The organism is Halolactibacillus halophilus (genome assembly GCF_900115605.1).
Classification (GTDB): Bacteria; Bacillota; Bacilli; order Bacillales; family Amphibacillaceae; genus Halolactibacillus; species Halolactibacillus halophilus.
On sequence record NZ_FOXC01000022.1, the window covers coordinates 1 to 47277 of the forward strand.

At 39.9% G+C, this 47277-nt stretch carries 40 protein-coding genes, 1 pseudogene and 2 riboswitches; of the genes and pseudogenes, 9 read left to right on the forward strand and 32 right to left on the reverse strand.

Annotated elements, in window-relative coordinates; all coding sequences use genetic code 11:
* The 3 genes and pseudogenes from BM098_RS08440 to BM098_RS08450 form a co-directional block, all read right to left on the reverse strand.
* Positions 1–635, reverse strand: a pseudogene (locus BM098_RS08440) (IS200/IS605 family accessory protein TnpB-related protein); the annotation flags it as partial.
* Positions 636–933: 298 nt separating this feature from the next.
* Positions 934–2214, reverse strand: a complete 1281-nt coding sequence (locus BM098_RS08445; protein WP_234987460.1) for a DUF438 domain-containing protein — start codon at positions 2212–2214, stop codon at positions 934–936.
* Complete coding sequence (locus BM098_RS08450) at positions 2211–2459, reverse strand: DUF1858 domain-containing protein (protein WP_234987461.1); 249 nt, start codon at positions 2457–2459, stop codon at positions 2211–2213. The genes BM098_RS08445 and BM098_RS08450 overlap by 4 nt, the downstream gene beginning before the upstream one ends.
* 731 nt (positions 2460–3190) lie before the next feature.
* On the opposite strand from BM098_RS08450, the gene BM098_RS08455 reads away from it, so the two are divergent.
* Both BM098_RS08455 and BM098_RS08460 read left to right on the forward strand, forming a co-directional pair.
* Positions 3191–4939, forward strand: a complete 1749-nt coding sequence (locus tag BM098_RS08455) for an ABC transporter ATP-binding protein (RefSeq protein WP_089832355.1) — start codon at positions 3191–3193, stop codon at positions 4937–4939.
* Complete coding sequence (locus BM098_RS08460; protein WP_089832357.1) at positions 4936–6957, forward strand: ABC transporter ATP-binding protein; 2022 nt, start codon at positions 4936–4938, stop codon at positions 6955–6957. The genes BM098_RS08455 and BM098_RS08460 overlap by 4 nt, the downstream gene beginning before the upstream one ends.
* 107 nt (positions 6958–7064) lie before the next feature.
* Here BM098_RS08460 and ribH read toward each other — a convergent pair whose 3' ends face one another.
* From ribH to murB, 5 genes are all read right to left on the reverse strand, one after another.
* Positions 7065–7529: a 6,7-dimethyl-8-ribityllumazine synthase gene (gene ribH / locus BM098_RS08465; protein WP_089832358.1), complete on the reverse strand. Its 465-nt coding sequence runs from the start codon at positions 7527–7529 to the stop codon at positions 7065–7067.
* Between the two features lie 63 nt (positions 7530–7592).
* The gene (locus BM098_RS08470; protein ID WP_089832360.1) at positions 7593–8786 is read right to left on the reverse strand and encodes a bifunctional 3,4-dihydroxy-2-butanone-4-phosphate synthase/GTP cyclohydrolase II; all 1194 of its coding nucleotides are present in this window, start codon (positions 8784–8786) and stop codon (positions 7593–7595) included.
* A 12-nt stretch (positions 8787–8798) separates the two neighbouring features.
* Positions 8799–9449 carry a riboflavin synthase gene (ribE, locus tag BM098_RS08475; protein WP_089832362.1) on the reverse strand — a complete coding sequence of 217 codons (651 nt, stop codon included), beginning with the start codon at positions 9447–9449 and terminating at the stop codon, positions 8799–8801.
* Positions 9450–9451: 2 nt separating this feature from the next.
* Positions 9452–10537 carry a bifunctional diaminohydroxyphosphoribosylaminopyrimidine deaminase/5-amino-6-(5-phosphoribosylamino)uracil reductase RibD gene (gene ribD / locus BM098_RS08480; RefSeq protein WP_089832364.1) on the reverse strand — a complete coding sequence of 362 codons (1086 nt, stop codon included), beginning with the start codon at positions 10535–10537 and terminating at the stop codon, positions 9452–9454.
* Positions 10538–10719: 182 nt separating this feature from the next.
* Positions 10720–10871, reverse strand: a riboswitch (FMN riboswitch).
* Between the two features lie 79 nt (positions 10872–10950).
* Positions 10951–11868: a UDP-N-acetylmuramate dehydrogenase gene (gene murB, locus BM098_RS08485; protein WP_089832365.1), complete on the reverse strand. Its 918-nt coding sequence runs from the start codon at positions 11866–11868 to the stop codon at positions 10951–10953.
* 229 nt (positions 11869–12097) lie between these two features.
* On the opposite strand from murB, the gene BM098_RS08490 reads away from it, so the two are divergent.
* The 3 genes from BM098_RS08490 (at position 12098) to BM098_RS08500 (ending at position 15668) form a co-directional block, all read left to right on the forward strand.
* A complete protein-coding gene (locus BM098_RS08490; protein WP_089832367.1) occupies positions 12098–13093 on the forward strand; it encodes an LLM class flavin-dependent oxidoreductase in 996 nt (331 codons plus the stop codon).
* 123 nt (positions 13094–13216) lie between these two features.
* Positions 13217–13843: a class I SAM-dependent methyltransferase gene (locus BM098_RS08495; protein ID WP_089832369.1), complete on the forward strand. Its 627-nt coding sequence runs from the start codon at positions 13217–13219 to the stop codon at positions 13841–13843.
* Positions 13844–14000: 157 nt separating this feature from the next.
* Entirely contained in the window at positions 14001–15668 is a 1668-nt protein-coding gene (locus BM098_RS08500; protein WP_089832371.1) for a methyl-accepting chemotaxis protein, read from the forward strand.
* A gap of 38 nt (positions 15669–15706) precedes the next feature.
* On the opposite strand, the gene argF is transcribed toward BM098_RS08500, so the two are convergent.
* The 5 genes from argF to BM098_RS08525 all read right to left on the reverse strand — a co-directional run bounded on the left by argF (position 15707) and on the right by BM098_RS08525 (position 23741).
* Positions 15707–16651, reverse strand: coding sequence for an ornithine carbamoyltransferase (gene argF / locus BM098_RS08505; RefSeq protein WP_089832373.1), 945 nt, complete (start codon positions 16649–16651; stop codon positions 15707–15709).
* Positions 16648–19848, reverse strand: a complete 3201-nt coding sequence (gene carB, locus BM098_RS08510) for a carbamoyl-phosphate synthase (glutamine-hydrolyzing) large subunit (protein WP_089832375.1) — start codon at positions 19846–19848, stop codon at positions 16648–16650. Before carB ends, argF begins: the two co-directional genes overlap by 4 nt.
* Positions 19841–20917: a carbamoyl phosphate synthase small subunit gene (locus BM098_RS08515; protein ID WP_089832377.1), complete on the reverse strand. Its 1077-nt coding sequence runs from the start codon at positions 20915–20917 to the stop codon at positions 19841–19843. Before BM098_RS08515 ends, carB begins: the two co-directional genes overlap by 8 nt.
* Before the next feature lie 155 nt (positions 20918–21072).
* Complete coding sequence (argH, locus tag BM098_RS08520) at positions 21073–22485, reverse strand: argininosuccinate lyase (RefSeq protein WP_089832379.1); 1413 nt, start codon at positions 22483–22485, stop codon at positions 21073–21075.
* On the reverse strand, positions 22482–23741 hold the full coding sequence (locus BM098_RS08525) for an argininosuccinate synthase (protein ID WP_089832381.1): 1260 nt from the start codon (positions 23739–23741) through the stop codon (positions 22482–22484). The genes argH and BM098_RS08525 overlap by 4 nt, the downstream gene beginning before the upstream one ends.
* A gap of 305 nt (positions 23742–24046) precedes the next feature.
* Between BM098_RS08525 and BM098_RS08530 the strand changes: the two genes are divergently transcribed.
* Positions 24047–24991 (forward strand): DUF4349 domain-containing protein, encoded by a 945-nt coding sequence (locus tag BM098_RS08530; protein ID WP_089832383.1) that lies wholly within the window; start codon positions 24047–24049, stop codon positions 24989–24991.
* 148 nt (positions 24992–25139) lie between these two features.
* Here BM098_RS08530 and BM098_RS08535 read toward each other — a convergent pair whose 3' ends face one another.
* The 4 genes from BM098_RS08535 to BM098_RS08550 form a co-directional block, all read right to left on the reverse strand.
* A complete protein-coding gene (locus BM098_RS08535) occupies positions 25140–25685 on the reverse strand; it encodes a winged helix-turn-helix domain-containing protein (RefSeq protein WP_089832385.1) in 546 nt (181 codons plus the stop codon).
* A 292-nt stretch (positions 25686–25977) separates the two neighbouring features.
* A complete protein-coding gene (locus BM098_RS08540) occupies positions 25978–27174 on the reverse strand; it encodes an MFS transporter (protein ID WP_089832387.1) in 1197 nt (398 codons plus the stop codon).
* 164 nt (positions 27175–27338) lie between these two features.
* Positions 27339–28436 (reverse strand): D-alanine--D-alanine ligase, encoded by a 1098-nt coding sequence (ddlA, locus tag BM098_RS08545; protein WP_089832388.1) that lies wholly within the window; start codon positions 28434–28436, stop codon positions 27339–27341.
* A 24-nt stretch (positions 28437–28460) separates the two neighbouring features.
* Positions 28461–28898, reverse strand: coding sequence for a DUF4064 domain-containing protein (locus tag BM098_RS08550; protein ID WP_089832390.1), 438 nt, complete (start codon positions 28896–28898; stop codon positions 28461–28463).
* A 319-nt stretch (positions 28899–29217) separates the two neighbouring features.
* Here BM098_RS08550 and BM098_RS08555 point away from each other — a divergent pair, with 319 nt between their 5' ends.
* Both BM098_RS08555 and BM098_RS08560 read left to right on the forward strand, forming a co-directional pair.
* Positions 29218–29559, forward strand: a complete 342-nt coding sequence (locus BM098_RS08555; protein WP_089832392.1) for a P-II family nitrogen regulator — start codon at positions 29218–29220, stop codon at positions 29557–29559.
* A 23-nt stretch (positions 29560–29582) separates the two neighbouring features.
* On the forward strand, positions 29583–30935 hold the full coding sequence (locus tag BM098_RS08560; RefSeq protein WP_373863177.1) for an ammonium transporter: 1353 nt from the start codon (positions 29583–29585) through the stop codon (positions 30933–30935).
* Positions 30936–31063: 128 nt separating this feature from the next.
* On the opposite strand, the gene BM098_RS08565 is transcribed toward BM098_RS08560, so the two are convergent.
* The 13 genes from BM098_RS08565 to pflB form a co-directional block, all read right to left on the reverse strand.
* Positions 31064–31591, reverse strand: coding sequence for a type 1 glutamine amidotransferase domain-containing protein (locus tag BM098_RS08565; protein ID WP_089832394.1), 528 nt, complete (start codon positions 31589–31591; stop codon positions 31064–31066).
* A gap of 83 nt (positions 31592–31674) precedes the next feature.
* Positions 31675–32310 (reverse strand): thiamine phosphate synthase, encoded by a 636-nt coding sequence (gene thiE, locus BM098_RS08570; protein ID WP_089832396.1) that lies wholly within the window; start codon positions 32308–32310, stop codon positions 31675–31677.
* Positions 32310–33098 (reverse strand): hydroxyethylthiazole kinase, encoded by a 789-nt coding sequence (gene thiM / locus BM098_RS08575; RefSeq protein ID WP_089832398.1) that lies wholly within the window; start codon positions 33096–33098, stop codon positions 32310–32312. The genes thiE and thiM overlap by 1 nt, the downstream gene beginning before the upstream one ends.
* On the reverse strand, positions 33095–33946 hold the full coding sequence (thiD, locus tag BM098_RS08580) for a bifunctional hydroxymethylpyrimidine kinase/phosphomethylpyrimidine kinase (RefSeq protein WP_089832400.1): 852 nt from the start codon (positions 33944–33946) through the stop codon (positions 33095–33097). The genes thiM and thiD overlap by 4 nt, the downstream gene beginning before the upstream one ends.
* 98 nt (positions 33947–34044) lie before the next feature.
* Positions 34045–34151, reverse strand: a riboswitch (TPP riboswitch).
* A 53-nt stretch (positions 34152–34204) separates the two neighbouring features.
* A complete protein-coding gene (gene lepB / locus BM098_RS08585; RefSeq protein ID WP_089832402.1) occupies positions 34205–34741 on the reverse strand; it encodes a signal peptidase I in 537 nt (178 codons plus the stop codon).
* A 127-nt stretch (positions 34742–34868) separates the two neighbouring features.
* Positions 34869–35312 (reverse strand): flavodoxin domain-containing protein, encoded by a 444-nt coding sequence (locus BM098_RS08590; protein ID WP_089832404.1) that lies wholly within the window; start codon positions 35310–35312, stop codon positions 34869–34871.
* A gap of 49 nt (positions 35313–35361) precedes the next feature.
* Positions 35362–36162: a pyrroline-5-carboxylate reductase gene (gene proC / locus BM098_RS08595; protein ID WP_089832406.1), complete on the reverse strand. Its 801-nt coding sequence runs from the start codon at positions 36160–36162 to the stop codon at positions 35362–35364.
* Positions 36163–36419: 257 nt separating this feature from the next.
* Complete coding sequence (locus BM098_RS08600; protein ID WP_089832408.1) at positions 36420–36839, reverse strand: organic hydroperoxide resistance protein; 420 nt, start codon at positions 36837–36839, stop codon at positions 36420–36422.
* 102 nt (positions 36840–36941) lie between these two features.
* Positions 36942–37151: a hypothetical protein gene (locus BM098_RS08605; protein WP_089832410.1), complete on the reverse strand. Its 210-nt coding sequence runs from the start codon at positions 37149–37151 to the stop codon at positions 36942–36944.
* 55 nt (positions 37152–37206) lie between these two features.
* A complete protein-coding gene (locus tag BM098_RS08610) occupies positions 37207–38022 on the reverse strand; it encodes a ZIP family metal transporter (protein ID WP_089832411.1) in 816 nt (271 codons plus the stop codon).
* Between the two features lie 344 nt (positions 38023–38366).
* Complete coding sequence (locus BM098_RS08615) at positions 38367–38966, reverse strand: nitroreductase family protein (RefSeq protein ID WP_089832414.1); 600 nt, start codon at positions 38964–38966, stop codon at positions 38367–38369.
* A 225-nt stretch (positions 38967–39191) separates the two neighbouring features.
* Positions 39192–39944, reverse strand: a complete 753-nt coding sequence (gene pflA / locus BM098_RS08620; protein ID WP_089832417.1) for a pyruvate formate-lyase-activating protein — start codon at positions 39942–39944, stop codon at positions 39192–39194.
* Positions 39945–40022: 78 nt separating this feature from the next.
* On the reverse strand, positions 40023–42281 hold the full coding sequence (gene pflB / locus BM098_RS08625; RefSeq protein ID WP_089832419.1) for a formate C-acetyltransferase: 2259 nt from the start codon (positions 42279–42281) through the stop codon (positions 40023–40025).
* Between the two features lie 447 nt (positions 42282–42728).
* Here pflB and BM098_RS08630 point away from each other — a divergent pair, with 447 nt between their 5' ends.
* The gene (locus BM098_RS08630; protein WP_089832421.1) at positions 42729–43892 is read left to right on the forward strand and encodes an iron-containing alcohol dehydrogenase; all 1164 of its coding nucleotides are present in this window, start codon (positions 42729–42731) and stop codon (positions 43890–43892) included.
* A 104-nt stretch (positions 43893–43996) separates the two neighbouring features.
* On the opposite strand, the gene adhE is transcribed toward BM098_RS08630, so the two are convergent.
* Positions 43997–46606, reverse strand: a complete 2610-nt coding sequence (gene adhE / locus BM098_RS08635) for a bifunctional acetaldehyde-CoA/alcohol dehydrogenase (RefSeq protein WP_089832423.1) — start codon at positions 46604–46606, stop codon at positions 43997–43999.
* A gap of 55 nt (positions 46607–46661) precedes the next feature.
* Entirely contained in the window at positions 46662–46898 is a 237-nt protein-coding gene (locus BM098_RS08640; protein WP_089832425.1) for a hypothetical protein, read from the reverse strand.
* Positions 46899–47277: the final 379 nt, after the last annotated feature.

Sequence of the window (47277 nt, forward strand, 5' to 3'; positions counted from 1 at the left end):
CCGCGCGCGAGTTTTTTACTCCCAAAACACACACCTGCCACTTTGCTTGCCAGTTGTGTCTGTTGTTTTTCATATCGATCTTTCTTAAAGTTCAATTGGCCTAAGCGAGACTTTAGGTGTTTGATTTCAACATCAAGGTGTTGATGTTCAAAATCATAGGCGCAGTAAAATAAGCGTGTGGAATACTTATATGTCACAACAAAAAAGGCCCCTTTTTGTTGTTCACGTGATGTTTTATTGAACATCGGTGTTCCTTTAACAAAAGAGCCTTTTATTTTTTGAAGTGTCGTCAAGCGCGCCTTCGTCGCTTTTATTTTTCTTTTAACAGCGCTGATTTGTTCTTTTTTATTACGCATGTACACGTTCTTTAATTCTTTTTGTGCGGATAGAAGCGCGCGTCCTTCTTGAACAGCGCTGTTCGCATAATAATCATTTAATCCGTAACGTTGCTTTAAACGTTGATGGATGGAGACGGAACTTTTCGCTTTCGAGCCCCTAAGCTCGCGGACCTCCGCTTGATAGCGAAAATGTTTGGCTTGATTAAACACCCGGAGGGTGTGATCCGTGGACAGCACAAAATCAGGGTCGATTTTATGCTTATATAAGCGATTTGAAAAAATGGCCTTCATGCCCATGATATACACCCTCTCTTTTTTTGTGACGGTCATTGTTAGTGCTTTAATTATACCATGTGGAATATATGTTTGTCACTTCAAAAATATTCAAAACAAACGATTCATCACCCACCTAGTGCTGACGCACTTGAGGAAGGTGTCTTCTCGCCTTAATGCGATTAAAAAATGATACGATTGCTTCACAAACTACACGATGACGGAAAGCACCATTTCCTAATACTATTAACTTAAGCAATTGATGCGTTAGACTACTAATCTTAATAAGTTTGATGAATAACCTGCTTTTCTTCGGTTCTATTTAACTTAGGCCTCGTTTCATTCCCGTGAGTGCTTTAAGTGGGGCGATATCTTGGACGTATTCTAATATACCCATATACGCACCGTCATCATCTCTAATGGCCACGTATGTGACATGAATAAATTGCCCGTTTTTTCGTTCAAACCACATCTGTTCTTTATCTTTTACACCACTGCGTAAATCTTCAACTAGTTTGAGCACCATCGCTAAACTTTTTGGCGGGTGACAGTTTTTTACTTCACGGCCAATTGCACTCGGTGCACGTAAGAAAACTTTGTCTTCATCTGGGATACTGTTGTTAAAGTATTTAAAGACATCATCTTTGTTGATGAACGTTAATTCCATCGGAATAAGATCAAGAATTTTTCTCACTTCTTTTAACGTTAAAAAGCCTTGTCCAAATGGGATCTCTTGTGTATCTGGTAGATTGTTTAAGTCCAGTGGTTTTTCTACTTGAGATTCAGAGTGATTGGCTTCTTTTTCTTCCACAAAGTCGACCCGTTCTGGTACCCATTTTTCTTCTGGTTCAACAATCGCATAGCCAAATCGTTCACTGTCTTCGGCAATATGAAGCCAGTCATCTTCATTAAAAATATCTAGCACTAGTGGAATCATAATTGCTTCCTCTTTAAAAATCATTTCCGTAAACTCATGGCTAAAGGTGTCGAAACATTCTTTTAATGCTGTGACACCTGTATCATAAATCGAATCCAGATGAGTTAACACCTCGAAAAATAGCGTCCGAATCTGGTCATCCACTCCCCACATCACTTTAGGAGGAGCTGTGTGATTGTATTTTTCCATCACCGGAAACATAACTTCTTCTTTTCGCTGATAATGCTGTTCGAATTGACCGAGTAAAGCCAACTGATTTTTCAACCCTCGCAATAGCCCCGGCTCTAACGCATCATCTGATATGTTCTTAATTAACCGATTGATTCGCATTAGCGCCGCTCGCATTGCTTGGTTTTCTGTCTTTAATACGTGAATCGGGTGACCTGGTTTTTCAAATTCACTGACATCACCCACACCATCGACCTTATTTTTAAAGAGGTTGGCATGCACGTTACACAGTTCCATCACATCTTCAAAAGTAATATCATTCTTCTCACTCTCAATTAGCTGATGCTCCATCAAAGAAATCTCAATCGCACTCACTCCTTGAAAATGTTCATCAAATTCCGCTTGGACCTCTTCTGGGGTACTGCCGTGATGCAGCCGCGTTAGAATATCCGTTAAAATGTTCATCCGTTGTTGTTCTTTATCATTCGTATAAGTCACTTTTCATCTACTCCCTTTACCTCATAGCCATTCCACTCAAGTTCTTTTCTAAGTGACGTTACATCTGCTTTAATCTTCCCCGCCCCTTGATTTAAACTAACTAAACGCCCTGCCGTGTTTAACATCGCTTTGTCTGTCAACGGCTTAAAGCCAAACTCAACTAAGAGTTGTTTGACCTCAGGGTGTTGTTTAATCACATCATACACTGGTATTTGGAAATCTATTGTATTGTCGATAATCTTCACGTCCTCTTCGTTTATATCTTATAACAATTCATCTATTGAATAACATTATGTTTGTACTTACTAACATGAAGTGCGTTATGCCATTCATTGTAACACTTTAACGCCCTTTATAACGGATCGAAATATGACGAATTGTTGATATTTTACCGATAAGTATATAAACAAATTTTAGGTTGTTTCGGAGTTAGCTACTTTTCATGAATAATCATCGGCACATTTTCATGATGAGATTGGGACAATATGCATTTTTTTGTCTTCTTTTCTTTTTTTCTGTTGACGGATAGATTTGATAAGACTATACTTTGATTATTGATTAAATAAGCGAAAAGGAGGTCACGATTATGAACACACCTATTACTCACCCCACACGTATGACACAAGTAAATGATTTCACCGTGATCTCCGCTGATATGATGTTTCTCTAAATAATTCGACTTATCTATATTTATCGTTACATTTTGTGGCGTTAAGTAGGCTTGTCCTATGTATTTAGCACATCGTTAAACCATGTGGTCACGAGCAAATTCGTGACCTTTTTTGCGTACGCGTACCCCCTTGGAGTACGTGTTTAGCACAGACGTCTCGGATGTCTGTGCTTTTTTTCGTTTAATCAAACATTAACGAAAAGGAGGAAAAAAGCAATGTTAGTAAGAACACACATGAAAAATGACAAACCTGGGGAAGGCTTTGGTTAGTCAAATAAGGATTTGTTTAAAAAAGGAGTGTGACACATGTTTCAAGTATTTAATAAATTAGCTTGGTTTTTTAAAGACCAATGGCTACGGTACCTCATCGCAATTATTGCGCTCGTGTTTGCAAGTTTTCTTGATCTCATTCCCCCGCGACTTGTCGGGAATGCGATTGACGCCATTCAGTTCAACGAACTGACAAAAGATGCACTCACAGAGACACTACTCATATACGGCGGATTGATCGTTTTAACTTATGCGGTTATGTTTTTATGGGATTATACGCTATTTAGCGGTGCCTTGTTGCTTGAACGACAAATCCGTTCAAAGTTAATGCGCCACTTTCTCATGATGAGCCCTCGATTCTTTAGTAAGAACCGGACCGGTGACTTAATGGCCCGGGCGACCAATGATTTAAAGGCCATCATGATGACATCAGGCTTTGGTATTTTAACACTTGTTGATTCAACCGTGTTTATGTCTTTAATTGTTTTAATGATGGGCCTTACGGTGAACTGGACATTAACGTTTATGGCACTGATTCCGATGCCCGTTATGGCGATTATTGTGTATAAGTACGGGGAAATTATTCATCTGCGGTTTACTGATGCCCAGGAAGCATTTAGTGATTTGAATAACTACACGCTTGAATCAATTCGTGGTGTCAGTGTGACCCGTGCGTTCGTACAAGAACAACACGATCTTAACCGTTTTAAAGAAAAAACCGCCGACGTGTTTAATAAAAATAAAGCCGTCGCTCAAATGGAAGCTTACTTTGAACCAACGATGAAGATTCTTGTTGGAATTTCTTACACGATTGGTTTAGGTTACGGAGCCATCATGGTAATGGACAACCGGATTTCAATTGGTGATCTGGTCTCATTTAACGTCTATTTAGGGATGATGATTTGGCCGATGTTTGCGATTGGCGAACTGATTAATGTGATGCAGCGCGGGAATGCGTCCCTCGACCGGGTCAATCATGTCTTAAAACAACAATCGGACGTGAAAGAACCAACCCAACCGGTTGATGTAAATCAACCAGAAGTCATTCAATTTAACGACGTAACGTTTCTTTATCCAGGTTCAAAAGAACCGGCCTTAACAAACATTGATTTAACGATCAAACAAGGAGAAACGATTGGGATTGTCGGTAAAACAGGCGCTGGTAAAACAACATTATTTAAACAACTATTAAGACAATATCCTGCACCAGACGGGCACTTGCTGATTAATGATGTCCCAATCGATCGATTAACGCTTGATACAACACGAGAATGGATTGGCTACGTGCCGCAACAACACATTTTATTCTCTAAAACGGTACGCGAGAATCTCTTATTTGGGGTTGGTCATGTCTCTGATGACGTGATTAATAAGATGCTGACATCAACTTCGTTAAAGTCTGATATCGATGCCCTTTCAAACGGACTTGATACGCTTGTGGGTGAAAGTGGCGTTACATTATCGGGTGGTCAAAAACAACGGTTATCATTAGCCCGAGCGTTATTAATGGATCCTGAAATCCTAATTTTAGACGATGCGTTATCGGCCGTTGATGGTAAAACAGAAGCAACAACTATTGACCATTTAAAAGCAGAGCGCCAACAAAAAACAACCTTGATTGCGGCTCACCGTTTATCAGCTGTCACCCATGCGGACCAAATTATTGTTCTGACAGACGGTAAAATCACAGAACATGGAACCCATGAGACTCTCATGCAGCAAAATGGCTGGTACAAAGAACAATTTATGATTCAACAAATGACTGAGGAGGTGGAGACTGAATGAAAGCCTCTGTAGAAAAACGTTTATTACGTTATCTGTTCATTAATAAACAAACGATTACGTTTGCACTCATTGCCCTCATCATCGCGGTTGCTTTAGAGCTGACGGGACCGTTTATCGCCAAACAAGTAATTGATCGTCATATCGTGGGTGTACAAACCGAATGGGTAGCTATCACGGACAATAATGACAATGACACAATTGAACTCGACAACCGTTACTTAAAAAGAAGTGACCGGTTAGATGAGGACGATGTGGTGATTAATACCCTTACCTTTGTTCAAGTTAACCGCGCCTATTATCTAGCGGAAGGTACAGTTCCGGTTGGTGAGACACTTACTGTAACAGAAGATGGACAGTCACTTATGTCTGAATTGGAAAATTTTCAGGCGGAAAAATTATCTGCGGCCACTGCCGCTGAGTTTTTCGCACCGGAAGTCCGACCCATTATGCTTTGGTTAGCACTTTATCTAGGCTTGATTTTAATTGCCTCCGTCTTCCAATATTTAAAGACGTATTTATTACAAGTCCATGCAAATAAAATCATTCAAACGATGCGGAATGATGTCTTTGAAACGGTTGAGCGCTTACCGATGCGCTACTTTGTCAATATGCCGGCTGGAAAGATTTTAGCACGGGTAACCAATGACACCGAAGCCATTAAAGAACTGTATGTTCGGGTATTAGAAACATTTGTGAACGGGTTTATTTATATGGGTGGGATTATGATTGCACTCTATTTATTAAATCCGACTTTAGCAACAATAAGTCTCGTGTTATTGCCCCTCCTCATGTTGTTTATGAAATTTTATAAGATGTATGCAGGGCAATACAATGATGTCATTCGTGCTGTTAATAGCGATATTAATGCATCGATTAATGAATCAATCCAAACAATGCCAATCATTCAAGCCTTTAGACGAACCAATGACCGAGCGGATGAATTTGAGCAACTCAATGACAAACATTACCGCTTCCAAAAGAAAATGGTGGCCTTGTCGGCCCTTGCCTCTTATAACTTAGTGAACGTCCTTCGTGGGATTGCGTTCCTTAGCTTTATTTGGTTCTTCGGTAACCAGTCATTAACAGGAACAATGCTTGTTTCTACCGGCTTACTCTATGCCTTTGTTGATTACTTAACCCGGCTGTTTGAACCAATGACGCAAATGGTCAATCAACTCCCGCAGTTAGAACAAGCCAGAGTGTCTGCCCGTCGCGTGTTTCAATTACTTGATGAAGACACTGAAGCGATTGAAGATGAAACATTACCTAGAATTAAAGGTGACGTAAGATTTGATCATGTCACTTTCGGTTATGACAAAGGCGAGACAATCTTAAATGATTTATCTTTTCACGTTGCACCTGGTGAAACGGCGGCCTTTGTCGGCCATACGGGTTCAGGTAAAAGTTCCGTTATGAATTTATTGTTTCGGTTTTATGATCCTGGTAAAGGAAAAGTGTTGTTAGATAGTGTCGATACCCAAACACTTACCCGCCAACAAACACGCACACATATGGCGATTGTCTTACAAGACCCATTTATCTTTACCGGTACCGTACTGTCAAACATCACATTAAATGATCCTAAAATTAGTCGAGACCAAGCGATTGCAGCGCTAAAAGCTGTCGGAGCTGATCAATTCATCGAAAAGCTTCCACGACAGTATGATGAGCCCGTTGGTGAAAATGGAAATGAATTCTCAACTGGACAGCGTCAACTACTGTCATTCGCCCGCGCCTTAGCCTTTGACCCAGCGATTCTTATCCTGGACGAGGCAACAGCGAATATCGACTCTGAAACAGAAATGATGATTCAAGAAGCGATGAATGTTTTAAGTAAAGGACGGACCATGCTCGTAATTGCTCACCGGCTCTCAACGATTCAACACGCAGATCAAATCATCGTTCTTAATAAGGGTGAAATTATTGAACGCGGAACGCACCTGTCATTACTAAATGAAAAAGGTAGTTATTATCAGATGTATAAAATGCAGCAAGCTGGCATAGACGAAGTAATGTAAGAAATTGAGATGTATCCAACGATAATTCAATTGTAGATAGAAAAAAGTCCGGTGACCTTTAAGTATTCTACCTAAAGGTCACCGGACTTTATATCGATGTGAAAACATTAAAATTCTTTTACTAAGTTAGCCATTTCGATTGCTGACACAGCAGCATCCGCACCTTTATTCCCTGCTTTTGTACCGGCGCGCTCAATCGCTTGTTCAATCGTTTCGGTTGTTAACACACCAAAGATGGTTGGTACATCTGTTGTCATAGTGACTTGTGAGACACCTTTAGCCACTTCATTACATACATAATCAAAGTGTGGTGTTGACCCACGAATAACCGTACCCAACGTAATCACCGCATCATACTTCTTTGATGCGGCCATTTTCTTTGCGATGAGCGGAATCTCAAAAGCCCCCGGGACCCACGCAACCGTAATATCTTCATCTTTTACACCGTGGCGCTTCAATGTATCTTCTGCTCCGCCGAGTAACTTACCGGTAATAAATTCGTTAAATCTTCCGACAACAATTCCAATCTTTAAATCTGTGGCTACTAATGTGCTTTGTATAGTGTTTACCATGTATATTCTCTCCTAGTTTTTCATCATTTTTTATATGACATTTCTGTTTGCCATGCCTATTCATTATTGATTGTTCAATAAATGACCAAGTTTCGTACTTTTTGTTTTTAAGTAGTCTGCATTGTTTTCGTTCGCAGCAATTTCAATCGCTTGACGCTTATTAATATTAATCCCATAACGCGTTAAACCCTCTAGCTTTCTCGGATTGTTCGTCATTAATGTGATTGTTTCAAGCCCTAAATCTTTTAAAATTTGCGCCGCAATAGAATAATCACGTAGATCAGCACCAAAGCCTAATTGGTGATTAGCTTCAACCGTGTCATAACCTTGTTCTTGAAGCTCATAGGCTTTTAGTTTGTTAATCAGCCCAATGCCGCGGCCTTCCTGACGCATGTAAATGACAGCACCTACACCACGCTCTTCGATTGTTTCAAGTGCTCGTTCAAGTTGTGGTCCGCAGTCACAGCGTTTTGAACCGAACACATCACCGGTGAGACATTCTGAATGAACCCGCACGAGTGGTGCTTCGTCTTTCGTTAAATCACCTTTAATGAGTGCGACATGTTCTTTACCGGTGACTGTTTCAACATAGCCAACCATCTTAAAATCACCACGTAACGTTGGCAGCTGAATATTCGCTTCACGCGTCACGAGTCTATCATGTCTTTTTCGGTACTCGACCAGTTGTTCAATCGTAATCATCACCAGACTTTCTGCTTCTGCGAAGGCTTTTAATTCACTTGTGCGCATCATTTGCCCATCTTCTCGCATAATTTCACAAATAACGCCAACGGGTTTTGCGCCTGCGAGTTTCGCTAAATCAATCGCTGCCTCGGTATGCCCTGGTCGCTTCACGACCCCATCGGGGTCGGCAATCAACGGAAATACATGACCGGGTCGTTTAAAATCAACTGGCGTACTACTTTCTTCTAATAAAGCAAGAATCGTTTGTGATCGTTCAAAAGCACTAATGCCCGTATGAGTCCCAATATGATCAATACTAATAGAAAAATTTGTACCGTGGTCATCCGTATTTCTAGAGACCATCTCTGTAAGCAGTAGCCTGTCTGCGAGTGTTTTCTCAATCGGCGTACAAATCAGCCCTTTTCCTTTTGTCGCCATATAGTTAATCACTTCAGGTGTCGCATGTTCACCTAAAGCAATAAAGTCTCCTTCATTTTCCCGGTACTCATCATCAATCACAATAATGACTTCGCCACGCTTTAATGCCTCAAGTGCTTGTTCAATCGTATGCATCTTGCTCCCTCCTTAATAAAACCCTAAATCTTTTAATTTTTCTTCCGTTACGCCTGACGATTGCTTCTCATGACTTTGATGCGTCAACAGACGTTCCATATATTTCATTAAGACATCATATTCAATATTCACCGTATCACCTGCTTCTTTCACCCCAAGAATGGTCGCTGCTTGCGTTTCTGGAATGAGTGATAAGGTAAAGCTAGTCTCATCCGCATGAAACACCGTGAGTGAGGTCCCGTCAACCGTAACAGAGCCTTTATCAGCAAGATACTTTGCCTTATCAGTTGGCACGGTAATTTTGACATATTTTGCAATTGTATCGCGCCACGTTTTTTCAATTGTCAACACGTGATCGACATGACCTGAAACAAAGTGACCCCCAAATCGACCGTTGGCGTGCATGGCGCGCTCTAGGTTGACTTCGGAACCCCTCGTTAAATCTTTTAAATTTGTAGCTTCGTAGGTTTCTGGCATCACATCAACTGAAAAGTGATAATCAGTAAAATGGGTAACAGTTAAACATACCCCGTTCACACTAATGGAATCCCCAATATGCACATCACCGAGTATTTTTTCAGCACCGACGGTTAAAACAAGACTACGACCATTTTTTGTGATGGTTTGTAATGTACCTTTTTCTTCAACAATTCCGGTAAACACAACTAATCCCCCACTTTCTTAGAGGCTTTAATAAAGAGATCTTCACCTATTCGTTCCACCTGTTTAAATGATAACGCGAAAGCATCGTTCATCCACTCTGGCGATTGACCACCAATCACTCCAAAGCTATCTTTACCCGTCAGTAACTTAGGCGCAATATAGACGTGACACTCATCAACAAAACCACTTTCAACAAAGCTCTTATGCACTGTCTCGCCACCTTCAACATAGACTGATTGAATATTCAACTTAGCTAAGCGCATAAGTAATTCAGGAATCTCTACTCGTTGACTTGATAGCTGAATGACACTGACTGTAGGGTGCTTATCAGTAAATAAATCGGTGTTTGCTTCTTTCCCGCACACAACATACGTTTTATGTTCATCATGAAACAACGCGAGATGATCCGGTAAATCTAAATCATTTGCTAGCACAATCCGAATCGGATTTTTACCGTATTCCGGTTGCCGTACGGTGAGACTTGGATTATCTTTTACCGCTGTCCCTTTACCAATCAAAATCGCATCATGTTTCGCCCGGTGATGGTGTACATGCTCTCGAGCAGCTTCTCCTGTCACCCAGCGGCTATCACCCGTTTTAGTAGCTGTTTTTCCATCAAGTGTCATCGCAGCTTTTAACGTCACTAACGGACGCTGTTCTTTCATAAAGTGAAAAAAGATCTTATTTAAAGCAATCGCTTCTTCTTTCATTAAGCCGACATCAACCGAGAGTCCCGCATCTTTTAACCAGTTAATCCCGCGACCACTCACGAGTGGATTCGGGTCTTCAGTTGCAATCACGACACGTGATACACCTGCTTCAATTAGTAACCGGCTACACGGCGGTGTTTTACCGGTATGTGAACAAGGTTCAAGTGTGACATACGCTGTAGCCCCGTTTGCTTTTTCACCCGCTTGCTGAATCGCCAATACTTCCGCATGACCTTCACCAGGAACTAAGTGACTTCCGAGTCCAACAATCACGCCATCGCGCACAAGTACACAACCGACTGAAGGGTTTGGTGACGTTTGACCAATGGTTCCTTTGGCTAATTCAACTGCTAGTGCCATGTAATCTTGATCTTTCATACTTTCACTCCTCTCTTATTTTTTGTAACCCTTATTATTTCAAATACAAATAGATCTTTTTTTCGGTCAAAAACACCCCAAATCAAAAGACTTGGGGTGTTTACATTAAAGAAATGATCAACAAATAAACAGTCCTCGCCCGCTTTTAGACAGACGTATTTTTGCACATTGTCATTTCTTGTTTAATCTTTTTCCCATCCAGACTTTCACTGTCGGCTTTGGAATCCCACCAAATCCACCTTCACAACCATTAATTGATCCGGGTCACGGACTTAAGGTTTGTCGTTCGCCTCTTACCGTCGGTCGGGAGTTACACCCTGCCCCAAAAGATTACTATTCGATTGCTCACATTCTAACATACTTTTTTATTGGATGCATGACATTTGCTTTTACCAAAAGAAAAATAACGGTCGCTAAGCTTCTTCCCCAATGATTCTTACTTCTCGTTCTAATGTGACACCGAAGCTGTCTTTCACTGTCTGTTGAACCATTTCAATTACCGAAATATAATCACTGGCTGTCGCATGATCCTTATTGACAATAAAACCTGCATGCTTCGTTGACACTTCCGCCCCACCAATCCCTTTACCTTGCAAACCGCTATCTTGGATCAATTTACCAGCAAAGTGACCAGGTGGCCGTTTAAAGACACTGCCACATGATGGATACTCTAACGGTTGTTTCGATTCGCGTCTTTGCGTTAAGTCATCCATTATCGCCTTAATTTCTTGTCGGTCTTTCTGTTCGAGTGCAAAACGCGCCTCTAATACAATCCAATTATTCTCACCGACATTGCTCGTCCGGTAACCAAGAGCCAGATCAGATGCCTTCACATCAAGCACTTCTCCCACTTTGGTCATCACAGTGACTGAAGCCAAACAATCTTTCACTTCACCACCATAAGCGCCTGCATTCATAAACACCGCACCACCGACAGTCCCTGGAATGCCACAAGCAAATTCAAGTCCTGAAAGTGAGGCCTTAAGAGCATAATAAGACGTATCAATAATCGTTGCCCCGCCTCCAGCAATCACGACATCACCTTCAACTGTGATAGTATTTAAGTGAGACAAACTCATCACTATCCCGCGGATCCCACCGTCTCGAATAATGAGGTTCGACCCATTTCCAAGTAACGTGAGCGGGAGCTGGTACTCTCTACTAGCTTGGACGACTGCTTGTACTTCCTCAATCGACTTAGGAAAAGCAAAGACATCTGCCGGCCCACCTAACTTGGTATATAAGTATTGTCCCATTGGTTCATTAAAATGTAATTCTACACTAGGTAAATCATTGATCATTTTATTTATTATTTCTTCAGCTAATCGCATACTCTTCATCCTTTATCTCAACATTCTTCACCTATTATAACAGAAACAACTTGACTATAATATTAAATCCATTGCCTATACACTAATATAACTCTTACAATATATGAGGCAAATATCTATCTTTTTATTTTTTCTGTTTTATCACCTTTACAAAGCTATTTCATTGACGTTTCTGCTTGCTTGGCGTAGCATCCATACTATACCTAACATATAAAGAGGAGAGAGTGTCATGACACATTCAAATAAAACATTTACACACGTCCCATTATCCATTCTTGATTTATCACCGTTAAACGACCAAGAAACACCTCGCGTTGCCTTACAACATTCTGTCGAACTTGCTCAACACGCAGAAGATTGGGGTTATTATCGTTACTGGGTAGCAGAACACCATAATGCCGCCTCTAGTGCGAGTGTCTCTCCGCCACTCCTTATTAATCAAATTGCTAATCATACCGACACGATTCGGCTCGGTTCTGGTGGGATGATGTTACCAAACCACTCCCCACTTGTTGTTGCGGAACAATTTGGTCTCTTAAGTGCTCTACACCCCAATCGGATTGATTTAGGACTTGGACGCGCTCCAGGAACAGATCAACTAACCGCAAGAGCTTTGCGCCGGGGCGATGTTCACGCTTTCCCTGAACACATCCGTGAGATTCAGCATTATTTTAACGGCTCTCCTAAAAATCAGGTAAGGGCAGTGACAGCTGAGAACCAACACGTGCCGATCTTCTTATTAGGCTCGAGTACCTTCAGTGCCAAGCTTGCTGCTGAGATGGGGCTTGCCTATGCTTTTGCTGGTCATTTTTCACCAGGCGAGGCAAAGACAGCCCTTACGCTTTACCGCGATCACTTTAAGCCATCCGAACACTTATCAGAACCTTACACAATCTTAGCACTCAATGTCATTGCTGGTGAAACCGATGAAGAAGCGCAACTTTTATTTAGTTCAATGGAACAACTCTTTCTTAATATGATTCGGTCGAAGTCTTTACCAATTCAACCACCGCGCGATTTAACAGACGAGGTGTCACCGCACGAACAAGCAGCCATCAGGCGTTCTCTCGATGGTAGTATTATTGGTTCACTTTCAACTGTTAAAACAGAACTTGCTTCACGCATTGAGGACTTACCCATTGATGAGGTAATGGCAACATCGTTATTATACGATCAAACCGACCGATTAAACTCTTATCAAAGACTAAGTACGCTATTAAGCTAACCATATTTTTAACAAGCTGCTAATCCGCTACTTTGTTGATACAACCTTATTCATTACTTTAAAGCATATGTAAAATACGGTATACTTTTGTAGGACAAAATCTTAAAAAAGCGGTGACATACTATGTTAGAAGATACGGGAGAGCGCGTGATCCCAGAAGAAATGTTGATTACTAATGAATTATTAATTGAACACGTTGCACGGTATCACTTTGCCTTACCTTTTATTAAAAAAGGACGGGTACTCGATATGGCGTCAGGCTCTGGCTTTGGTACCCATATTATTGCGAAAAAGAAAAAGAAAGTCATTGATGAAGTGATTGGTCTTGATATTGATGACCAGGCAATAGCTTATGCTAAAAAAAACTATTATCATCCGAAGTCGTCGTTTCACCAAGCTGACTTAGCGGAAGAATGTTTAGTTGATACATGGGGACAATTTGATGTAATTACAAGTTTTGAGACCTTTGAACATATTGAAGCAGAAACAAACTTTTTAACTAACGCTTATGACTTATTAAAACCTGGTGGTGTATTAATCATGTCGACACCGTTTGGCGCCGGGCGAGGAGAACCTTGTGGTTCGCCTTTTCATGTGCATCAAATTACACCAGATGAATTTAAGGCGCTGTTTAGCGACAAACAAGTCACTTCTATTGACTATTACTTACAAAAAGGTGCCTTGATTCAAAAAGAATCAGACCCTGTCCTTGATTATTATCCCCTTGGCATACTCGTCTTAACAAAATAATACGATCAATCTCAAGCGTCCGACTGACTCTCTCAGCCGGACGCTTATTTCGTATCGATACAGTTAGAGATAAAATTTTACATAAACCATACATTTAATTTATACTCACTTCACATCTATCCACTAAAATACCTATAAGAGAAGTAGGGGGGATCGCATGTTTAAAAGAGAGAAGTTAACAATGGGACAACAGCTAACAATGATGATGCTCATTATTTTATCAATCACTACCATTGTGGTAGGAACAGTCAACTATACGATGAGTAAAGACGAACTCTTAAGCACAACAAAAAACCGTCTCGCTCGTGAGACAGATATGATTAAAGATATTGCGGCAAACTTAGATTTTGTGTATGTTAGTGATTACGACTATTTTTATTCACAACTCGAGCGCACGATTGATGAACAAAAACAAACACTAACAAAAGATGGTTTAACCTCTTTTTATTACCGTCTAGCTGATGGGAACTTTACGCCATTTAAAACAAGTCAAGATCAAAACCTTACACCATCAGATGCTGTCATTACAACTATTACAGAACAAGAGGACGGGGTGTTTGAACAAACCATTAATGGCAAAGCGTATTTAATTGCCAAGCGCTATTTACCAGAAATCGAGGCCAATTATTTACTGCTTGTACCTGAAACAAGTTACCTTGCCCCGATTGTGACGATGCGGACGACAACAGTGATCATTAGCGTGGCCGGGATGATTTTAGGTAGCGTCCTAACTGTCTTATTCGTTCAAAATATTACAAAACCACTCAAGCAACTAAAAGCAGGGATGGAACGGATTCACACCGGAGATTTTAGCCCGCTTATTTTAAAGAAAATATATACACCAGAAATTAAAAGTTTAACGGAGAGTTACAACTTTATGGTTGATGAACTCGACACGATTTTTTCTCAGCTTAAACAATCGATTAACGATTTAACTAAAAGTGGCCAGCACTTAGAAAAAGAATCCGATCAGATGATTGACCGTTCACACACACTAACAGAAACAACCCGGGCAGTGGAAAAAAGTGCAGAGGTGACAAGAACTCATACGGAAAGGACTCAAACAATCGTCACCGCTGCAACGACTAGCTTACAACTTTCTAAAGATCATTTAAGTGAGACACTCCATTTCACAGAATCAATGAATACGGCCTCTTCAACAGGTAAAAAAGAATTGGATGACTTAATCGAACAACTCGCCACGTTTAAAACAGAGCTTACTTCGATGCAGCAAGAGCTACATGAGGTACTCGGACAAGTCAACCATACATATAACTTAACCGGGGCTATTCAAATAATCTCTGACCAGACAAAGTTACTAGCATTAAATGCTTCAATCGAAGCGAGCCGGGCTGGTAAAGAAGGACAAGGCTTTATGGTTGTTGCCAGAGAAGTGAGTAAACTTGCTGAAGAAACAAAAGCGATTACCGTTAATATGTTTGATCACATGACTAAAACGAAACAGATGACCACGTCAGCTGTCTCAACGAGTGATTTACTCGTAGAACATCATTTAGGGCATGTTGAGACAATGAAACAGACAACGGATGCCTTTGATAGTTTACTAGACACGATCAAGGAGCAAACAGCGTCTATTCACGTCATTGAGCAGGATGTGTCTGCGTTATTTGAACGGTTTAATGAACTGACCAATGTCTCAAGAAAACTTGATCAAATCGCCGAAGACAATCATCAACATACCGCCGGTATGTCCCAGCTCGCGATTAGTCATAAAGAAGAAACAGCAATGGTTCATAAGGAAGGGGCAAATATCTTAAGTTTTGCGACAGCTTTGCAGTCATTGATTGATAGTTTTAAAAGCTAAAAAAAGCACCCGCGGGTGCTTTTTATCTTCTTCGTATATTAATCGGCCATTAACGCTACCATCAAGGCTTTTTGCGCATGGAGGCGATTTTCTGCTTCTTGGAAAATAACAGAATGTTTCCCATCAATCACGTCTGCCGTCACTTCTTCACCACGGTGAGCTGGCAGACAGTGTAAGAATAGATAATCATCTTTTGCAAAAGACACGAGGTCCTCATTCACTTGATAATCTTTAAATAAAGCTTCACGCTTAAGTTGTTCACTTTCTTGTCCCATTGAAGCCCAAACATCTGTGTAAACAATGTCGCTACCGATCATTGCTTCTTTTGGATCCGTTGTAATCGTAATACTCACGCCTTGTTCTTTTGCGATCACTTTAGCGCGTTCGACAATAGCTTCATTTGGTAAGTAACCTTCAGGGGCTGCTGTCTTAAAATTTATCCCCATTTTGACTGCGCCAATCATCAGTGAGTGAGCCATATTATTTCCATCACCAATATAAGTCAGCGTCAAACCTTCTAATTGACCTTTCACTTCTTCAATCGTTTGTAAGTCCGCAAGGACTTGGCACGGATGATAGTCATCTGTCAGTCCATTAATAACTGGAATCGCACCATAATGTGCGAGCGCTTCGACATCCTCTTGTTTAAAAGTCCGAATCATGATGCCATCTAAGTATCCGGATAGCACTTGCGCTGTATCACTAATCGGTTCGCCGCGTCCTAGCTGTAAGTCCTTTGAACTTAGAAATAAGCCGGTACCCCCGAGTTGATAAATCCCGGTTTCAAATGAGACGCGCGTCCGTGTCGATGACTTCTCAAAAATCATCCCGAGTACTTTGCCCTTTAGCGGGTGATACACTTCCCTATTTTTTTGTTTTTGCTTAATCTCTTTAGCAAGATCTAACAGATAACGCAATTCTTCCGTTGTATAATCAAATAACGTGAGGCAACTTCTACCCTTCAATTGGTCCTTCACACTCATACATTAGCCTCCTCTTGTATCATTTGTCGATAAGATTGAATTGTTTTTGGTAAGGTCGGTGTCTGAGTTCTCGCTTTAAGATAAGCTGTCAATGTTTCATTTCGACTTAAGACCATAACCCCTTCACTTAACGCTTTTAACCGAATCACTGCCGATTGTTGGTCAGCTACACATTTAATTGTACCATTATCAAGCAAGCGGGTTGCTTCTTGTTCCGTGACCGAGACGACACGGGTTAATCCGTTATATATAAGCTTTTCACTAACCGTATCGTTCGCATAACAGATCCCGTCCACTTGAGCCAACTGGTTGATTAATGCTTTATCGATGTCTTGTAATCCTACATAAATCCCACCAGCTTCGTCAATTGTCATAAACTGATTTTCTTTATAACCGAAAGCTTTTTGAAGCGCCGCTTCAACCGTGTCACCAAGACCGATTGCCTCACCAGTTGAACGCATTTCTGGTTGCAGTAACGGGTCGACATCACTTAGCTTTGTATGTGAGAAAATCGGCATCTTTACCGCATAGAAGGCTGGTTTTAACTGTAGACCTAAGGTTGGATGAAGCTGTTTTAATGACTGATTCAGCTGGGTTCTGACCGCTAAATCAACCATATCGATTCCCGTGACTTTACTTGCGATTGGGACGGTACGTGATGCTCTTGGGTTTACTTCTAAGCAATAGAGTGTTTGCTCATCTTCACTTAAAACGAACTGAATATTAATTAGTCCCTTTAAATCAAGAGCTTTCGACAATTTCTTCGTGTACGTTTCAATCAAGGCTTCTTGTTGCTGCGTAAGATGCGGCGCCGGGAAAATTGCCATACTATCTCCTGAGTGCACGCCAGCTTTTTCAACGTGTTCAAAAATGCCTGGAATCACAATATCTTCACCATCACAAATCACATCAATTTCTACTTCTTTCCCTTCAATATAGCGGTCGAGTAACAACGGGAAGACTTTATTTGATGTTTCCGTTTGTAATAATTGATCGAGATACTGATCTAAGGCTTGGTCTGATTCTAGGACAACCATGCCTTGACCACCAATCACATAAGACGGGCGCAGAAGCACCGGATAACCAAAATTTTTGGCTGTTTCTTTTGCCTTTTCATACGAATGCACCGTTGTTCCGGGAATATGCGGAATCGCTAAGTCATCTAAGAGCTGATAAAATTGCTTCCGGTCTTCGGTGACATCAATATTATTAATGTCTGTACCGATAAGCTTGATGCCTCGTTCATGCAGATTTTCAGCTAGATTTACAGCCGTTTGGCCACCAAATTGAATCAATACACCGTCGGCTTGTTCTGTTAAGACAATTTGTTCAACATCTTCTGCGGTTAGTGGTTCAAAATATAAATGATCCGCCGTTGAATAATCAGTACTGACTGTCTCAGGATTGTTGTTAATAACAATGGCTTCAATCGCTTGGTCTTTTAACGAAAGGGCCGCATGTACTGAGCAATAATCAAACTCAACCCCTTGACCAATTCGGATTGGTCCAGAACCTAAGACCACAATTTTTTGTTGCTTATTTAGTGGCGTCACTTCATCATATTCAAGCCAAGAACTATAAAAGTACGGTGTTTTCGCTTCAAATTCCCCAGCACACGTATCAACCATCTTATAACTTGCGGTTAGGTTATGTTCACTTAAATAGTCATGTACCACGCTTACCGTTGTCTTTAAGAGCCGTGCGAGCGTCACTTCGCTAAGACTATATTTTTTTGCTTGAATAAGGATGTCTGTTGGGACGGTTTCAAGCGTATACTGGCTTACTTTTGCTTCAAAATCAATCAACATTTTAAACTCATGTAAGAAATAACGGGTGATTTGGGTATGGTGGTGTAATTGATCAATACTCATACCTCGGGTTAGTGCTTCCATCACATAAAACAACCGTTCATCAGTTGGGTTTTCTAAAGCCTCAATCAAGTCAGCCTCTGTGCACGCACCTAATGCCGGACGGTGGAAATCAACTTGGTTAATTTCCATTGACCGAATCGCCTTCGTTAAAGCTGCGGTGAAATTACGTCCCAGTGACATGACTTCACCGGTTGCTTTCATTTGCGTACCTAAATGGCGATTGGCTTGATGAAATTTATCAAACGCAAACCGTGGTAATTTTAGTGCTACATAATCAATCGCGGGTTCAAAGCTCGCATACGTATCTCCTGTGATCGGATTAAGGACTTCATCTAAGCGATAGCCGAGACTCAGTTTTGCCGCAATCCGAGCAATCGGGTAACCCGTTGCTTTAGATGCAAGCGCACTTGACCGACTAACACGCGGGTTGACTTCAATGATAATATAATCATTTGTCAGTGGGTTTAGTGCGAATTGAATGTTACATCCACCAATCACCCCTAAAGCACGAATCACCTTAAGTGATGAATCTCTTAGCATTTGATGTTGGTAATCGGTTAACGTTTGGCTCGGGGCAACAACGATACTATCACCTGTGTGTACCCCAACTGCATCAATGTTCTCCATATTACAAATAATAATCGCTGTATCATTATCATCCCGCATCACTTCATATTCAATCTCTTTCCAACCTTTCACCGATTGTTCGATGAGGACTTGGTGAATCGGGCTCTGATTTAAACCATTCTTTACAATCGTCAGTAGCTCTGTTTTAGAATCAGCAATTCCACCACCCGCACCACCTAGTGTGTAAGCAGGTCTCACAATAACTGGATAACCGATCTTGTCGGCAAACTGGCAGGCATCCTCACTATTTTCAACCGTCTGACTCATCGCAACTGGTTCGTGTAAATCTTCCATCATCGCTTTAAACTGTTCCCGGTCTTCCCCGCGCTCAATTGTCTCAAGCGGCGTACCGAGTAAGGTGACGTTATTGTCCTTTAATACACCGTGTTCGGTGAGTTTTGCGGCTAAGTTTAGACCGGTTTGTCCACCAAGTGTCGGAAGTAGCCCATCTGGTCGTTCTATTTTTATAATTTCAACTAAACTTTCAACGGTGAGTGGCTCCATATAAATATGATCGGCGATGTTTTCATCGGTCATAATAGTCGCCGGATTGTTATTGACCAACACAACCTCAATACCTTCTTCTTTTAAGGCAAGACAGGCCTGGGTCCCAGCATAATCAAATTCAGCTGCTTGACCAATCACGATGGGGCCTGAGCCAATAACAAGAACTTTTTTAATCGCCTCTAGTTTAGGCATAGACAATTGCCCCCTTCTTCGCCACATCTCTAACAAACGCTTCAATCAAGTGCATTGTGTCCGTTGGACCTGGATGTGCTTCGGGGTGGAATTGAAACGATGTGACTGGTTTTGTTTTATGTTGTAGTCCTTCAATTGATTGATCATTGACATTCGTAAAGAGAATATCAAACTCATTCGTAACAGTATCCTCACAGACGACATAGCCATGGTTTTGAGATGTCATATAGACTTTACCGGTGATGCTTGATTTTACCGCATGATTGCCCCCGCGGTGGCCGTAGACTAACTTTTTCGTTTGCATCCCGTAACTAAGCGCCAACAGTTGATGGCCAAGACAAATACCAAAACTCGGGTAGTGATCAGCGATCTTGCGGACGGTAGGGATGAGACTGAGGCAATCAACGGGGTCTCCTGGCCCATTTGAAAGCACAACCCCATCAATACCTAACTGATCGAGCTCAGTTTTTGTCGTGTGATATGGGCAGAGTGAAACATTTGCTCCCGCAGCAGTTAAAGCATCAATGATTGATTTCTTTTGTCCAAAATCGATAACAGCAATATGGGGGTGACGATTGCTGTAACTGTGATTATGCTGCACGTCTTTTACTGATACTTTTTTGACGACATCTGGGTCAATCTTCGTCATCGTTACTTTTTCATCTGGGTTCGTTGAAATTTTGCCGAAAACATTTGGATGGGTACGAATAATTTTGGTTAAGTGGCGCGTATCGACACCATAAATAATGGGCACCTTTGTTTTTTCAGCAAGTTGTTTTAGTGTATGGGTAGATGTTGGGTGGTCAGGATAATGACTGACCGTTTGAACAATAAGTGCCTTTGCGCCAAAACGGTCACTTTCTTTTACATCTCCATTACAACCATAATTCCCAATCAATGGGTATGTCATAGTCACGAGTTGCCCCTCATATGATGGGTCCGTCATCACTTCTTGATAGCCAATCATTGATGTATTGAATACCACTTCTCCCTCAGTTGTCGTCGCTTCAGTTAAAAATGTCCCCTCTAGCACATCACCGGTATTTAAAATTAAATAGGCCGTCTGCATCTATTATCCCCGTCCTTTCATATGTAACTTCCATCGCTTATCCGCTATTCAAAAGCTGTCTTTCGACAGTTGTCTACATTAATAATTATACATTAAGACTAATAATTATACATCGGTAGGCGAAACAAAACTAGCCGAAGCTAGTTTGTCTGTTGTTATGATAAAAGTTCCGCCATCTTTTCTAACCAAATCGTTGTGTCACTCAAATAGTTTTCTGCTTCACCAAATTGCCATTCGACACTTTGTTTGGCCGTTCCACCGTGTGCTTTTCTAGCATTGACAACCGCCAGTGGATCTAAAACTTCAAAAATATCGGCTTCAATGACTTCAGAGAATTGCTTAAATTCTGCTAGCGTTAAATCAAGTAAATATTTATGATTGTCGATACAGCTTAACACCGCTTCACCAACCACCGCATGTGCTTCTCTAAATGGTAAACCTTTTGTAACTAAATAATCGGCTAAGTCTGTCGCATTCGAGTAATCTTTTGCGACAGCTTCATACATGACTTCTTTATTCACCGTCATTGTTTCCACCATTGGGCTAAATAAGCTTAACGCACCAATTAATGTTTCAGCGGTATCAAACATACCTTCTTTATCTTCCTGCATATCTTTATTATAGGCGAGTGGTAAGCCTTTTAATGTCGTTAAAATACCCATTAAGTGACCATACACGCGTCCGGTTTTACCACGGACAAGTTCTGGTACATCCGGATTTTTCTTTTGTGGCATCATACTACTGCCAGTACAAAAAGCGTCATCTAACTCAATAAAGTTAAACTCCTGACTCGACCACTGCACAAGCTCTTCTGAAAACCGTGATAAGTGCATCATGATAAGGGACGCATCCGATAAAAATTCAACAACAAAGTCACGGTCACTGACAGAGTCTAAGCTATTTTCCGTAATCCTATAAAAGTTTAATTCATCCTTCACGAAGTGACGATCAATCGGGAACGACGTGCCCGCGAGGGCACCAGCACCAAGCGGTGATTTATTGATCCGCTTAAAACTATCCATCAACCGCTCCACGTCACGCTGGAACATAAACACATAACTGAGTAAATGATGGGCAAATAACACCGGTTGCGCCCGCTGCAGGTGGGTATACCCTGGTAAAATTGTATCGGTATGCGCTTTTGCTTGGTTTAATAAAGCCGTTTGTAGTGTCGTTAATAATTCGACTAATGTGACGACTTGATCTCGTAAGTAAAGACGCATATCTAGTGCAATTTGATCGTTACGACTCCGTCCGGTGTGAAGCTTCCCTCCAACTGGACCAATCTCATCAATTAATAACTTCTCCACATTCATATGAATATCTTCATTTTCTTTTGTTAAAACATCTTTATTTGATTTGATTAATGCATCGACTTTCTTTAAACCGTCGACGATCGTATCACGTTCATCTGCTTCAATGATCCCAGCTGAGGCTAACATATTCACATGAGCAAGGCTCCCTAAAATATCATACGTCGCCAACTTTTGATCAAAACTAATGGATGCCGTGTACTCATCGACTAATTCATTGGTTGGTTTTGTGAATCGTCCGCCCCATAGTTTCATTGTTTGACCGCTTCCTTTATATCGACTGTTGTTTTTGTCATCGATTCTGGTTTTGTTTGTTGCGCTTTTGTAACTGTTTCATGGACTTGTGTCGGTAAGCCCCACAGCTTAATAAATCCAAGTGCCGCATCATGATCAAACTGATCACCTGTTGAATAAGTCGCAAGATCTAAGTCATATAGTGAGTAGTCAGATTTTCTTCCAACAACCATTGCTTGACCTTTATAAAGTTTTACTTTTACAACACCTGAAACATATTTTTGTGTTTCGGCGATAAAGGCTTTTAAAGCATCTGTCAGTGGTGAATACCATAAGGCGTCATAAACAGATTGCGCAAATTTTTGTTCAATCAATGGTTTAAATTGTGATACTTCTCTTGGTAACGTCAGTGCTTCAAGTTCTTGGTGGGCCGCAATTAATGTCACACCTGCGGGTGCTTCATAAATCTCTCTTGATTTAATCCCAACTAACCGGTTTTCAACGTGATCAATCCGACCAACCCCATGCTTACCAGCGATTTGATTTAATTCTAAGATCAGTTCATGTAAAGGATACTGTTGCCCATTTATCGCCACAGGCTTTCCTTGATCAAAGGTAATTTCAATCGTTTCTGGTGTATCAGCTGCATCAACAGGATCGGTTGTTAATTCAAACGCATCCTTTGGTGCTTCTGCCCATGGATTTTCTAAGATACCACATTCATTACTTCTTCCCCATAGGTTTTGATCAATACTGTATGGACTTTCTTTACCAACTGGTACAGGAATACCATGTTTCTCAGCATAAGCTAATTCTTCGTCCCGCGTCATTTTCCACTCTCTTACCGGAGCCACGATTTTAAGATTTGGGTTAAGTGCCGTAAAGGCAACATCAAACCGGACTTGGTCGTTTCCTTTGCCGGTACAACCGTGGGCAACCGCAACAGCACCTTCTTGTTCGGCGATATCGACAAGTACCTTTGCGATCAAAGGTCTTGACAGGGCTGAAATTAGTGGATATTTACCTTCATATAATAAATTCGCTTGAAGTGCTGGTAACACATATTCTTCTGAGAAAAGTTCTTTTGCGTCAACGGAGTAAGATTTAATTGCCCCCACATCAATCGCTTTTTTCTTTACGAATTCTAAATCTTTACCTTCTCCTACATCTAACCCTACTGCGATGACATCATAATTGTATTGGTCTTGTAACCATTTAATTGCCACTGATGTATCTAATCCCCCAGAATACGCTAATACAATTTTATCTTTTGCCATGTTGATCCGCTCCCTTTTATTTAAATGATTTTATTTTCAATCGATTCGGTTAACTTGTGTATTATTATGCAATAGAAAGAATAATAATGCAACCCTTTTTGCGGATTTTTTTATTCTTTTTAGGGAATAGTATATTATCAGTCATAACATCGCAGCCTAACATTAGGATGAAAGCGGATTTCTATCTGATATACATAAAGATTAATATTTATGCGATAATATGTATATTTTTTTAAAAATTGAAACTTTTAAACGACAGCAGACGACTGATATAGTAGCGAAATACTTAAAAGGAGGCGTTAAGCATGAACAAGAAACAATGGCTTTTATTATTATTTAGTTTTACCCTTATCTTTATCGCTGCATGTTCAAATGATAATCAATCAGAAAGTAATACGATCAGTGATATGGATACGGCTGTTGAAGATGATGCTGCCCAGCAAGAGGCATATGATGAGGGAGGCATTCGACCCGAGGGACCGATAGAAGACGGTGAAACCGATGCGCCGGTTGATACAACAGATCGGAAGATTATGTATAATGCTAACCTAGAACTCACCACCCGTAAGTATGATACGGCAGTACAATTTATTGAAGAGGAAACAAACCGCGTCGATGGTTATATCCTTAATAAAGAAACGCATCGGTACGATGCGCATTTACGGTCTGGTTATTTTACGATTCGGATTCCTGCTGAAAACTTACAAACCTTTTTAAATCAATTTGAAACAGACTTATTCCAAGTCGAATACAACGCCATCTCAGGGCAAGATGTCACCGATCAATACGTCGATTTAGAAACGCGACTCAACACACAAAAACAATTAGAAGAACGGTTACTCACCTTTATGGAAGAAGCTGAATCAACAGAAGACTTACTCCAAATCTCGCGTGACTTAGCGAATGTTCAACTTGAAATTGAACGCCTGACGGGTCAATTAAACTATCTCGATAACCGAATTGACTATGCGACTGTCGATCTTCGGTTACAAGAAGAGGAAGTCAGCACACTTAAAGATGGCGATTTAAATATTTGGCAACGCACCAAAGACCAGTGGGTCAGAAGTTATGATGCGGTCATTATCTTCTTCTCTGATCTGTTTGTCTACATTGTCGGTAATTTACCAGTGATTATGATCTTTATTGTGATTACTTCTGTCATTGGGTTATTTGTAAGACACCGCTATAAAAAACAGCCGAAATCTCACCACCCACATAACAATGAAGATAAACAAGATCATGATCAGTAGTATATAATAGATTGTTTACAAAGATTAATTTTCGAAAGAAAAGCACCTGTCCTTGATGTTCAAGGGGCAGGTGCTTTTGATTGATCATTATCACATGTCAATCCCGTACATACGGTCAATGAAGATAGACGGCATTCATCATCTTCGATTACTCATCTTCATCTCTATAGCTAGCGACTAAAAAAGTATACGCATTCTCTTCTTGTGGATCATTTTCTTCGTAATCTTGAATAAGAGATCTGATTTTTTCATTAACCTCTTTCCATTGGTTAAATGATAATTTCTTAGATAGGTAACTCAGTTCTGCAGTGGATTCCATTTTGTCAGCACCAGAATCAAATGCCGTTAAATCTTCACTGAGTCTTTGAGTTGCTTTATGTACCTCAAACAGAAAAGATTGAATAATGGCCGGTTCATTCTGTTTTAATATATCACCTTCAACACTAACTGCATTACCTTGAAGATGTTTACTCGTATAGTAATACTCCGTTAGATTTTTCACTTGTTTTTCTTTTTCAATTTTTAATGCGTTTATATCTAACAGCTTTTTAATTGGATAATATAGCGCACTTGTTGGTAAGCCTACCCGTTTTGAAATTTCTTTCGTTGTCAGTGCTTGATCATTTGTTACTTTAAGAATTTGCATCGTTTTTTTATCAAAAATAACTTTACCCACATCATTCATGTCTGTCATATCATTCACCTCAATAACACTATATGATAACGATTTAATAATTTCAATCGATTTAATTCATTTTCTCCAATAGAGAGATCGTGCATAAGATAATTATTAATCCATAATAGCTAGCTCATCAGAATTTCATGATATAAATTGATATCATGAAATTCATCTACTCACTTTTGAAATCATAATTAACTTTTTGTACATCAAGGCTGACTTTATTATTATCACCATTCGTTAGAATTATCGTTACCTGACTTCATTTTAAAATCTCTGTTTATCTTTGAATTTATATTCTATCATATTAATCAGACAACAGACTAGGTAATGAACGTACTTGCTTCTCAAAAAGAAAATACAAAGCAATCGTCAATAATCCTAAGCAACTTATAAACATTGTGAAATATACACCTAATAGCGATGGCACTAGACCACCTAATAATGATCCGAGCGGCATAGCAAAGACTAAAATACTATCAAGTACAGATGATACCCTTGCTAATAATTCCTCTTCTATTGACGTCTGAATATAAGTGATAAGTAATATATTCATCATTCCAAACGGTATAAATCCAACACCAAAGATAATCGCTGCGATTATAATGTTCGTCATCCATATAGAAGCCCCCCACATGGTAAAAGAAATAAGTGGTAGAATGACGAGAAGTTTACCTAACGGATATACCATTATTTTCGCAGCAAATGTTAATCCCAACAAATTCCCGACTGTCAGGGCAACAATCAAGAACCCGTAATAACCACTCCCACCTTTTTCAAATGCGTAAAGCGGAAGAATGGCTTCAGCTATACCGAATGAAAAATTCGCAACGAGAAACGGAAGACTGATAAGAAAAATTTTGGACCTGAAAAAAAATTTTAAACCATCAATTAATTGCTGCTTATAACTAATGAACACTTCTTTCGGTTGGGTTTTATGTACATGAGTAAACGTTAGTTTACGAAATAAGATAGCTGCAATTAAAAATGTCAGTGCATTAAACAAATATATTTCTTGAATACCTATGAGTAAGATTGATCCTGCAAAAATAGTCTTCATAACTACATTAATGATCTGTTGCGAACTACTGGCAATTGAATTAAATTGGCCTAGTTGATTTTTATCTACAATTAACGGTGCAATCGAAATCTCTGCTGTCCCTTGGAAATTTTCTAAAAGAGAGACGAAAAACATCACAATAAGTATTAAACTAATTGATTCTACTTTAAATATCATAGCGATAGGCACAATAAGCATAAGTACAAATTGCATCAGTTGAGAAAAAATCAATACTTTACGCTTATTTAACATTTCAATAATTGGACCTACTAAAAAATTTAAACTTTTTGGGATCATCACAAGTGCGGAAGCTAATCCAGTGTAAAAAGCACTACCAGTTAAATCAAACATATACCAAATAATTGCGATTTCGTACAAGCTATCTCCTGATGAAGATACTAATCTTCCAAATAATAAACGCTTCGTCATTTTGTCATTTAACATTTTTCCACCCCTGAAATATATTTTAACGATTAAATATATTTTATATTATTAAAGAAAAATGTCAAGCGTCCTATAAACCAATACAAATAGTTAAAACCACTTAAAACCTAACAAAAAAATACCAATACTTATAAAATAATAAGCATTGGCGTTATATATATCCATTAGTCTCTTGCACTTTTAAGTTTTCGTTTTCGTTCGTGACGCTCAAAAGCTAGTTTGATTAACGTATCAATCAGATTTGGATAACTTAAACCAGATAGCGTCCAAAGACGTGGATACATACTGATTTTTGTGAAGCCTGGTATTGTGTTGACTTCATTAATGATTAATGTATTATTTTCTTTTAAGAAGAAATCAACCCGAGCCATGCCTTCACAGTCAAGTGTTTGAAATACTTTCACAGCTTCTGTTTGTATCTGTTCGACTTGTTCTGGCGTTAAGTCGGCCGGTGCCGATAAAACGGCGCCTGACTCATCAATGTACTTTGATTCGTATGAATAAAAATCTGTTTGCGGTAAAATTTCGCCGATCACCGATGCTTTTGGCGCGGCATTACCTAAGACCGCACACTCGACCTCACGTCCTTTTACCGCTTCTTCAACGAGGACTTTATCATCATATAAAAAGGCATCTTGAATCGCCGTTGTGAAACTTACTTCATCTGTAGCCTTACTTACCCCGACCGATGAACCTTGATTAGCAGGCTTAATAAAGACAGGTAAGCCGAGCATTTCCTTAACAATTTTAAAGTCAATCGATGCTTGTTCATGCACTTTAAACACAAGACCAGTCGCCACTTTTAATCCGCACTCTTTCAATAAACGCTTGGTAAAATCTTTATCCATACTAACAGCTGAACCGAGTAAGTCAACGCCGACAAACGGTAAGTTTAAGGTACGTACTAACCCTTGTAAACTACCATCTTCACCAAGTGTTCCGTGAATGACTGGGAATACGACATCAATTTGTTTAATCGGTTCATTTGTTTTACTGTTGATAATTTGAGCACGGTCTTGCCCAGGAATAACTGCAATCGCTTCACCGGTTAAATGCAAACGAATCTTTTTCGCATCATCTGCATCGTCCAAGTAATGGGCTTCATCAAGTAAATGCCACGCTCCTTGTTTATCTACCCCAATTAAAACGACGTCATAAACCTCTCGGTCAATCGCTTCAATCACATTTTTTGCTGACATGAGCGATACTTCATGTTCAGCTGATTTACCACCAAATAAAATGGCAACTGTTTTTTTCGACATACCTATTCCTTCTTTCATTATTAACTATGCAGTAAGTTGCTTTGGTTTCTTAAAGAGGACTAAGCCACCACTCATCATATACAATAGACTCCCTAACATGGCCGGTGCAAAACCTAAAAAGGCGACTAACGCACCTGAAGCAAGCAGCAAGATCCCAACCATTTTCGGTTTAATATCTTTCTTTAAGAAGTAGAAACTTAAACCACCCGTAATTACTGTGGCCACACTTAAGATAAGAATCAAAATACCACCTGACTGCAAGTTATCTCGGAATACCGTAAATTCTGGTAGTTCAAAATCATTTTCATTACTTTCTGATAGATCCGTTTGGTAGGATTCATATAACTCCATCGCTCTTGCTTCATCATTATGTACAATTAACATACTAGCACCTTGGACCCCAAAGAAAATATAGACCGCCATACCTAAAATTATTAAAATCTTTTCAAATCGTCGTGACATGTGTTTGTTTCTCCTCTCAATTGTTTACCTCATGATTATTTTAACATAGTTTATGTCCATTAGACTATCGTTTATCGACCATAGAAAAAGTCATGGCCAACATTAACTAAACCTCCACATTCACTTCACTCACATCCGTCATTCACATCTTATTTTTAAATCATTTTTAACTAATCGTTCTATTAATTAGATTGTTATAATACGAAACAACTCTAAGCAAATGCCCGCAATCCTATTGAATTTTCTGAAATTTAGCGTATGATAATTAACATAACTTACGATGTTAGAAAAGTTAACAAAGAGGGGAGCACAATTATTCATGAAAAAAATCGAAGCAATTATTCGCCCAGAAAAGTTCCAAGCATTACGAGACGAATTAGCCTCACATGGATTTTTAGGTTTAACTGTTACTGAGGTCGCAGGAACCGGTAAACAAAAAGGACAAACCGGCGTTTTCAGAGGCACAAGTTACGAAGTTAAAGTCTTACCTAAAATTAAGATTGAACTTGTTTTACCACAAGAACGCGCAGATGAAGTTATTGATGTTATTATCGACACCTGCCACACCGATCAAATCGGTGACGGCAAGATTTTCGTTTACAATGTTGAAGATGTTGTCAGAATTAGAACAAAAGAGCGCGGCAAACCTGCCGTTTTATAAAATAAAAATAGGAGATGATACATGTGTTTAAAAAAATAGGCCTTTTACTTTTTATTAGTTTATTTTTAATGTCACCACTTTACGCCGATACCGGTGTAGCCACAACCGAAACCGTCAATATGTTATGGGTTATGATTGGGAGTGTGTTAGTCTTCTTCATGCACGCAGGATTTGCTTTAGTTGAATCTGGTTTTACTCGAGCAAAGAACTCATTGAATATTATCACAAAGAACTTTTTAACGATCAGTATTGGACCGATTGTCTTTTATCTTGTTGGTTACGGGCTGATGTTTGGTGATACTTTTAACGGATTATTCGGATCAGATAGTTTCTTGCTAAGCGGCGTTGACGACATAGGGTTTTTCGTCTTCCAAGCGATGTTCGTTGCAACTTGTGCGACAATTATCTCAGGTGCCGTTGCTGAGCGGATTAAAATCGGGGTCTATGTCTTAATTACCATCGCGATGACAAGTGTTATTTACCCTGTTGTCGGCCACTGGATTTGGTCAGATGGTTGGTTAGCTGAATTAGGTTTTACTGATTTCGCTGGTTCAACAGTGGTTCACTTAACCGGTGCTGTTGGCGCGTTAACCGTCGTCTTATTCTTAGGACCACGTCTCGGTAAGTATACAAAAGGTAAAATCAATGTTATTCCAGGTCACAACATCCCAATGGGCGCACTAGGAGTATTCATTTTATGGTTAGGTTGGTTTGGATTTAACGGCGGCTCAACACTTGCTGCTGATGCTGAGCTTGTTCCTATGATTATCGCAACAACACTAATGGCAAGTGCCGGTGGTTTATTATCAACGGTTTTATATTCACAACTACGCTTTAAACAAATCGACGTTTCACTCGCATTAAATGGTGTACTGGCTGGTTTAGTTGGGGTTACCGCTGGGACAGCTGAAGTATCTATTCCTGGTGCGATTGCAATCGGTGCCGTCTCTGGTGTGATTTTAGTTGAAGGTATTACTTTCATTGACCGCGTACTAAAAATTGATGATCCCGTTGGAGCAACAACTGTCCACGGACTCTCAGGTATTTGGGGTACACTAGCGGTAGGTTTATTCTCGGTTGAATCCGGCTTATTTTACGGCCACGGTTTAAGTCAATTCTTAATCCAAGGTCTAGGCGTCTTAGCAGTAATTGCGTGGACAATGGCGTCAGTAGGTGTTGTCACCTTCGTCATTACTCGCTTTACATCTATTCGCGTATCAGAAGAAGAAGAGCGTATTGGACTTGATATCTCTGAACACGGCTCTAGCGCGTATCAATTTAATGATACCTTCTCGAGTAAAGAAGCGATTCAACCGACAGGTGCTTTTGAACTGGCTGACAGACTGAATCAGCTATCTGAGTCAAAAGCTACCTAAGTAGACATCGATTATGATGTACACTAATCCCCCTTGTTGGCTGTACCATTTGGTACAGCCATCTTTTTTATAAAAAATAAAACAAAAAAACAGACAGGTAAGCGATGAGCTTATCTGTCTGTTTTACTTTATAAATCTTTAACAACCGCTTCGATAATTGTTTCCATATACTGCGGTAAGTCGCTTGGTCGTCGACTTGAGATAATATGTCCGGATTTAACGACAGGTTCATCAATCCATGTCGCACCTGCATTTTTTAAATCATCGATGAGGGCCGGCGTACTTGTGACTGTCGCTCCTTCTACAATATCAGCTGAGATTAACACCCAACCTGCGTGACAAATCTGACCAATTACTTTTTTATCTTGATCCATCGCTTTAACAATATTTAAGACACTGTCATAGCGACGTAATTTATCCGGTGCCCAGCCACCTGGGACGAGTAACACGTCATAATCATCCGGGTTAATATCTTCAAACGCATGGGTTGATTCACAAGGGACACCGTACTTCCCAGTGTATACTTTGCCTTTTTCTGTACCCGCTATATCCACTGTTGCACCTGCTTCTCGCATTCTAAGGACAGGATACCATAATTCTAAATCTTCAAACGCTTCATCAACCACTTGTAAAACTTTTGTATCTTTTAACTTCATCACTCGTTAACCTCCTTTTATTTTTCTTCCTTCTATGTGTTTAACCGTAAAATACCCGAGTTAAACTCCACCTTTTGTTGGAGTTATCTGTATGACGAAAGAAATGATAGAACACGCGCTGAAACATCGTGTTGATAACCAATTTCTGAAATAACAGCGGCCCCGTCAATCTTAAGAGCTTTCAATTGAGGCATATCTTTAGCAGTTAAACCACCAATGGCAACAATAGGGGTATCCTCTAGGTGAGTTTTAATGGTTTTTAACCCTGAAAAGCCTATTGGTGTTTTCGCATCCGTTTTTGTTTTGGTCGGATAAATCGGTCCTACCCCGACATAGTCAGCCCCTTGGTCTTGTGCTATGATTGCTTCTTTTAGATTAGTGGCTGATATGCCGATAAACATATCCTTCGGTAATACCTGTCTTGCCTCTTCAATTGATTGATCATCTTGACCGAGATGAAGACCATCAGCACCTAGTGTTAGCGCCAGGTCAAGGTCGTCATTCACAACAAATGGTACACGATATTGTCTGCATAGTGCTTTTACTTTATACCCGTATTCAATAAGGGCGGCACCCTTGAGTGCAAACGGGCCCTTTTCTCGTAGTTGAAACATTGTCACACCGCTCTTAAGGGCCGCTTCAATAATTGGGAGACTACCTTCCTCCAAATAAGCTTCACCAAAAATAAAATACAACCTCAACCATTCGCGCTGAAACATTATCGCATCACCTCAATCATCGCACGCTTTTCCCATTCAGAAACAGTTAAAGCTGCTAACTGATCAATAAACTGCACCTGAAAAGAACCGGGTAGCTTAGATTTTTCTGCCGCCATTTCACTTGCGACCGTATAAAAGCTGACCGCTTCGGTTGCTGCTTCAATATAATGCCCATCATCAGCTACAGCTAAAAAGGCAGCAATGACAGAAGTAAGTAAACAGCCAGTCCCAGTGACTTGCTTAAGTGCCGGTGAACCGTTTTTCAGTTTAGAAAGAATGTTACCGTTATAAATGATATCTTCTTTTCCGGTCACAACAACCGGGATACGGTATCGTCGGTAAAAGGCTCTGGCAACGGCCGTTGCGTCTGTCTCAATACCCCCTTCAACACCCTTGCCAGCTTGTTTAAGTAAGACAAGCGTCATAATTTCTGCCGCATTACCTCTGATAAGACTAACCTTTAACGTCTCTAGTAAATGTAAAACAACACGCATTCGGTAATCAGATGCGCCAACACCAACCGGGTCTAACACAATTGGGATCTTTTTTTCCGTTGCTTTTTTTCCCGCAACTTGCATCGCTTGAAATACCGGTTCTGTGATTGTACCGATATTCAAAACGAGCGCATCAGCAATATTAATGATATCCGTCATCTCTTCTTGTTCATGCGCCATAAGTGGCGAGGCACCGATCGCATAAAGACCATTGGCGGTAATATTCATCACCACTTGATTGGTGATGTTGTGAATGAGTGGCGCACGATCTTTAACTAATTCTGCGTAGGTCATGACCTTTCACCTTCTCGTATTTTTTCACAAATTTTTATATCATTCGGCACACCTTTTAGCCGGTAACCAAAATGATTCGTCGGTCCGTTACCATGTCCGAGGTCAATGCCGTAAAAAATCGCGTCATGGATAAATGCTTTCCCTAAACTGGCCGCATTAAAAACCCCCTGACCTTTTGCGAGTTCTGCGGTAATCACCGCACTATACGTACAACCTGTCCCATGTGTATGTTTTGTTTTGATTCGTTCCTTTGTTAAGTATCGGGTATCTTTACCATCATAAAAGACATCGGTCGCTTCATCGGTTAAATGCCCACCTTTTACAACTGCAGCACTTGCACCTAACACATGCACCAGATCTTTCGCCGCTTCTGCCATCTCCTCGACGGTTGTAATTGAGCGGTCCAATAACAGACGTGCTTCTTTTAAATTTGGCGTCACTAGCGTTGCTTTTGGAATTAATACGTCGCGAATAACCGCACGAGAACTTTCTTCCATTAAGACATCACCACTTGTTGCAACCATGACCGGGTCTAGTACATACGGAATATCAGGGTATTGTTCTAAATAATCACTAATTAATAGCATCATCTCTTCAGTCGCAATCATGCCTGTTTTAATAGCATCTGGTTGAATGTCATCAAAGACACACGCTAGCTGCTCATTAATCATATCGATTGGTTGATGATGAATTAACGATACACCTTGCGTATTTTGTGCTACAACAGACGTGACCACACTCATCCCGTAGACACAACGCTCTTCAAAAGACTTGAGGTCCGCCTGAATACCCGCGCCACCTGTTGGATCGGTCCCGGCAATCGTAAGTGCTGTTTGAACTTTTTTCATCTTCTCCACTCCTTGTAGACGCAAAAAACCGCTCCTCATAGGTCGAGGAACGGTTGTGAGTGTAGATATATAGATAAACGTTTATAAAAACGCTTCGTATCACAAGAGTCCCACTTCCCTACGTTGGTTCTAACCAAATCAGGTTCAAAGGGACCAAAGTTATTCACTTTATCTCAGCACAATCTGTGCGCCCCTAGCGGTTTCATCCGTATTTATTTGTTAAGTTAACCATAGTGAATCCCTGTTGGTTTGTCAAGTTTAATGAAGCAACCCAATATCCTCTGGCGGCCAAATACGAAAAACAATTTCACCAATCACACTGTCTTCTTCGATGACACCAAAGTAGCGACTATCTCGACTATCCGGCCGATTATCACCTAAGACAAAATACATCCCATCCGGCACTTCTGTTAAGCCCAGTTCATTCATACTAAAATCATTGGTGTATGAGTAACCATCTAATTCACTTAAGACATCTTCTAAGTAGACTTCTGAATAACTGACACCATTAATGAATAACACATCATCTTTCACTTCAACATAGTCACCCGGTAAACCAATGATCCGCTTCACATAATTCTCTTCAACAACAGAGTCTGGTGCAATAAAAGCGATTTGATCAAACCGTTCTAACTCACCTAATTTACTTATAATAATCCGGTCACCATCATGCAAGGTCGGTTCCATTGACGTCCCTTTAACAACAGACGGCGTCATCACAAATTCTCTCACAACAAGTACAATCACCAATGCAATCACAATGGCTTTGATCCAAGAAATCAACTCTTTTACCATCTTTAACCCTCATTTATCTGTTTTTTTCTTATTATACGCGCTTTCCATAAGAAAATCCATGATTACACTAAACAGACAAAAAACCTCATGCCCGTAAGCATAAGGTTTTTATCAATTCGTTACGTAACTACTTAATAGCTAACACTTCATCAACCATCGCACGTGTAAGCTCAAGGTCTTTATCATCTGGATCTAAATCAACTTTGACTAATTCTCCGATGACTGTTGCTCCGGCGAATTCAAACCGTTCTTTAAATTGATCAAGCGCGACACCGTATAACGGATAAAAAGAATCACACGAACCAAAAAGACCAATGCGTTTACCTGTTAAATCTTCATCTTCAACCTCATCATACAAATCCATCAACTCAAACGGTAAATCGCCGTCACCATACGTGTAACTGCCAAAGAAAATCACATCATAATTGACTAAATCAAACGCATAAAAGTCATCACTTGGAATATGAAAGACGCTATAGTCAAGATTTTCTTCATCTAAATAACTCTTTATTTCATCAGCAATACTCTCTGTATTGCCTGTCATACTTGCATAAGCTACTGCTATTTTCATAAATATTCACCTCACTATTATCATAGTGATAATGATTTTCACTGTCAAGTTAATCTTCGTTACCAGAAGCAAAATCAACACACTGACGAATCGCCTCTTGAATCATCTGATCAAAGCCATGTTCATCTAAGACTTGTAAGCCTTTTTCCGTCACACCACCCGGTGTTGCCACTTCATCCATTAAATCCTGTGGACATTTTAAATCAGACGTCAGCATTTCTGATGCACCTTTAACCATTTGGGCTACGAGTTGTTTTGCGACGACTTCAGTCACACCCGCTTTTTGAACTTCTTTAATCAATACATCCGCAAATCGGTAGACAAACGCTGGACCACTGCCGGTGATTGGGGTAATTTGGTGCACTTGTTGTTCCGTTAATTTTTTAAACTGACCGATACTAAAGAGGATTTTTTCAATATAGTATTCATGTTCATCGGTCACATAATGCCCTAGGGTAAAAAGGGTCATCGATTCCGCTTTTGATGCCGCCGTATTTGGCATAAGCCAGCTAACCGGTGTTTGTTCTGGTAAATGCGCTTCAAGATATTTCACATCAATTCCTGCTGCCACTGTTAGCACGAGTTGACCGTCAATAACTTCACTGAGTGACGTCAATACCTCTTCATGCGCCTCAGGTGGAACGGCTAAAATAATAATATCTTGGTCTGAGACGTGATTTTGCCACTGATTCGTTGTTCTCACACCAAAGCGCGCTTCTACTTCTTCTAAACGTTCACTATTAGTGTTATTCCCGACTAATATTTCGCTAAAATCTGCCTGTTTTAAACCATTAATGATTGCTTGTGCCATCCGTCCAGCACCAATCATTAAAATCTTTTCTTTTGACATGAAAGATTCCCCCTAGATTCATTTTAACGTACATAAGCTATGTGAATAATTACCCGTTTTTACTATATTAAAAACAAACCTTACTCACTTCTCCATTCTTTACTATACAAAAAAATATATCCTGAGACAAGGCTATTTAAAAAGAAATTCTGCAAGAAAGGGCTTCAGTTATATCTTTACATTGTTAGCTTGATTTCATAACAAAAAAACAAGCACCAAAAGGTACTTGTTTTTTCGACTAATATATTTAAACGTCGTTACTTACTTGTCACTTTTAACTCAACATCAATGTTACCACGGGTTGCTTTAGAGTATGGGCAGAAGTTGTGAGCAAGTTCTGCGAGGTGTTCTGCTTCTTCTTGTGAGACACCTTTAATATCAACATGGAGAACGACACCAACTTTAAATCCATTGTCGCTTGGATCCTTTAATAAACTAACATCTGCTGTTAACGTTGATTCAATCTCTTTCTTTTGGCGTTCTGCCATTAAGTTTAATGCCCCGTCAAAACAAGCAGCATAGCCTGCGGCAAATAGTTGTTCAGGATTAGAACCTTTTTCATCACTACCTCCAGCTGGATTAACTAAATTTAAATCAATTAAACCGTCATCTGATTTTACATGACCATCGCGGCCACCTGTTACTGTTGCATGAGACGTAAATAAAACATTACTCATAACTTGATCCGCTCCTTTATAATTAGTTTCATACTATGTTTACCTTCTTAATCGGGTTTTTAAACCCTTCTGTATAAAAATAGTGAATTTAAGTCTTTCTCACTAGTTGTTAGTGATGGTCTTTTCTTCTAACTCTCCTTGTTTCCGCTTATGTTTAAGAAAAAATTTCTCCATCAGGTACGTTGCGACTAATACAAATAACAACACATCGACAATCAGTAAATTGGTTTGGAATTTATAGACTACAAATGCGATTAAGACGATACTATCAATCAACATTGCCCCGCCGACGATAACGCGATTGCTTATCACTTCATCTTTCAGTTTATATAATTAAAAAAGCCACACTCTTTGTGTGACTTTTTCTCTAACCTAAGGCAACATCTAAAATCATCATCACAGTAAAACCAACCATTAACGCCATGGACGCTAAATCTCGGTTACCGTTTTCTTGCGATCCTGGAATGACCTCTTCTGCGACAACGAAAATCATCGCACCGGCAGCAAAACTAAGCGCTAACGGTAAAATTGGTTCCATCCATGTCACAAGTAACACACCAATTACTGCCGCAATCGGCTCAACCATTCCGGAGAACTGACCATACATAAAGCTGCGTCTGCGTGACATACCTTCACGTCTCAGTGGCATTGAAACAGCCGTTCCTTCTGGAAAGTTCTGAATCCCAATCCCAATACCAAGCGTGACAGCTGCCGCAAGTGAACTAGATTCAAATCCAGATGCTACCGCACCAAAAGCAACCCCAACAGCTAAGCCTTCTGGAATGTTATGAAGCGTAATCGCGAGCACTAATAGTGTACTACGTCGCCGGCGATCCGGATGGATTCCTTCTGCTGTTTCTAGTCGTGCATTCGGGTGAACGTGAGGAATGACTTTATCAATCCCCCATAAAAAGATCCCGCCTAACATAAATCCAGCAGCCGCTGGTAACCAAGCGGGCCATTTGTCTTGTTCTGCCATTTCAATCGCGGGTGCTAACAGTGACCAATAACTGGCCGCAATCATCACACCACCCGCAAAACCTAGCATTGCATCAAGAAACTTATAATTCACACCCTTTGCCGTAAAAACGAGGGCCGCCCCAAGCGCAGTCATTCCCCAAGTAAATAAAGTAGCAACGAGTGCCTGCATGACCGGTGATAACTGAGTAAAAAAATCTACCATGCGTAGAACTCCTTTCTTTTCCTAGAAAACACTTTGTTTTCTTGCTCTACTATTTTATTTTTGCTTCTAATATGGATTATACCAATAGTTTTGCCTTAGGTAAACTTTTTAAAGACAACTTTTACTTTTTCGCTGTCACTATTCATAATTTATTCACACTTTTCCTATTCGCGCACCCTTTCGTCAATCATTTACATCCTTGACCAAGCTCGAGAAAACGGTTTTGTTGCAGCTGGCGGTTCACAGTACTTACTCCTATTAGCTATGTAAAGCTTTCACCCATAACAAATGCCTCAATACTTTATAAGTTTTGAGGCACTTGTTATTTATCTACTCGATTTTGACTATTTAAAAACCTTGATTCGCTCATCTACTGATTGGAATGTTTTTTCACCCGGCGCTTCTACCGGCTTACCAAACGGCATTTGCGCTTGTAGTATCCATGCTTTTGGAAGATCAAAGCGTGCTTTGACATCATCATCAATTAATGGATTATAATGTTGCAAGGACGCGCCTAGCCCTTCTGCTTCTAACGTTGTCCAGACGACATATTGCAACATACCTGACGCTTGTTCTGACCACGTTCCGAATTTATCTTTATACAACGGCATTTGTTCGCCTAGTCCTTTGACCACCTCAGTATCTTCAAAGAATAACACCGTTCCATATCCAGCTTTAAACGAATCAATGCGTGCTTCTGTTTTATGAAAATTCTCCTCTTTTACGAGCGGTCGTAAATGTTCTTTTGTTAGATCCCAAAGCGCTTTATGATGGTCATTAAATACAATCACCACCCGGCCACTTTGTGAATTAAATGCATACGGTGAATGTTTCACCGCAAATTGTACGACTTCTTCAACGTTTTCTTTTGACACAATTTCTTCATTGCTAATCGCATAATATGACCGGCGTTCCTCAATCCCTTGTCGCAATAATTTTGACATAGAAATACTTCCTCCTTCTGTATGATATTATTTTTCTGTTATTTGTATTATTACCGAACAATCCCTTCTTTAAACACTGACAATCTTGATTTGCAAGCAACTTATGTTGATTTCAACTTAAGATTAGACACATCACTCTTCCAGCATCTTTAGCTCACTGCCACACCATGAGCTAACACAAAAAAGACCTACAAGCAGAGGGCTTGTAGGTCTTAGTCATTGTATTTAAGCTTGTGGGATCGAAATAGTTTTTTCGCGATTTAAAATCGCTTCTGCGTTTTTCACCCGGTCTGCAGTCGGTGGTTCAACACCTTCTAATTGATAATCTAGACCGAGGTTTTCCCATTTATAAACCCCTAATTTATGATACGGCAACACGTCAATGCGTTCAACATTAGATAGCGTGGCAATAAAGTCAGATAAGCGTTGTAATAACACATCATCATCACTACCGCCAGGAATAAGCACGTGACGCACCCAAATTGGGACATTCTTTTCATCTAAGTAACGGGCCATATCTAAAATATGATCATTTGAGACACCGGTAAGAACTTTATGTTTCTCAGGATCAATTTGTTTTAAATCGTAAAGGATTAAATCGGTAACTTCCATCAACTTGTCGAGGGTTTCAATAAAGCGAGGGGCACGACTGAAACATCCACCTGATGAATCGATACATGTATGAATATCATGCTTTTTCAGCTCAGTAAACAACTCAAGTAAAAACTCTGCTTGAATTAATGGTTCCCCGCCACTTACCGTTACACCTCCGCCGGATGAATCGAAAAAGTCCTTGTATTTCACAATATCTGTGACAAGTTCTTCAACAGTCATCTCTTTACCACCCGACATCTTCCATGTATCTGGATTATGACAAAACTGGCAGCGTAATAAGCAACCTTGTGTAAAAATAATATAACGTAACCCTGGGCCATCTACTGTACCAAGTGTTTCAATTGAGTGAATGCGTCCTTTCATGTGAAAACCCCCTGATGATAAAAGATATAGGAGGAGACAAGTCTCCTCCTATACGATTATACCTTATTTCGAACCGACTTACATGCTTTCGTGGAAAGTACGGTTAATAACATCGATTTGTTGTTCTCTTGTTAACTTGATGAAGTTAACGGCATAACCTGATACACGAATTGTTAATTGTGGATACTCTTCTGGATGTTCCATCGCATCAAGTAATGTTTCACGATCAAACACGTTAACGTTTAAGTGGTGACCGTTTTTCTTCGCATAACCATCAAGCATTGCTGCTAAGTTAGCTTTTTGTGTGTCATCATCTTTACCAAGTGCTTTTGGTACGATTGAGAATGTGTTTGAAATACCATCCATTGCATACTCATATGGCATTTTAGCCACTGACATAAGTGACGCTAATGAACCATTTTCGTCACGGCCGTGAAGTGGGTTAGCCCCTGGTGCAAATGGCTCGCCTGCACGACGTCCGTCTGGTGTGTTACCTGTTTTCTTACCATATACAACGTTTGATGTAATTGTAAGAAGTGATTGTGTATGAGTTGAATCACGGTAAGTTTTGTGTTGTTTTACTTTGTTCATAAAACGTTTCACTAAGTCTGCCGCAATATCATCTACACGATCATCGTTATTTCCGTATTTAGGGAAGTCGCCTTCAATTTCATAATCGACTGCTAAACCGTCTTCGTCACGAATTGTACGAACTTTTGCGTATTTGATTGCTGAAAGTGAGTCAGCTACAACTGAAAGACCTGCGATACCACATGCCATTGTACGGAATACTTCACGGTCATGTAGTGCCATTTCAATTCTTTCATAGCTGTATTTATCGTGCATGTAGTGAATGATGTTAAGGGCATTCACGTATACGCCTGATAACCAGTCTAACATTGTGTCATACTTGCTCATGACTTCATCGTAATCTAAGTACTCTGAAGTAATCGGTGAATAAGCTGGTGCTACTTGTGCTTTAGATTTCTCATCCACACCACCGTTGATTGAGTAAAGAAGTGCTTTTGCTAAGTTAACACGTGCGCCAAAGAATTGCATTTGTTTACCAATACGCATCGCAGATACACAACAAGCAATACCGTAGTCATCGCCATAATGACTGCGCATTAAATCATCATTTTCATATTGGATTGAACTTGACTGAATTGACATTTTCGCACAATATTTTTTATAGTTTTCTGGTAAGTTTACAGACCATAAAACAGTTAAGTTTGGCTCTGGAGCTGGACCTAGGTTGTCTAATGTGTGTAAGAAACGATAAGAGTTCTTAGTCACAAGCGGGCGACCGTCTTCAGCCATACCACCAAGTGATTCTGTTACCCATGTTGGGTCACCAGAGAATAGTTCATTATATTCAGGTGTTCTTGCGAACTTCACAAGACGTAATTTCATAACAAAGTGATCGACAAGTTCTTGTGCTTCTTCTTCTGTCATCACACCATTAGCGATATCACGTTCAATGTAAATATCTAAGAATGTTGATGTACGACCAAGACTCATTGCCGCACCATTTTGTTCTTTAATCGCTGCTAAGTAACCAAGGTATAACCATTGGAAAGCTTCTTGTGCATTTTCAGCTGGGCGAGAAAGATCAAAACCGTATGTTGCACCCAATTGTTTTAATTCATTTAAAGCACGGTATTGTTCTGAGTGTTCTTCACGATCACGAATCACATCGTTACTCATCACACCGTTACCGCCGATTAAATCAAAGTCAGCTTTTTTATCTGCCATTAACTTATCAATACCATAAAGTGCTACACGACGGTAGTCACCGATGATACGTCCACGGCCATAAGCATCTGGAAGACCTGTTACGATACCAGCACGACGTGCGGCACGAATTTCTGGTGTGTAAGCATCGAAGACACCCTGGTTATGTGTTTTACGGTAATCGGTAAAGATTTTTTCTACTTCTGGGTCTAACTTAAAACCGTATGATTCAGCTGAAACTGATGCCATGCGGATACCACCAAATGGTTGTAAAGAACGTTTGAATGGTACGTCTGTTTGAACGCCAACAACCTTTTCTTTATCTTTGTTTAAATATCCTGCATCATGAGAAGTGATTGTTGAAACGATTTTTGTATCTAAGTCATAAACGCCACCACGTTCGCGTTCTTCTTTCGTAAGATCCATAACTTGATCCCAAAGATCTTTTGTTGCTTGTGTAGGACCTACTAAGAAATCTTCGCTTCCTTCATATACAGTAAAGTTTTTAATGATAAAGTCACGAACATCAATTTCTTTTTTCCAACGACCATCAACAAATCCGTTCCAAGCGCTACTTTTTGTTACTTCTTCTACAGTTTTCATTTACGCTGCCTCCTTGAGTGTATATATCATTTAAAATTGTGAATGATTTAACTTATGATTCTAGTATAACCTCCTTGAGCAAAAAAATAAAGTGAATTCCCTCACATTTTGAACTGTTATAGTCAATGTTCATAATTTGTTCAAATTTTATCAGAGTAAAGGATTCAGATAAAACAGACAAACAAAAATGGCTTTAAACCCCTTTTAATTAGGGTTTTCACCTTCAGATAGGGGGAATGCGGTTATAAAGAAATTGTGACAGATGAAATCTGTATCAATCTGTTATAGTATTGCAATCACCTTATTGTATTACAGTAAACCGCTTACATATACAAGGGTTTATTAACATTCTTAACATCTTTGTTTAAATATCCTAGAATTCTTTCATTGCATATGACTTTACTTCTTTTTCTGAACGTATCATTATATAGATAGGAGGCGATTTAGATGAACAATTTTACGTATCACAATCCAACAAAACTTATTTTTGGTGAAGACACTTTAACAGAATTACCAAAGTTATTAAATGGTAAAGGTAAAAATATTTTACTCGTATATGGTGGCGGGAGCATTAAGCAAAACGGTTTATACGATAACGTTTTAGAGCAATTAAAGGCGATGGATGCGCATGTGGTTGAATTAAGCGGCGTTGAACCTAACCCACGACTTACAACCGTTAGAAAAGGCATTGAGCTCGTTCACGCTCATGGAATCGACTTTATTTTAGCGGTCGGTGGCGGAAGTACGATTGACTGCACAAAAGCAATTGCGGTTGGTGCAAAGTCTGATGCAGACATTTGGGATATTATAACAAAAAAGAAAGTAGCAAAAGGCGCTTTACCTTTCGGTACCGTCTTGACACTGGCAGCTACGGGTTCAGAAATGAACGCAGGTTCTGTTATCACCAACTGGCAAACAAACGAAAAAGTCGGATGGGGTAGCCCGTACAGTTATCCAACATTCTCTATTCTCGATCCAAAGCATACATTTTCTGTACCAAAAAACCAAACGATCTACGGCATGGTCGACATTATGTCACATGCGCTTGAACATTATTTCCATCATGAGACAACACCTCTTCAAGACCGAATGGTCGAAGGGATTTTGAAAACAGTGGTTGAAACTGCTCCAAGACTACTTGAAGACTTAGAAAATTATGAGCACCGCGAAACGATTCTTTATGCTGGTACCATGGCTCTAAATGGCATGGTCAGCATGGGTTATCATGGTGACTGGGCGACACACAACCTAGAGCATGCCGTCTCAGCCATTCATGATATTCCACACGGCGGAGGCCTTGCAATTTTATTCCCTCACTGGATGGAACATGTCCTAGATGCGAATATTGATCGCTTTAAGCAGCTAGGCCTACGTGTTTTTGACTTAGAACAGGGGACCGAGTCTGATCGTGATTTTGCTTTACGTGCAATCCAAACGTTACGTGATTTCTGGACATCGATTGGTGCACCATCAACACTCGCTGATTATGATATCGATGCTTCATCGATTGAAGATATGGCCGACCGAACTGTCCAACTAAGCGAGTCATTTGGCAGCTTTAAGTCACTTAACCGCGATGATGCCGTTGCGATTTATAAAGCGAGTCTTTAATGATCATACGTTAATAAACTCTCGTTAAAGGGAAAGCCCCCATGTCAACCTAAACTGACAAGGGGGCTTTTTGGTATATAAACATTTAAAAAGGGAAGCGAGAGTTAACCTTTAAAGGCGTTACGGTATACGTCAGCAAGTTCAGTTACAAGTGGTAACTTAGGGTTAGCTGTCGTACATTGATCTTCGAAAGCTTTATCTGCTAGGTAATCTACTTTAGCTTCAAAGTCTTTCTTATCTACGCCGTTTTCACGGATAGACATTGGAACGTTAAGTTTTTTCGCTAAGTCATAGATGGCATTGACTAAGCTTTCAACACCTTCTTCAGTTGTGTTGGCTTTAAGTCCTAAGTGTTTTGCGATTGCTGCATAACGCTCATCAGCGATAAAGTGCTGATATTTAGGGAATGAATTAAATTTCGATGGTTTTTTTGCGTTATAACGGATGACGTGTGGCATAAGGATCGCGTTTGCACGACCGTGAGCGATACCAAATTCAGCACCTAATTTGTGCGCTAAACTGTGGTTAATACCTAAGAAGGCGTTCGCAAATGCCATACCTGCAAGTGTTGATGCGTTGTGCATTTTTTCACGAGCAAATTCATTCGAACCATCTTTGTATGCTGTCGGTAGGTTCTCAAATACTAACTTGATCGCATGTAAAGCTATACCATCCGTATAATCATTCGCTAGTACTGATACATAAGCTTCAATTGCGTGTGTTAGTACATCCATACCTGTATCAGCTGTAACAACAGGTGGTACAGTCATAACGAATTCTGGATCGATAATCGCTACGTCTGGTGTTAATTCGTAATCAGCTAATGGATATTTAATGTTGTTTTCTTTATCTGTGATAACGGTAAATGATGTTACTTCCGAACCTGTACCTGATGTTGTTGGAATCGCAACAAATTTCGCTTTGTGACCTAACTCAGGGAACTTGTAAACACGTTTACGGATATCTAGGAATTTTTGTTTGATACCATTAAAGTCTGTTGTTGGGTGTTCGTGGAATAACCACATACCTTTTGCGGCATCCATTGCAGAACCACCACCAAGAGCGATAATCACATCTGGTTGGAATTCATCCATAGCTTTTGCTCCGCGCATAACCGTCTCTTTTGATGGATCCGGCTCAACGTCAGAGAAGATTTCACAGTGAACATAGTCCGCACGCTTACGTAAGTGATATAACACTTTATCTACGTAGCCAAGTTTCACCATCATTGGATCTGTTACAATAAACGCTTTAGATATTTTCGGCATTTTCGCTAAATATTGTACAGAGTTTTTCTCAAAGTATACTTTTGGTGGAACTTTGAACCATTGCATGTTATTGTTTCTACGCGCCATTTTCTTCACGTTAATCAAGTTAGCTGCCCCCACGTTTGTAGATACTGAGTTACCACCATAAGAACCACAACCAAGTGTCAGTGATGGAATATATGCATTGTAAATGTCACCAATCGCCCCTTGTGAAGATGGTGCATTTAAAATAATACGACCTGCTTTCATACGTGAAGCAAAAGCATCAACGATATCTTGGTTATCTGAATGAATAACCGCAGAGTGTCCTAATCCACCAAACTCAAGCATTTCTTCTGCACGATCAATACCTTCTTCAGCACTGTTTACTTTATATGCCGCAAGAACTGGACTTAATTTTTCACGAGATAGTGGATAATCTGGCCCAACACCTGATAATTCAGCCACTAAGATTTTCGTATCTTCAGGTACTTTAACGCCTGCCATTTCAGCAATCTTCACTGGCTTCATACCAACGATGGCTGGGTTAACCGCGCAAGTATCTTCATTAATGACTAGCTTTTCTACTTTAGCTTTTTCAGCTGGTGTTAAGAAGTGAACTTTATTTGCTATCATTTCTTGTTTTACTTCGTCATAAATTTCTTTATCAACAATCATTGCTTGTTCTGACGCACAGATCATTCCGTTATCAAATGTCTTAGACATAATTAAGTCATTTACAGCGCGTTTCACGTTTACTGATTTTTCAATATAACATGGAACGTTACCTGCACCTACACCTAAAGCTGGTTTACCAGAGCTATAAGCTGACTTAACCATACCAGGACCGCCTGTAGCTAAGATTGTTGCCACGCCAGGGTGTTTCATAAGTGCTTGCGTGCCCTCAATTGATGGTTTTTCAATCCACTGGATACAGTTTTCAGGTGCTCCAGCTTTAACAGCTGCTTCATAGACGATACGCGCTGCTTCAGAGCTACATTTTTGAGCTGAAGGGTGAAAAGCAAAGATAATTGGATTTCCTGTTTTAATTGAGATTAATGATTTAAACAACGTTGTTGAAGTTGGGTTTGTTACCGGTGTAACACCAGCAACTACACCAATTGGTTCAGCAATGTTGACGATACCTTCATGTTCGTTTTCATCAATCACACCAATTGTGCGATCATACTTAATGTTATGGTAAACATATTCAGTTGCAAAGATGTTTTTGATGATCTTATCTTCATAGATACCGCGACCTGTTTCTTCAACTGCTAACTTCGCTAAATACATATGCTTATCTAACCCAGCAAGTGCCATTTCCTTTACAATGTTGTTGATTTGATCTTGGTCTAACTTCTTCATTTCTTTTAATGCTTTTTGTCCGTTTGCTGCTAATGCATCAATTGCCTCTGCAACGGTTGGTTCAGTTACCTCTGTGTTTTTCTTTTCTGCTTTTGTGACCATGTTAAAACCCTCCTAAGATTATATGTGAAATAATGAGCATTTAAACTCAAAAAAATTAAACGAAATTCATGACCGACGGGTTACGAGGAATCTTAATAAACGATACATCATTGAACATGCGCGTATTGTTTTTAATGACAACAACATGTTGATCGGTCCAAATAAATTTTGGAATGTCTTTGCCATCTTCTAAGCACATCGCTTCGAATCTGTCATCGACTTGTTCTTCAAAATTCTCTTGCGTATAAAATTCAGCATCAGTACCAAAGTCTTTCCACTCTGTTAATATCATTTTATCCCCCCCTCGTTCTTTCTGATTACATCATATCATCTGTATGCGCTTTCAAAATAATATAATTGTGACAGGTTTGTGAAATCATTCACATTAAGCGTTCTCATAATGGTCTATTAAGTATAAACGTTGATAAATCAACGTTTAATGCTGAAAAATATTTGTATTTCGCTTAAAAAACAGTAAAATACTGTCTCATTTTATGTTAAATTTGAACTAATACAGTGTGAAAACGCTTACATTTAATACTTTTTAAGTGAATTAATGAACAAAGTGTGGTTGTCATTGAACTACCCCCACCTAACATTCTCACGAATGTTTGAGGAAGGGGATTCCGTAAGGACACCCTAAAGGCGACCCATGCTCGTTCAACTAAGCA

Bases quoted from the DNA above. Each gene is read 5' to 3' on its own strand.
- BM098_RS08600 (WP_089832408.1), bottom strand. From the start codon at position 36,839: ATGAGTAATGTTTTATTTACGTCTCATGCAACAGTAACAGGTGGCCGC.
- BM098_RS08615 (WP_089832414.1), bottom strand. From the start codon at position 38,966: ATGTCAAAATTATTGCGACAAGGGATTGAGGAACGCCGGTCATATTAT.
- thiM (WP_089832398.1), bottom strand. From the start codon at position 33,098: ATGACCTACGCAGAATTAGTTAAAGATCGTGCGCCACTCATTCACAAC.
- BM098_RS08535 (WP_089832385.1), bottom strand. From the start codon at position 25,685: ATGACAGACATGAATGATGTGGGTAAAGTTATTTTTGATAAAAAAACG.
- BM098_RS08590 (WP_089832404.1), bottom strand. From the start codon at position 35,312: ATGAAAATAGCAGTAGCTTATGCAAGTATGACAGGCAATACAGAGAGT.
- BM098_RS08470 (WP_089832360.1), bottom strand. From the start codon at position 8,786: ATGCATACGATTGAACAAGCACTTGAGGCATTAAAGCGTGGCGAAGTC.
- pflA (WP_089832417.1), bottom strand. From the start codon at position 39,944: ATGAAAGGACGCATTCACTCAATTGAAACACTTGGTACAGTAGATGGC.
- carB (WP_089832375.1), bottom strand. From the start codon at position 19,848: ATGCCTAAACTAGAGGCGATTAAAAAAGTTCTTGTTATTGGCTCAGGC.
- thiD (WP_089832400.1), bottom strand. From the start codon at position 33,946: ATGAAAAAAGTTCAAACAGCACTTACGATTGCCGGGACCGATCCAACA.
- BM098_RS08495 (WP_089832369.1), top strand. From the start codon at position 13,217: ATGTTAGAAGATACGGGAGAGCGCGTGATCCCAGAAGAAATGTTGATT.
- adhE (WP_089832423.1), bottom strand. From the start codon at position 46,606: ATGGTCACAAAAGCAGAAAAGAAAAACACAGAGGTAACTGAACCAACC.
- BM098_RS08490 (WP_089832367.1), top strand. From the start codon at position 12,098: ATGACACATTCAAATAAAACATTTACACACGTCCCATTATCCATTCTT.
- BM098_RS08640 (WP_089832425.1), bottom strand. From the start codon at position 46,898: ATGATATTAACAGAGTGGAAAGACTTTGGTACTGATGCTGAATTTTAT.
- BM098_RS08515 (WP_089832377.1), bottom strand. From the start codon at position 20,917: ATGCAGACGGCCTATTTAATTTTAAATACCGGTGATGTGCTAGAGGGG.
- pflB (WP_089832419.1), bottom strand. From the start codon at position 42,281: ATGAAAACTGTAGAAGAAGTAACAAAAAGTAGCGCTTGGAACGGATTT.
- lepB (WP_089832402.1), bottom strand. From the start codon at position 34,741: ATGGTAAAAGAGTTGATTTCTTGGATCAAAGCCATTGTGATTGCATTG.
- BM098_RS08460 (WP_089832357.1), top strand. From the start codon at position 4,936: ATGAAAGCCTCTGTAGAAAAACGTTTATTACGTTATCTGTTCATTAAT.
- BM098_RS08455 (WP_089832355.1), top strand. From the start codon at position 3,191: ATGTTTCAAGTATTTAATAAATTAGCTTGGTTTTTTAAAGACCAATGG.
- BM098_RS08500 (WP_089832371.1), top strand. From the start codon at position 14,001: ATGTTTAAAAGAGAGAAGTTAACAATGGGACAACAGCTAACAATGATG.
- murB (WP_089832365.1), bottom strand. From the start codon at position 11,868: ATGCGATTAGCTGAAGAAATAATAAATAAAATGATCAATGATTTACCT.
- ddlA (WP_089832388.1), bottom strand. From the start codon at position 28,436: ATGTCGAAAAAAACAGTTGCCATTTTATTTGGTGGTAAATCAGCTGAA.
- BM098_RS08525 (WP_089832381.1), bottom strand. From the start codon at position 23,741: ATGGCAAAAGATAAAATTGTATTAGCGTATTCTGGGGGATTAGATACA.
- BM098_RS08555 (WP_089832392.1), top strand. From the start codon at position 29,218: ATGAAAAAAATCGAAGCAATTATTCGCCCAGAAAAGTTCCAAGCATTA.
- BM098_RS08530 (WP_089832383.1), top strand. From the start codon at position 24,047: ATGAACAAGAAACAATGGCTTTTATTATTATTTAGTTTTACCCTTATC.
- BM098_RS08565 (WP_089832394.1), bottom strand. From the start codon at position 31,591: ATGAAGTTAAAAGATACAAAAGTTTTACAAGTGGTTGATGAAGCGTTT.
- argH (WP_089832379.1), bottom strand. From the start codon at position 22,485: ATGAAACTATGGGGCGGACGATTCACAAAACCAACCAATGAATTAGTC.
- BM098_RS08630 (WP_089832421.1), top strand. From the start codon at position 42,729: ATGAACAATTTTACGTATCACAATCCAACAAAACTTATTTTTGGTGAA.
- proC (WP_089832406.1), bottom strand. From the start codon at position 36,162: ATGTCAAAAGAAAAGATTTTAATGATTGGTGCTGGACGGATGGCACAA.
- ribH (WP_089832358.1), bottom strand. From the start codon at position 7,529: ATGGTAAACACTATACAAAGCACATTAGTAGCCACAGATTTAAAGATT.
- BM098_RS08540 (WP_089832387.1), bottom strand. From the start codon at position 27,174: ATGTTAAATGACAAAATGACGAAGCGTTTATTATTTGGAAGATTAGTA.
- BM098_RS08550 (WP_089832390.1), bottom strand. From the start codon at position 28,898: ATGTCACGACGATTTGAAAAGATTTTAATAATTTTAGGTATGGCGGTC.
- BM098_RS08610 (WP_089832411.1), bottom strand. From the start codon at position 38,022: ATGGTAGATTTTTTTACTCAGTTATCACCGGTCATGCAGGCACTCGTT.
- thiE (WP_089832396.1), bottom strand. From the start codon at position 32,310: ATGTTTCAGCGCGAATGGTTGAGGTTGTATTTTATTTTTGGTGAAGCT.
- argF (WP_089832373.1), bottom strand. From the start codon at position 16,651: ATGAGTGTGAAGGACCAATTGAAGGGTAGAAGTTGCCTCACGTTATTT.
- ribD (WP_089832364.1), bottom strand. From the start codon at position 10,537: ATGAAAGATCAAGATTACATGGCACTAGCAGTTGAATTAGCCAAAGGA.